We start from the raw sequence: 57,671 nt of genomic DNA on the forward strand, positions 1-57,671 counted from the left end.
AAAAGGAGCAGAAAACTTTTAGCTTCTGCTCCTTTTAATTAACAATTTATTCGCGAAAAGACTTTTTCAGTGTCCTCCTAATATAGCGGGATTTTTTTTATTCTACTATAGTCTCAATAGTGACTTTCATTGCACCGGCACCTTTGCTTCGGGTAATGTCCATAAAAGCTCTTTTTGAAAGGTCTAATTCACGGGTTTTAACAAACGGGCCTCTATCAGTAATTTTAACGATTACAAATTTTCCATTGGCTTCATTTGTTACTTTTATTCTGGTTCCAAATGGAAGTTTTTTGTGAGCAGCGGTGTATTTATTGTTGTCAAATCTGCTTCCGTCTGCAGTTTTTCTGCCAGTAAATTTATCGGCATAATAGGAAGCGTGTGCATTTTTTTTGTATGGTTTTAATTTTAAACCATTGTCGGTAAAAACAGAATCGATAGTTATGATTAGACCTGTTTTGTTGTTTTTAATAGTGTCCTGCGTGATTTTAGGTTCTGTTGACCTGACTTGTTGACTCATTACGTAGGTTACACAACTTAAAAAAGTTATTGTAAATGCACTGAGTAAAATATTTTTTTTAATTCTCATGGGTTATTCTTTTTCAGACTTGGGGAGTTTGTACAAATAATATGCCGAGATAAAAAAAGCCCTATTTTTAGGGCTTTAATTGGTTTTTTAGAACCATAGGTTCCACGGGATTCTACTCAATATAAGTAATAATCCTAATCCGTAAAAAATAGCAAACGTTTTAAATTTAGCTTCGCTATTAAGTATTTTTTTATGTTTAGACCATCCAATAGTAATTAGGATGATAGCTATAATGTTAATTAAAGGGTGCTCTAATGATGTTAATCGAAGTTCAGCATTAGACATTTCTCCAAAAGCTGCTTTTCCAAGCGGAGATACAAAATAAAGAATTAAACCAATCAACAATTGCGTGTGAGTACCAATTAAGGCAAACAAAGCAATCTTGCGGTCCTTAGCTGTAAACTCTTTTTTAGAGGTTAATCCGATAATGGCATTTACAACGGCAACCAATAAAAGTAATAATGCCAGATAAGCCCATCCGGAATGGAATTTTTGTAGAAAATAATACATAAAACTGTTTTTTTGTTCAAAACAAATATAACAAAAAAGGCTATAAAAAAACGGCATCAAACTTAAAAGTCGATGCCGTTTATGATATTTATTTAGATTCTAAATATTAGAAATTGTATCTCATACTGAAATTCCAAGTTCTACCAAATCCAAAAAACACTTGGTTAGCTGTTGCGATACCATCGTATACTTTTCCTGATGAAGCATAAGTAGGTCCTGAGGTTCCAGTTACGAAATCATCTGTAAAAATATTTGTTCTTGATTCAGAAATATAAATCTCATTTAAAACATTGTTTACATTAAGTCTGAAATTTACTGAAGATTTTTTAGAACTTCCGATTAACCATTTGTATGAGATACCTGCATCCATTAATCCATAAGAAGGAAGCTCTAAAGTACCTTTATGGTTTTCTGCTGAAAATCTTCCTGGTTCAATTGCTGCATAAAGCTGATCAGTATATCTGTAATTTGCATCAACAGTAAAGCGCTCTAAAATTTCGTAGGCTGCACCTAAACTTGCAGTTGTTTGTGCTGCATCTCCAACCTTAACGCCGTCTAAATATAACGTTCCTGATTCTAATGGAGCATTGTTTTGGTCAAACTTGTTGTATGTTGCATTTCCTTCATACTTCCATTGTCCAAATGAAACCATAGCATTTAAGCTTAATTGAGGAGTTGGTTTAGCATTCACCTCAAGTTCAATACCAGTGTGAAGCTCATTAACACCTAATGCATCATAATAACCGTTTCTGTTTGTAGAACTTGGGTCAGTAGATCTTTGATATCTATCTTTCCAAGATGTATAGTAGGCATTTACGTTAGCATTGATTTTTGATGATCTATATCCGTATCCTGCCTCTAATCCAGTAACTTTTTCATTTGGAGTATCAAAAGCAATTGATTGGTTGTTACGATAAACTGCATTGAAGAATGGTTGTTTTGAGTAATAACCTGCGTTAGCAAAAACATTGTGGTGCTCATTGATGTTGTAGTTTGCACCTCCTTTAACATTTCCTCCTAAAATATTTTCAGTATCTGTTTTGTAAAGTGGATCTGATTCTAAATAAAGAAATGTGTCTTCTCTTTGGAAACCTTGATTAGATACCGCTCCTTGAATAAATGCAGATAATTTTTCTCCTGAATATTCTAATTGAGTGAAAGCTCCATACCAATTAACATATCCGTTGTTGTTGTATTCAATTTTTTCTTGATCCTTTACATTTGTAAAAGGATTGAAGCTAGGTGTAGCAGAATATGTTTGGTACAAGTATCTTCCGTCTGGTTTAAAATTAGCATTTTGATTGTCAAAATACACATCAGCTCCTAATCTGTCATTAACATTTCTAAAATGATATCCAGTATAAGTTCTAGCATCAATTCCAAAATCAAGTGTTAATGTTTCAGTAAGTTTTTGATTTAAATTAACAACAGCACCGTACCAGTCATGTGAATTGATAGAGGCTCTTCTGGTGAATCCAGTACTTCTGTTTACCACATATTCTCCATCTGCATTTGGAGTTAATGGTGCTCCAATTGTATTTGGTTGTCCTGTATTGAATTTTACGAATTCATCAAAAGGAACTAAACCGTCTTCAGTTTTATAAGCGAAAGGGCTTTTTCCAATATTACCTGTTCCTCCACCTCTTCCCCATGAAGCGTAAAGTACTGATGATAATTTTGTTTTATCAGAGATTTTATAGTCATAGTTGATAGATGCTACAGGTTTGCTGTAGAAATTTCTTGCCCATGAATATTCTTCACCATTTTTATATCCCCAATCAGAGTTATACTTAATGTCCGGTTTGTTTTCTGCTGGGTTACCATATTGAATATATGATGCTAAAGTATTAGCAAAACTTCTTTGGTTGTGCCATTGTGGAGCACCTGTGAATGTGAATTGAAAATCGTGTTTATTGTTTTTAGAAGAATAACCAAGTCCAATAAAATAGTTTTGACCAGAGAATTTAGTTCCATCAACATAACCATCACCAATAGTATTACTAAATAGGACAGAAGCTGATAAACCATTACTCATTTTTCCTGTAGAATATGATACAAGACTTTTGAAATAATTATCATTACCAGTTGTAAGTGCAATTGTTCCGCCTTCTTTCATATCAGCTGATCTTGTAACTACGTTTATAGTTCCTCCAACAGATGAAATAGCTAATTTAGATGAACCTAAACCTCTTTGAACTTGCATAGCTGAAGTTACATCAGATAAACCAGCCCAGTTACTCCAGTATACAGAGCTATTTTCCATGTCATTAACAGGAACTCCGTTTATCATTACTGCAATGTTTCTTTGGTCAAATCCTCGAATATTGATTCTTGAATCTCCATAACCACCACCGCCTTTCGTAGCGTATACAGAAGGAGTGTTAGCAAGGATTTCAGGGAATTCTTGTGACCCTAGTTTTGCTTGAATTTCTGCTGCCTTAATAGTTGAAACTGCAACAGGTGTTTTTCTGTCCTTTGCAATATCTACTACTGTACTTTTTACTACAATTTCGCTTAATTCATTTGAATTAGCTTGTAAAACGATTACTCCTAAATTTGCTGTTCCTCCTTTTGCAACAGAAAATGAAATTGTTTTTGTTTCATATCCAAGATAAGAAACGACAATCTCTCCAGATGTAAGAGAAGTTGTAATTGTGAATTTACCATCAAAATCACTTGATCCAGCGTCTGATGATCCTTTTACTAATGCGTTAGCACCAGGTAAAGAAAGGGCACCGTCGGTAATAGTACCAGTAATTTTACTTTGAGAAAATGCGGTTGAAACTATCATGAACAACAGTCCAGTAAGTAACCAATTTTTCATTGTCTTCATTTGTTATTTAGTTTATTGTTTTTGGCAAAATTATAACAAATAACTCAGATAGTGTTATCAAAATGTTAAGAAAAGTCAGTTTTATCTATTGTGTTGCGCATTAAAATGATTTTTCCTTTTTTTACTAGATAAAATAATGTTTTTTTGAATTTAGATAGCTGTTTTTTGTTAAAAACATAATTATTCCAATGGTGCTGTAAGTCTAAACTTGCAATTATTAATGATTTAAAGCTAAAAAGTAGTCTGTTTATACGAAAAAACGCCTTAATTTTAGTTAAATCAAGGCGTTTCAGTTTGTTATGAAAACTTAAAGAGAATGCTATTTGTTCTTTAAAAAGTAGTTCAACAAAAAGGATGTTGAACTATCATGACTTTTTACAGTTTTTGAATTTATTTCGTCTAAAATTGAATTAGCCAATTGTTTTCCTAATTCAACTCCCCATTGATCGAAGCTAAAAATGTTCCAGATAACACCCTGAACAAAAATCTTGTGCTCGTATAAAGCGATTAATGATCCTAAAGATTTAGGTGTTAATTTTTGAATCAAAATGGTATTGGTTGGTTTGTTTCCTGTGAAAACTTTAAAGGGTAATAAGTAAGACGCTTTTTCTGCAGAAAGTCCTTGTTTGTCAAATTCAGCCTGAACCTGAGCCGGAGTTTTTCCGTTTAATAAAGCTTCTGTCTGAGCAAAAAAGTTCGACATTAATTTATCGTGATGATCTTCGTTTCCGTATAAAGGTTTTATGAACCCAATAAAATCAGTCGGAATTAATTTTGTTCCCTGGTGAATTAATTGAAAGAAAGCATGTTGTGAATTTGTTCCTGGTTCTCCCCAAATAATAGTTCCGGTTTGGTAGTTTACGGGTTTTCCGTCACGACCAACGCTTTTTCCGTTGCTTTCCATAGTTGCCTGTTGCAAGTAAGGAGCTAATTTTTGTAAATATTGAGTGTAAGGAATCAAGGCTTCGCTTTCGGCTCCGAAAAAATTATTGTACCAAACACTTAATAAAGCCAAGATTACCGGAATGTTTTCATCAAATTCAGCTGACTTGAAATGGTCATCCATTTCGTTAGCACCTGTCAATAATTCATTGTAGTTATCAAAACCAACGGCCAAAGCGATGCTTAAACCAACAGCGCTCCATAAAGAGAATCTTCCTCCAACCCAATCCCACATTGGGAAAACGTTGTCGGGATTAATTCCGAATTCTGTTACTTTTTGAATATTAGTAGAAACTGCTACAAAGTGTTTTGCGATATCTTCTTGAGAAGCCGATTTCAAAAACCATTCTTTGATAGTTTCAGAATTTGATAAAGTTTCCTGAGTTGTAAAGGTTTTAGAAACAATTAAAAATAAAGTGGTTTCCGGGTTTAGTTTTTTGATAACTTCATTAACATGATCACCGTCAACATTCGAAACAAAATGTAAATTAAGGTGATTTTTGTAGTATTGTAAAGCTTCAACTGCCATTACCGGACCAAGATCTGAACCTCCAATTCCGATATTAACGATATCAGTAAAGGCTTTTCCTGTGAAACCTTTTCTTTCGCCTGAAATAACTTCGTTGGTAAAGTTTTTGATTTTATTTTTTACTTCGTAAACTTCGGGAATTACATTTTCTCCATCAACAGTAATTACTGCCGATTCTGGTGCACGCAAAGCGGTATGTAAAACAGCTCTGTTTTCTGTTTGGTTGATGATTTCTCCATCAAAATATTGAGCAATTGCTTCTTTTAATCCAATTGAATTTGCTAATTCTAATAAAAGAGCAATAGTTTCCTGACTAATATTGTTTTTAGAATAATCTACTAAAAAGTCATTCCATTGTAAGTTGAATTTTTCAGCACGGGCATTATCTTGTTGAAACAATTCTTGTATAGTAGTTTCGTGAATTGCATTATAGTGGTTTTGCAGATTTTTCCACGCTTCAGTCCCGGTTGGGTTTGTTGTGTTTAAAGCCATTTTGTATTTAATTGAGAAAGTGGTTATATGTGGTTTTTTAAAACACAAAAATACTGAAATAACTTTTAAAAGCTTTAAGCTTCACAATTATATAACAATTAGTTACGAAAACGTTTTATGAGTCTGCATCATAATTTTTTCCAGACAACTTCGGCCGAAACAGATTTTCCGCCTTGCGTTGTATTTATTACAACATATTTAAGTTCGTTATTTAGAAATGTGTAAGATCTCTTTTGAATCGTTCCTTCCCAGTTTGGGAACGATGCGATTTTTATTTTGAAAGTAATAATCTTGTTTGTTTCATCAATTTCATATTCACCAAAGTGCGCATTGCTTCCCTGAACAATCGAAGCATTTTCTTCCGGTGTACATTTGTTTTTATCGCCCGAAATTATTTTTGGCCTGTCGCTTTTATATATTTCAATAGCATAATTCCCTTTTTCATCAAAGAACAAAATGCCTTTCGGATTTACATCATAAGGAAGGTTTTTTGTTCCATCTGAATTTATATTCTCAACAGAAACCAAAGTCCAGGAGCCTAAAAGTTCTGTGTTTATTGCTTGTTTTGTTTTTTGAGCAATAGCTGTATTTAGAGCTAAAAGCAAGAATAATATAGTTGTTGCATTTTTCATCTTTAAAATTTTAATAGTTTACTTTAATAATTTCTCCATTTATTGTCTTATCCATACTTTTTGAGTAGGCACTAATTAAATCCTCAATCGGAATGTCTGATACTTTTGCAGGACTAACAGCATTTATTCTAATTCCTCTTTCTAATTCAAGTGAAGCTGAAAGCACAAAACTGTTAATCGCACCATTTACAATTGCTTTGCCACTGTTGTTCTTTACAGGTTTATCGCCCATTTTGCCGGAGGTGAGGATAAATATTCCGTTATCTTTTAAATGCTTTTGTCCAATTAAAACCAGATTGATTTGTCCCAGCAACTTATTTTTAATGCCAATATTTATTTTTTCTTCGTCAAGCGAAAGTAAATCTCCGGTGTAGCAGTCTCCGGCGACACATATACAGGCATCAATGTTTTTAACTTTGCTGAATAATTTTTCTATAGAATTTGAATCTGATAAATCAAATCTAAAATCACCGCTGTTTCGTCCGGCAGAAATAATTTCATGGTTTTTTTCTAAAGCGGACTGCAGTATTTTGCCAATTGTTCCGCTTGCTCCAATTAAAAGAATTTTCATTTTGTAGTTTTTTAGTTATTATCTGAAACAAAATTAGGGGATTAGCTTTCTTCTAAAATTGTACTAATTGGCAGTTAAATTGTATTTTAGCAGTATGACAGATAAGAATTTATATCTTCCTTTTGAAGTTGATTTTAAGGAATTAGAACAGTTTCCGAAAATAATTCGGAAAAACAATTTCTTTGAGCTAATTTATGTTGTTGATGGAACCGGAATTCAGATTATAAACAACAATAAGTTTCAATACCGAAAAGGAAATCTGTTTCTTGTAACGCCACAGGATATTCATTCATTTGAAATTTCAACAGTAACGAAATTCTTTTTTCTTCGGTTTAATGAATACTATGTCAAAGCGAATTCTCAAAATCTGCAAAGTGAAACGGTGTTGCGAATGGAATATATTCTTCAAAATGCAAGTCATCGTCCAGGATGTATTCTCAAAAATACGATTGACAAACCGTTAATAGCCTCACTTATTGAAAGTATTATTAACGAGCAAAACAATCAGCAGATTTACCATCAAAAAATTATCGAGCAAATTGTTAATGCAATTATAACTGTTGTAGCAAGGAATATTGCTTTAAAACTGCCAAAGAATATTAAGGAAAATACGGGAGAAATGGTTCTTGAAATTTTGCATTATATTCAGGAAAATATCTACGACCCAAAGCAGTTAAAAGCAAATGTAATAAGTGGACATTTTAATATCTCAATTCATTATTTGGGGAAATATTTTAAGAAACAAACTGGTGAAACACTTCAGGAGTACATTTCAAACTACAAATTGAGATTGATTGAAGCCAGACTTCTGAATAGCGATATGCGTATTAATGAAATTGCAGATGAATTGCATTTTTCTGACGAAAGTCATCTGAATAAAGTTTTCAGAAAACATAAGGGAATCAATCCGTCAGAATTTAGAAAGAAGTTTTGTAAATAATAATCTTTAAAATCTTCAGGCTTCGGTCAAAGCTATTTTTTACTTTTATAAAATTATTCTAAAGGTTTTGTCTGTTGCCAATATGACAATTGTCAAAATACATACTAGTAAAGAATGATAATAGTGATTGTATTCCTGATGTGCCATGTGTGTAGTAAATGCTCCTATAGCGAATGGGAATAAGAATAATATGCCGGCATTTTTATATTGTGGCTGAAAAATTCCGATCAGAATGAGTATAACACCAATTAATTCAAATACTCCTATTGCAATTGTCCATGTTTTATTAAATCCCAAAGACTGCATACTTAGTATCATAGATTCTTTTTGAAAAACTTTAAATAGAGATGCGTATCCGAATATGTATAAATAGTAAGCATAACTTAACCAATGAATTGCGATTTTAATTGTTTCCATATTTATGATTTTTTATAATAACAAATGTATTTATTAACTTGCAAAAAAATAGATACATACAAAATTGTATGGTACACACAAAAAAGGAAGTATGGAAAACAGAAAAGAAAATTCAACGAATAACATCAATGAGATTTATTGGAAAGAAAACTGCGGAATTGCATTTACGTTATCTGTAATTGGTGGAAGGTGGAAAATAAATATACTGTCATATCTCTTGAATGAACAGAAACTTAGATATAGCGAATTAAAAAACAGACTTGTTGGAATTTCTGAACGAATGCTTATTGCAAAGCTCAAAGAACTGGAAAAAGATAAATTGGTAAATCGAATCGTTCATCAACAAGTTCCTCCGAAAGTTGAATATGAATTAACAGAACTGGGGCATTCTTTGAAAGAAATTCTGTTTATGATGGATAAATGGGGAGAAAAAAATGTTTAAAAGGATGGCAATTTGATTACCAAATCTTCCACCACGGCTTTTTATTAACTTCGATAGTTTTTTTATCGGTGTTGATTTCGATTCTTTTTGGCGATTCAATTTTGATTTTCGAATCATCAAAAAATAGTTCACCAGTATCACTCATTCCTAATGGCGATTTGGTTCTTTCTTTCCAGTCAGCTGTTTGTAATACTGTAATTAACGGAGAATGAATTTTATCATTAAATTTTTTTCGTGCTTTTTCTGTGATTTCTTCTTCCAGGTTTGAAGATGAATTTTTAAAAAGTGAAATCGAATTGTCCGGAATGTTTAAAAGGAAAATCTGCGTTTTATTTTCTATTTTCTGAATATCCAATACTTTAAAATAAGCAATAGTATCTAATAGAAAATGACCAATTTTTGCAGAGTCAGGGTTGAATTTCGATAAATCTTTTGGATGCGCACTTGCAATCAAATACCTGATATTTCCGGAAAGCCCGCCACCAAGAGATGACATATCGGTAAATCCTTTTTCCTGAATTATTTGTCCAATTTTATAATTTGAAATTAAATTATCAGGTAAATCAGTATCTCTGTAAAATAGTTTTAAACCCGAAAAAGTTTCATTGTAAATTGCTTTAAGACGTGCATTTTTCATTCGAGTTCGATTTCAGATATTTACAAATTCCCAATGCTGTCCAATTCTCTTTTTAGTGGTTCCATTTGTTTTAAGAAACGCGTTTTGTCATTTCCTGTCAATGATTCTCCTGTTGGTAAATTCAATCGAAGGGCATCAACCTGAACTCCGTTTTTCCAGAATCGGTAACAAACGTGTGGCCCAGAAGCTAATCCTGTGCTTCCAACTAATCCAATGGTTTGTCCTTGGGTTACACGTTGTCCGCGACGCACAAGAATTTTTGACATGTGTAAATATTGGGTAGAATAGGTTCCGTTGTGTTTTACTTTAACGAAGTTTCCGTTTCCTGCAGTATAGCCTGTAGCTTCTACAACTCCGGCAGCGGTTGTTGAAATTGGTGTTCCTCTTGGAGCCGCATAATCCGTTCCTTTGTGTGCTTTCCAGGTATGTTGCACAGGATGAAATCTGTTCATCGTAAATCTTGATGTGATTCGACTGAATTTAATTGGAGTTTTTAAGAAGAAATTTTTCAGCGTTTTTCCCTGATCGTCATAATATTCTACTTTTCCCGAAAGTGTATCTTTTTCGAATGGAAATGCATAAACGATTTTTCCTTTGTATTCAAAAAAGGCAGCTTCAAGATCTTCAACACCATCATATGTTTTTCCGTTGATAAAGCGTTCAGTGAAAATTAAACCGTAACGATCTCCTTTTTTAAGTTTGAAGAAGTCAATTGACCATGAAAATACTTTGGTGATTCTGCTGGCCAAAGCTGTTTCTACACTTGCGTTTCCTAAAGTTTCAGATAATGAACTTTTTAAAACACCACCAATTATTTTACGTTTAAAAGTAACAGGTTTTATTTTTTTGTACGCTTTTGCAATACTATCTCTTAAGTCAACTACATAATAAGTTAGTGCGTCAGGCTGATAGATGAAAACCTGTAATTTATTGGTTTTATTTTTAGCACGAAGGAGTGTATAAGGTTTGTTGTAGCGAATCGTTCTAACATTAAAAGAATCTTTTACCTGCTCGACAATATTAAATACTTGTTTATCACCAATATTTTGATTTTGAATGATGGATCCAAAGGAGTCTCCTTTTGAAATGGTATCATTAACAACATTAAAGTCGGCGTAATTAAAGCCAAATTCTACTTTTTTAGTTTTTGGTTTAGTGATTTTAGTTTCAACTTTTTCATCGGTTTTATTACATGAAAATATTGAGAATAAAACGATTATAATTACGAATGCTTTTTTCAAACTTTTATTTTTTGTGGAAAATTAAATGGTTTCTTCATTTCCCCAATTGGACAATTCATCTTCGGTCCACAATTTAGGAAAAAAGATGCGTCTTTGGTATTTTGGATGCATATATTTTTGCCAGTCACTTCCACCGGTAGCTTCTCCGTTACCTTTTCCGCTTTCCAAAATGTATTTTCTTGCTGTATTCAAATGCTGCATAACCCAGGTGATATTCACAGTTTTGTCATAATGACGCATTGCATTTATTAACGCTTCGTTTTGCTGATCTGTTTCGGGTAACTGGGTGAATTTTTGCCAAATATTTTTAGTTTTAAAAGTAGACATTTGTCTTAAAAACTGAACTTTATATTTGTTTTCAAATTCCTTAAGAAGATATGATTTTTCACCTGTTTGATAATCTTTACCGGCAGCCTGCCAATATAAATGTTCAATGCTGGTTTCTATGTCGGTATTTTCGTCAAAATTTGCTTTATATCTGCGATCTGTTAAATTAATGACATCAGTCGATGCAAACTCAATCAATCTGTATTGTGCACTCTGAAAACCACTTGCAGGTGTAAGCGTATTTCTAAATTTCATGTATTGATCCACATCCATTCCGTTTTCCATGATACTGAATGAATTAGTAAGCATGTCAAAATATCTTGAGATCCTTGATAATCTTTCACTGAAAAAATCAACCTGAATATTTTCGGTATCGGCGATCTGATCGATTTCCCACAAAATCATCTTGAAAATTAATTCATTCACCTGGTGATACATGATGAAAACCATCTCATCAGGAAGTGTAGTACGTTGTGTTTGTAAACTTAAAAGCGCATCAGTTTGAATATAGTCCCAATAAGTAATTGGTTTTGACCAGAGTAAGCCTTCAAGCTGAACATCGGTTTTTTGATTTATGGCTTGAAATTTAAGGTCAATTTCATTTAAGATTGATTCTGAATGATCAGTAAGGTTCATTATTTTTTTGCTTTAAATGGATTTTTTAATCCTTTATACTCGTCAAGATCGGCTTTAAGCGATCCTACTGCAAGATCCGCTTTAATTCTAATCGGAACTTTGTTGTCGTCATCTGTTATCCAGAGCGTTACGCTTTCTTTTTCTTTGAAAACTCGTCCTGTTTGTACCATTGGTTTAAATACCATTGTAGAAACGGTGCCAAATTTAGTTGTAATATCCTGACGACCTATATATTTTAACTTAAATTTTGTGATTTCGTCATCAAAAAACATGTCGATCGTAATGGCTTCACCAGATTTTAGCTTGTCGATGTTGGGATGATTTCGCAAGTAATAAAAAGAAGAAATAATATCCTGAACGTTATCTGTTGTGATAATCGTTTTTTCTGACTTTCGTTTATAGTCTTTTACTAATACACGATTTTCTGCCTGATTAAAAATACCTTCCTGATTTTTAGTGTATCCGCCTTCGTCAATTTTTCGTATATATCTATAAGGGCTTCCGGTTTCTTTGTCAAAGTAGCTTTCGTATAAATCTTCTACTTTAAAGAAGAATTTTGACATCCCGGTTGTGTAACCTTTACCCACCGCATGATGCACTTTTTTATTGTTTATTGTAGCGTCTTTAATTTCGAGTGTGGCATAACCCGCATTGACAATTCCGTAATGGATCCTGAATTTGAAGAATTCTCCCGTACCAAATGCATCTTCTTTTTGAGTGTCAAAAGCAAAGGTGGTGAGAATTAATATGATGAGAACTAGCTTTTTCATAGTACAATTTTTACATTTCATTATAAAGATAATTAAATGCAAATTCTATTCCAAATGTACCAAAACAAAAAAACTCAGTCAAGGAATGACTGAGTTTTTATGCTATTAACTAACCAAAAAACTATAAATTATGAAATTTATATCAATTCGGAAGGAAACCACCCCTTCCTGATTTGCGAGTGCAAAGATATGCAGAAAGTTCAAAAAAGAAATAGAAAAAGGTAAGTTTAACATAACATTTGCATAAAAAGCATCCTTTTACAGAGAATTATCCTGTTTAATGTAAAAAAATAGCGTTTTTATAATGTTCCTCTCAATTCTTGCTCTCTCTCAATCGACTCAAAAAGGGCTTTAAAGTTCCCTGCACCGAAGCCTTTTGCTCCCATTCGTTGAATAATTTCAAAAAATAGTGTTGGCCTGTCCTGAACTGGCTTAGTAAATATCTGTAATAAGTAACCATCTTCATCGGCATCGACCATGATGGCTAGTTTCTCAATTTCGTTTAAATCTTCTTTCATCATGTCCATGTGAACACCTAATCTTTCAGGGATCGCCTGATAATAAGTATGTGGTGGAGCAGATAAAAACTCAACACCTCTTGCTTTAAGTTGCGAAACCGTTTTGATAATATCATCTGTAGCAATGGCAATGTGTTGAATTCCAGGTCCGCCATAAAAATCTAAATATTCTTCAATTTGAGATTTTTTCTTTCCTTCAGCTGGTTCATTGATTGGGAATTTAATTCTTCCGTTTCCATTAGACATTACTTTACTCATCAAAGCTGAATATTCAGTATTGATTTGTTTATCATCAAAAGATAGGAAATTCACGAATCCCATAACGTCTTCGTAGAATTTTACCCAGGTATTCATTTCGTTCCAACCCACATTTCCAACCATATGGTCAATATATTTTAATCCGGTTGGTTCTGGGTTGTAATCTGATTTCCATTCTTTGTAACCTGGTAAGAAAACGCCGTTGTAGTTTTTTCTCTCTACAAAAATGTGTACCGTTTCTCCGTAAGTATAAATTCCGGAACGAACTACTTCCCCAAATTCATCTGATTCAACAGTTGGTTCCATGAAAGAACGGGCACCACGCTTCATAGTTTCTTCGTACGATTTTGTAGCATCTTCAACCCAAAGAGCAGCCACTTTTACACCATCACCATGTTTTTGAAGATGTGCATGAATTGGAGAATCCTGTGTTAAAGGTGTTGTCAACACAATTCTGATTTTATCTTGTTTCAGTACATAAGATGCTTTGTCTTTTACTCCAGTTTCTAATCCGGCGTAAGCCAATGACTGATATCCGAAAGCAGTTTTATAATAATGTGCAGACTGTTTTGCATTTCCTACGTAGAATTCTACATAATCTGTTCCTAATAACGGAAGGAAATCTTGCGCTCCTTCAAAGATTTTTTCTAATCCGTATTCTACTGATTTTACTTCTTTTGACATGATGTTTATTTGTTTAATCGGTTAATCGTTCATTTGATGAACCGATGTGTTGTTTTAAGTTTTGTTTTTTTAACCGCAAAGTCCGCAAGGATTTTACGCTAGGTTCGCAAAGTTGATTGGCGATTTTTGCGTAAAATCCTTGCGGACTTTGCGGTTAGATCGATTCCAATAAATTTACTCCGTCCAAGATTTATAGTATTGTCCATCATCAAGACCCATAGCTTCTTCCGTAACCATCAATGGCCTGAAAGTATCAACCATAACGGCTAATTCCTGGGTTTCTGTGTGACCAATACTGCGTTCCATTGCGCCTGGTGCGGGCCCGTGCGGAATTCCTTTTGGGTGTAAAGTGATATGACCTTGCTCGATATTATTACGGCTCATAAAATCGCCATCTACATAATATAGTACTTCGTCAGAATCTATATTACTGTGATTATATGGCGCCGGAATTGCTTTTGGATGATAATCGTAAAGTCTCGGGCAGAAAGAACAAACGACAAAAGTGGCCGTTTCAAATGTTTGATGTACCGGAGGCGGTTGGTGAACACGTCCCGTTATAGGTTCAAAGTTATGAATCGAGAATCCGTATGGAAAATTATATCCGTCCCAACCCACAACATCAAAGGGATGTGTGGCATAAACCACTTCATGAATCATTCCTTCTTTTTTGATTTTAATTAAGAAATCACCTTTTTCGTCATGTGTTTCCAATTCGTTTGGCAAAATAAAATCACGTTCGCAAAATGGCGAATGTTCTAAATGCTGTCCTGATTGGTTTTTATAACGTTTTGGAGTGTAAAAAGGAGAATAAGATTCAACGTAAAATAGTCGGTTTTCTTCGGTCTCAAATTCTATTTGATAAATAATGCCTCTTGGAATAATAAGATAATCGCCATATTCAAAAGGAATATTGCCTAACATGGTTCTTAGTTTTCCTTTTCCTTTATGGATGAAAAGCATTTCATCGGCATCGGCATTTTTGTAGAAATAATTTCGAAGTGATTCTTTAGGTGCTGCCAATCCAATAATACAGTCTTTATTGACTAACATGGCTTTGCGGCTGCTTAAAAAGTCATTCTCCGGTTTTAATTCAAAACCTTTAAAAAGTAATGATTTTATGTTTTTTCCGATTGCAATTTTTGGTTCAACCGAATAAGAATTTAAAATTTCTTTGACCTGCGTTGGTCTGTGAACATGATAAGACAACGATGAATGTCCGTGAAAACCTTCGGTACCAAACAATTGTTCGTAGTAAAAACCTCCGTTTGGCTTTTCGAATTGGGTGTGTCTTTTTTGAGGGAAATCTCCAAGTTTATGATATAATGGCATGGCTTTTCAATTAGATAATTTGTAAATTAGATAATTCGAAAAAAGGTGAATTGTGTGAACAGATAATCAGCTCAACTTTTGCGCTGACTAATTATCTCAATTCGATAGCTTCACTCAGGATTTCTCTTGATGAGGAATTGAAGATATTCTAATAAACCTGTCCATTTTGTTTTCATTATAACAAATGTCGTAATTTTTATTGATTTAAATTGTAAATCATATCATTTATGAGCGCAAATTAATCTAAAATTTTTGACATTACAACGATATAGTTGCTAAATAATTCATTTTTTTCTCAATTAGAGTAAAATCTAAGTACTGAAAAATTTAACCCCAAAGTGAGTAAAGCTAAATCAATAAAGCTTTGCGCACTTTGTTTTTTTGATGATACTGCTATATAAAAATCTTTGCGCTTTGCGGTTAAATTAAGTAGACTATTAAAACATAAATCCAATACTAAACCAGGTAAAACTTTTAGACAATTCAGGTGACCATGATTGTTTAATTTCAATTGGACCAATAATAGTTTCTAAACCATAGCCTACTGCATACCCTGAATATTTAGGCATCGACACCCAGTCAACAGTAGAAAAAATGTCATCGCCCAGATTAGCATAATTTGCAGAAAAGTTGACATGATTTTTTTTGAAAATTTCATAATCAAAAGTAATTCCTGCTTTGATGAAACTGTTTCCGGAAATACTCAGGAAATCATATCCGTAGAAATAATTGAAGTTGTTTATTTTATTGTAACCATATCCACCTAATATATAATCGAAAAATGGAACACTGTCGTTTCCAAAAGTCAATCCGGCATCAGCTTCGAATTTAAAAGTTGCTCTTCTAAATAAAGTATTGGCTATGGCAACCTCGGCTTTTGCCATAGAATAAGGCTTGAAAGTCTTGGTATAATCTGAAGAGCCTAAATAGGTCTGAATATCTGTAGAAAAAAACAATCCGGAGCGCGGAAAGCTTTTGTTGTCAAATGAATCATATTTTAAGTAACCAAAAGCACTAAAGTAACTGCTTTTATCAATAACATTATCTGTATTCGACAAGGTTGGTGAATTTATCTTTAAATATTTGTATTCTAAACCACCACCCATTAAAAACTTTTGTACAAAAATGGTCTGAAAGTAGGCCTGGTTGCTAACATCCATAAAATCAACATTTATTAAATTGATATCAGGACTTGGGGCCGTTAAATTCCCTAAATTGCTCGTTACATTTCGGTTAAATTGATTTAATCTTGAACGAAATCCAAAGCTGATATTAAAACCATTTTCGACATAATAGTTTAAATCATATCTGAAATTATCACCTAAAATTATATCTAATGAAGTAACGTCATTTTTCAGGAATGTCTTTTTATGAGTAAGATTCAAAAGAATAGCACTTTTATAAAGACCATCATAATGTAATCCCAATTTTAAAAAGGTTTGAGTAGGGTTTTCTTTTAGGACAAGATCTAAATCGTCTTTTTCTCCATTTGGTTGTAAACAATAAGAGATCGTGCTAAAGTTTTGGGTTGCATTTAAATTATTGATACCGGTTTTGAGATCATCATAAGTTATGGTGCTCCCTGGCTTAAAACGAAGTTTACCATTGATGTATTCTTTAGTGTAGTTGTCTAATTGGTCGCTATTAATTTTTTTGATTTCAATGGTGTCAGTTGCGACTTTTAATTTTGGTTTTTTATAAAAATTTTCTTCAGTAACTAATGATTTAATTTTTTCGTAAACTGCAAAAGTGGCCTCTTCTCCTTTTCTGATGATTTCTTCTCCTCTGTCAAATGAAATTACACCAAAGTCACGAATATCTGGTTTTACATAGACATCAGTATCTTTTATTTTACTTTTCATTTTATCAATCGACTGGAGATTGGTAATCTGAACTAAAATTCGGGTAGCGTTTTTAAGATTCTTTCTTTTTAACAAATCGTCCTGAACATCAACACCAATTATAATATCGGCACCAAGATTTCGCACTTCTTTAATAGGGTAGTTGTTGACAACACCACCGTCGACTAATAAATTTCCGTCAATCTCGACTGGAGTAAATAAGGATGGAAAGGCCGAACTCGCCATCATAGCCTGAACCAGATTTCCTTTGTTTAGCAAAACTTCTTCACCGGTTTCGATATTGGTTGCAATACATAAAAACGGAGTTGGCAGTTTATTGAAGTCGCGTACATGACGAACATTTCTGGTCAGACTGCTTAATAAATTATAATTGTACATTCCTTTTGAAAGTGCCTCCGGAATTCCAACTCTGAAATTACTAAAAGGTAAAACGATGGCATATAATTCGTCATTTTTTTTGCCGTAAAAGTTTTTAGAAGATCTTGGAATATAATCGTTTATTAATTCGTCGAAGTTAGTTTGTTTAAAGATAGAGTCAATCTGAGTAGCATTGTAACCGGACGCATAAAGCCCGCCAATAACAGCTCCCATGCTGGTTCCGCCAATGTAGTCAATTTTTATTCCGGCTTCTTCCAGAACTTTTAAAACACCAATGTGTGCAAAACCTTTTGCGCCACCGCCACTTAGTACTAATCCTATTTTGGGACGTTTAACGCTGTCTTGTTTTTGTTCTTGCGAGAAGGAGTTTTGAGAATTGAATAATAAAGTAAGAAAAACTATTATGCTCCAAAAGCTTCCGATAATTGTCGGGACAGAAGAAAATCCTTTTGACCGGGTATTTGAAATGGAAAGCTGAATTTGGCGCATAAAAATTTACTAGTTGGTTTTGTAAAAGTCGACAATTTTTTTGGCTTTTGATACTCCTATAACGTCAGATATTTCTTTTTCTGAAGCTAATTTTAATCTTTTAACACTTTTGAAATGTTGGATTAAGGTCAGCATGGTTTTTTCTCCAATTCCGGGAATGGTTTCTACTGAGGAATTTAATGCGGCTTTGCTTCGTTTGTCACGGTGAAATGTGATTCCGAAACGGTGTGCTTCATTACGTAATTGTTGGATCACTTTCAAAGTTTCTGATTTTTTATCCAGATACAACGGGATAGAATCTCCGGGATAAAAAAGTTCTTCGAGACGTTTTGCTATTCCGATAATCGCAATTTTTCCACGTAAACCTAAATCATCGATACTTTTTAAGGCAGCAGAAAGTTGTCCTTTTCCACCATCAATAATAATAAGTTGCGGCAAAGGTTCTTTTTCGTCCAATAATCTTTTGTAACGGCGGTATACAATTTCGGTCATCGACGCAAAATCGTCCGGACCTTCAACTGTTTTTACATTAAAATGACGATAATCTTTTTTACTTGGTTTTCCATCTTTAAAAACAACACAAGCAGCAACCGGATTTGTTCCCTGAATATTCGAGTTATCAAAACATTCAATATGTCGCGGCTCAACCGGCAAACGTAAATCTTTTTGCATTTGCGCCATAATACGATTAACGTGGCGATCCGGATCTACAATCTGTAATTGTTTTAGTTGTTCAATTCTATAGAATTTAGCATTTCTGATAGATAAATCTAAAATCTGCTTTTTATCTCCAAGTTGCGGAACTGTTGTTTTAATTTTTTCCCCTAAATCAACTTCAAATGGAACAATAACTTCTTTTGATAATAAATGAAAGCGTTCGCGAAGTTCAATGATAGCTAATTCCAATAATTCTTCATCACTTTCGTCCAGCTTTTTCTTAATTTCTAAAGTATGAGAACGAATAATCGATCCGTGCGAAATTTGGAGAAAATTGACATAAGCCGCACTTTCATCAGATACAATCGAAAAGACATCGACATTGGTAATTTTCGGATTTACAATTGTTGATCTTGATTGATAATTCTCGAGAACTTCTATTTTTTCTTTAATTTTCTGTGCTTCTTCAAAACGTAAATCCTGTGCATATTGATTCATTAAACGTTTAAAGTCTTTCATACTTTCTTTGAAATTTCCTTTCAAAATTTCGCGAATCGCATCAACTTGTCGCTGATAATTTTCTAAAGATTCAATCCCTTCACAAGGACCTTTACAATTGCCAATATGATATTCAAGGCAAACTTTAAATTTACCAGAATTGATGTTTGATTCACTCAAATCATAATTGCAGGTGCGTAAAGGATATAATTCTTTGATTAACTCTAAAATCGTGTGAACGGTTTTGAAATTAGTATAGGGGCCAAAATATTCAGAGCCGTCTTTTACCATTCTTCGGGTAGAAAAAATTCTCGAAAAAGGTTCTTTTTTAATACAAAGCCAAGGGTAACTTTTATCATCGCGAAGTAACACGTTATAACGCGGTTGCAAGGTTTTGATTAAGTTGTTTTCTAATAAAAGTGCATCAGTTTCCGTAGGAACAACGATGTGTTTTATAGTCACGATTTTTTTTACGAGTACATTCGTTTTGGCCGTATCGTGAATTTTATTGAAGTAGGAGGAAACCCTTTTTTTTAAATTTTTTGCTTTTCCAACATACAATATTTTTTCGTCTTTATCATAATATTGATACACACCGGGATTGTCCGGCAAGGTTTGTATTTGAAGTAGTAAAGACGGTTTTTGCATTCTGTTTTTGTTTCTGAAGATGGTCGAAAAGCATTCTGAAAAACCATTTTGTTTTTCAGTTAAAGCTTAACATGGATTTAGATTCAAATTTACGAAATCAAAAGAATAATTTCTATATTTAGATTTTATAATTCTATATGAAAAATAACAAGCCCATGATTATTTTTGGCGAACCGGTTTTGCCAGGAGAAAATAGAACAATAAACGTTGAGATTGCCCGATTGCACACGACAACAAAGCTTAATATTCCGGTTATTGTGCGTCGTTCTAAAATAGATGGTCCGGTGGTTTTGTTCTCAGCCGGAATTCACGGCGACGAAATAAACGGAGTCGAAATTGTGCGACAGCTCATCAGTAAAAAAATAAACCGACCAACACGCGGAACCATTATTTGCATTCCGATTATCAATATGTATGGTTTTGTAAATAAATCAAGAGAATTTCCGGACGGCCGTGATTTAAATCGCGTTTTCCCCGGAAGTAAAAAAGGTTCTTTAGCAAGTCGTTTTGCGTTTCATATTGTGGCTGAAATTTTGCCTGTTATTGATTATGCAGTCGATTTTCATGCCGGAGGCGCGAGCCGATTTAATGCACCACAAATCAGGATAAGTGAAAACAATCCGGAATTAAAACTTTTGGCAGATGTTTTCAACGCGCCATTTACCTTATATTCAAAAAATATTACAGGCTCTTTTAGAAATACATCTGAAAAAGCAAATGTAAAAATGTTGCTTTTTGAAGGGGGAAAATCATTGGATATTAATAATGCTATCGCCAATGAAGGTGTAAAGGGAGTGAAGCGTTTGCTGAATTACCTGAACATGCTCGATTCAAAACAAATTGTTGAAGATGCTCTTTTTCCCTCGATTTATATTAAATACTCGGTTTGGTTGCGGGCTAAATGTTCCGGTTTATTGCACGATTATAATTTGATTGGAAAATTTGTAACCAAGGGAACTATTTTGGCGATTATAACTGATCCTTTTGGTAAATTCGAGCAAAAAGTAAAAGCACCACATGATGGTTACATCATCAACGCCAATCATTCGCCAATTGTTTATGAAGGCGATGCCATTTACCATATTTCTAAAACCCTTCCTGATGGCGACGAATAAAAAAGAATTACGCGTACACTATAAAAATCTTCGAAAAGGACTTTCGATTGATGATATCGAAGAAAAAAGTCTGGCTATAGCCAATGAAATATTGCAATTGCCTATTTGGGATAAAACCTATTATCATGTTTTTCTTCCAATTGAAGAACAAAAAGAAGTGAACACCGAATATATTTTGCACTTGCTTTCAGGAAAAGATAAAGAAATTGTGGTTTCGAAAAGTGATTTTGAAACCCGAAAAATGGCTCACTTTTTATTGACAGATAACACCAAAATCAAAAAAAACGAATATAACATTCCGGAACCGGTTAACGGTTTACCAGTTCCGGCTGAAACTATTGAAGTGGTTTTTGTGCCGCTTCTGGCTTTTGATGTTTTTGGAAATCGTATTGGATACGGAAAAGGTTTTTATGATAAATTCTTAACCGAATGTAAACCAGAAACCATCAAAATTGGACTTTCTTTTTTTGAAGCCGTAAATCAAATTGATGATGTTTTTGAATCTGATGTAAAGTTGGATTATTGCGTAACGCCTGAGCTGGTGTATAAATTTTAACCGCAAATTATTTTACCGCAAAGTGCGCTAAGAAAAATGATTTGGATTGTGTTGATTTTAAGTTCGCAAAGTTATCACTTTGGTAATGATTAGATTTAAATGATATAAGTAAGTTTATCTCTCTATTCAGGAAAATTAAAATATACTTATATCAGTTGTAAAAATGAAAGATCCCAAATCCAATTTTAAAGTTGGAATTTGGGATTTTTATATTGTAATTTTAAGAAATTTTATTTCACTTCTTTGATAGTCGAAGCATCAATCCAGCCTTCTGTTCCATCTGTTAATTCTATTTTTTTCCAGTTTTGAAGTGTTGCAGTTACATAAACTTTGGCACCTTCATGCAATACGAAAATAGCCGATCCTGCTTTTTGTGGTTCGCTTCTAACTTCACTCACTTCTGAAAAAACAATCGCAGGGCGATCGTTGTCATAATAATCTTTCTCTGATATTGCTGCTGCAACACTTAGCAGAACACCAACCAGCAATACAAACATTCCAATGAAATATAATCTTTTTGAAAGCGTAAGCTGTGAAAAGTAATATCCAATAAAGCTCAATAAGAAAAGAAAAGCAATCCCAACAGCAATTTTAGCCCAGGTATTGTAATCGAAAATTCCTGTAAAGTTTTGGATCAATTTTGCAAAACCTACTTTCGGAACTTCTTTAATCTCGTCAATAGTGAGTTTTTTGGCGAATTTTAAGTTGTTTAAAGTCTGTTCATCATGAGGTTTTAAAACCAATGCTTTTTCATAATTATAAATCGAAGGCGCAACTTTATTTAGTTTGTAATAACAATTAGCCAAATTAAAATACAACTCAGCTGAGTGTTCTTTATTTTCTTTAAGAACATTTTCATACTCCTGCGCAGCCTGCTCAAACTTGTTATCCTGATACAAAAGATTTCCTTTTTCAAAGCTGCTTTGAGCAAAGAAAACCTGAGTAATTAATAAAAAGAGATATACTATATTTTTCATTCTTGTTTTATTTAAAGGAAAGTTTTTTAGAGAACTTTCAAACTTTGTGATCTTAAAATCAACACAATCCGAATCACTTTCTTAGCGCACTTTGTGGTAAAATTAACTAGTGGTTAAAAAATTAAACAATCTGTTTTTCTAATTCAGAGATAATCAAAACAGCCTTATCAAAATCCTGTTGAATCGAAGCGCTTGAGGCCGGAGCATAACGTGCAAACTCACAGTTTTCCGTCAAATTAATGAAATTTTGAACCGATTCCGGATTCGCATTTCTTGATAGTAACAATTCACGAATATTGTCTTTACTCATTTCTGAAGTTTCGATATGCAACTTCGCTTTCAGGAAATTATGCATTGCTTTCTCCAAAGCAATATAAAATGGCTCTTTATTATTGAGCTGTTTTTTAGCTTCAGATAAATATTTCTTAGCCAGCTTATTGTTCATTTTAATTCGGTTACCGGTAACATCGCTGTCAATTGCTTCTTTCTTTTTCTTAGCCAAAACAATAATCGGTAAAATAAGGAAAGGTGCTAGTAGTAATCCGTAATATAAATTTGAACCATAAAAATCATTTTTAGCCATAGAGACTAAAGTAGTTTTTGGTTTGATGTATCTGAATTGTTCTGTTTTAGTAATCACATTTTTCGCTGCACTTGCTGTTGCGTTTGCTTCTGCCTGCATTGGTCCGTCTAAAACGTCAACCGTAATTTCCTGAGAAGTAATGGTTTTATATGATCCGGAACTCAAATCAAAATACGAAAACTGCATTGGTTTTATAACGTACTTTCCTTTGTATTGCGGAATTATAGTGTACTTATCCGAAATTTTTCCTGACATTCCAGCCAATGAAGTGGTGACTTTTTCGTCATGAACAGGATCGTACATCTCTAATGCATTTGGAACAACTGGTTTCGGAAGTGTAAACAATTTCATGTTTCCGCTTCCTGCAGCACTTACAACCAAATCAAGACTTTCGCCATTTTTTAAAGTAGTTTTCGAAGGAGTAACCGTAAAATTGAATTTACCAACAGCTCCTGTGAAACCTTCAGGCTTACTAGCTTCTGGAAGTGGTCTCACATTGATGGTTTTCGCTCCCGCTGAAACGACTTTATTGTCCTCAGACAGAACCATTTGACCAAACATGTCACGACGATTTGTGGGTAATTGCACCCCAATATCAAGTGAAAGAGGTTCAATTGTAAGTTTTCCTGATTTTTGCGGATATAAAATGGTCTTTTTTAAAACCACAAAATAGCATCTTTGTCCTCTGTAACTTCCTTCTTCAATAGCTAACTGTTTGATTTCTATATTCTGATTCCAGAAATCATTGTATTTTGGTTTTCCAAGTTCTTTAAAACCGGTAACATTAATGTTATTGAAGTATAATTTATAAACCACAGTGATTGGTTCATTCAAATACGGATTTGTTTTTGAAATTTCAGCAACCAAATTCAATGTTTCGCTTCCGGCACCGCCTTGTTGTCTAGGGTCACTTGGATCTCTTTCTTCAGCAACAGCATTGGTTACAACGATTTTTTGAGGGGTCGTTTTGTATTTCTGACCATTAAACTCAATTGCAGCCTGTTTAATAGTTAAAGTTCCTTTTTGTGCAGGTTGTAATATATAAGAATATATTTTTTGAAAAGAGCTTCGTCCGTTAACCCATGATTGACTTATCTGCTGACTTGGTCCTGCTACAATTCTAAATCCGTCAAATGAAGGCTGTTCGAAGTTATCCCCGTCAACATTCATGATGAAGTCAATACGAAGTCTCTCGTTTATACCAAGCGAGTTCTTGCTTACTCTGGCTTCAAATTGAACTTGAGCCATAAGCCCTTGAAAAGTGAATAGTAATAGAATTAAATATCTTTTCATTAATTGTTTCAGTTTTGTTTAACTGTTTAATTGTTATTTGTTTAATCGGTTTTTTTTAAGTTTTATTGTCTATTCGAATAAACAGTTAAACGAATAAACAATTAACCCAAAAAAATTACCAGTCTTTTTCTGTTTTTTTCGGACTTCCTTTTACTTTTTGAGCATTTACTTTATCCTGAATTTTCTTTTCTTCGTTGTTAACGGCATCTAATAAATTCTGAACACGTTCTTTTGAAATTCCGCCAGGTTGTGGTTTTGGTTCTCCTTTGTTGTCTGATTTATCATCTTTCTTCGGATCATTTTTACCATCTTTTTTGTCCTTGTCTTTGTCGCCTTTGTCGTCTTTCTTATCTTTATCCTTGTCTTTGTTTTTATCTTTGTTCTTGTCCTTATCTTTGTTTTTATCCTTGTCTTTGTCTTTATCCTTATCCTTGTTTTTATCGTTTTTCGGAGGATTTTCTTTTAATTTTTGTTTGGCCAAAGCATAATTATAACGCGTTTCATCATCAGTAGGGTCATTGCGCAAAGCTTGTTTATAAGCTTCAACAGCTTGTGTATAATCTTTCTCTTTCATGAAAACATTTCCTAGATTATGAAATGCCTTATGCTTTTCAGGTCGTGTTTTGGCGTTTTTAATGGCACTTCCGTAAGCAAATTTTGCTTCAGAAACCTGGTTTTGTTTGTAAATAGTATTTCCTAAATTATAAGAAGCAGTCGCTTTCTTTGGAAATTTTGACTGTGAAATTCTATAATTTGCCTCAGCATCCACAAATTTATTCTGCTTATATTCTTCATTGGCATCAGGCAATGTCTTGTCTTTTTCCTGAGCTGAAACCGCTAAAGAAAACGTTAGTAAAATATAAAGAAGTAAATTTTTCATTCTATTTTTTTTAATTTTTTGTTCCGAAATAAATTTCAAAACAATTATTTCTTTTCGTTAAATAAATTCAATTCTTTTATCCAGTTGGTTTTTCTTTCCAAAAGGAAAATATCTACAAACAACAATAAGAACGCAAAGCCCAAAAACCATTGAAATTGCGATTGGAAATCGGCCATTTGTGTCGCTTCGAATTCTGTTTTCTGAATGTTATTCAATGCATTTTTTACGTAATCTAAAACTTCTTTGGTGCTTCCTCCATATACATAACCACCTTTCGTTGCTTTTGCGATTGCTTTCAGTCCGTCCTGATTAAGTTTTGTAATAACAACTTCTCCGTTTTGATCTCTTTGAAAGCTTTTTACAACTCCATTTTCTTTTAATGGTATAGTTCCGCCTTTTTCTGTTCCGATACCAATGGTGATGATTTTCATTCCCAATTTGTTGGCTTCTTCCGCTGCTGCAGAAGCGCCTTCAGAATGATCTTCTCCGTCAGAAATCAAAATCAATAACTTGCTTGTTTTGCTTTTTTCATCAAAATAAGTTGCTGATAAACGAATTGCTTCATCCAGTGAAGTTCCCTGAGACGAAACCATATCCGGACTCATACTTTGCAGGAACATTTTTGCTACGCTATAATCGGTTGTAATCGGTAAAACCGGAAAAGCACTTCCAGCATAGGCAACAATTCCAATTCGGTCACTTCCTAAATTATTGATAATTTGCGAAACTAGCTGTTTACTTTTTTCTAAACGACTTGGTGCCACATCTTCGGCCAACATACTTTTAGAAACGTCGACTGCAAAAACAATATCAATACCTTCACGTTTTACAGTTTCCATTTTAGTTCCAATCTTCGGATTTACTAATCCGATAATCAAACACGCGAGTGCTAAAAGTAGTATAGATAATTTTAATACAGGTTTAAAAACAGAACGTTCAGGGCTCAGTTTTTTAACCATTTCCAAATCACCAAATTCACGCTGTTTCTTTCTTTTCCAATACATATTGAAAAGAAAAATACACACCACAATTGGGAGTAAGAATAAAAGGTATAAATATTTTTTTTCGTCTAATTCCATTTTTTAATTCTAGTTTTCAGTCGCAGTTTTCAGTCGCAGTTTTCAGCTGTAAACTGTAAACTGTGACTGCGACTAAAGTATTAAATAAAGCTTCTGTAAACTGTATTTCTTAAACCAACTTCCAACAATAATAAAAAGGCTGCCAGTAAAACAAACACTCTGTATTTTTCGTCGTAATCATAGAATTTTAATTCCTGAATTTCTGTGGTTTCTAATTTATTGATCGCGCTGTAAATTTGAGCCAATCTATCGTTGCTTGTTGCTCTAAAATAGGTTCCCTCGGTTTTACGGGCGATACTTTTCATTAAAGTCTCATCAATTTCAACCTTCTGCATTTTGAATAAAAAACCTCCGTTTGGAGCGTATGCATAAGGAGATGGTGCCATTCCGTTGGTTCCAATTCCTATTGTGTAAACTTTTATTCCATATTGTTTTGCAATATCGGCAGCCGTTTCAGGTTCTATAAATCCGGCATTGTTAACACCATCAGTCATCAAAATGATTACGCGGCTTTTTGCCTTACTGTCTTTAAGACGGTTTACAGCTGTTGCCAATCCCATTCCAATTCCAGTTCCGTCTTGTAAAGCGGTATCGTACCTAATGTCTTTTATGGCTTCTAAAATGATTGCTTTATCGCTTGTAACAGGAGTTTTGGTATACGCTTCAGATGCATATAAAACCAATCCTATTCTGTCATTTGGTCTTTCTTCAACAAATTCACCGGCAACTCTTTTTAAAGCCTCCATACGGTTTGGTTTTAAATCTTTTGCCAGCATACTTCCCGAAACGTCAATTGCCATTACAATATCAATTCCTTTTGTAGTTTTGGTCTGATTGCTGATATCAACTGTTCTCGGCCTTGCCAATGCAATAATCAAAGAGCTTAACGCTATAATCCTGAATACGTATAAACAAGGTTTTAATTTCGTTAATAAGGATTCGCTGTTTTTAAAACCCTGAGTTGAACTCATTTTTAAAGTAGGCGATTGCTGATTACGTTTCCAGAAAAACCAAGCAATTGCAATTGGAATTAAAAGAAACAACCAAAAAAATTCTGGATTTAAAAAAGTTATCTTTTCCATTAATTACTTGCTTTTTGAAGTTCAACAGAATTTAAAATTCGGGTTGTGATCTCATTCGCATACGTATCGCCTTCCTGATGTAAAATCATAATTTGCTGTAATCCCTGATCTTGTTTAAAAAGCAAAATTTCATAGTATGCTTTTGTACTTGTTTTGCTAACGGGATTTAAGACTGTCATTGTTCCGTATCCTTTTAATCCCTGAATTCCTGCATTGGTCTGAAAATCTTCTTGTTTTACAATAATATTTTGCCCGCCCTGAGCTTCAATTATTTTTAAAGTACCTTCTAAAGTTTTTGCTAAATCAAGTTCAACAGGATTTTTAAATTTACTGGTTGAAACGGTAACATAGAAATTATCAATCATGCTTCCGTAGGCAAAAAGCTGCATTTCTTTAATCAGGGCCATCGCTTCTTTTGGCAACACTTTTTGCGTGTCCATTCGTTTTAAAACTTTTGGAGTTTCAATTTGAACAGCTGGATTTCCGTAAGCACTTTTTACCCATTCTCCTTCTAATAATTCCTTAGATGGATGACCAATAACATTGTCTTTTACATAAGCGAATCCTTTTGTTACCACGAAAAATGTTGTTGTTGCAGTTAATAAGAAGACAACAGTTGCCACGGCAAGAGTAATTCGTTTGTTGCGTTTTTTACGCAATTGAAGCTGAATTTGCTTTTGTCTTTGCGCTTCATTCAATAATTGGTCTTCTTCTTCCGCAGGAACTTCAGTCGGAATTGCATTATCAAGCGTTAAAATTACTTTCTGAATTTTATTTCTGTCATCCGTAATTTCAAAATCCAATGGTTTAGATTTTGCAAATTTTACTAAATCCGCCTGACGTAAAACACGCTCTAAATTCTCAACGGTTTCAGGTGTTAACGTCATTTTCTTTTTAGTAGAAGCCAATCTTATCGCCTGAATCAATTCAGAAGTAGTACTTTCCATTGCCGGAATATGAATCGCCTCTTCAATATAATTACGGGCAATATCTGTTAATTCACTGTAGTATTCTTTGATTTCACCTTTTTGAACCAATTCTTTTGATTCCAGGTTATTCAATAAACTTGTTGCTTTTTCGATTGGCGTTTTATAAACTTCTTCTTCAATTTTTTTCTTCTGATGTTTTTTAATATACCAATAAACAAAAGCACCAATTGCAAGAATTACGATGACAATCAGAACATAAATCCACCAATCGTTGTTGCTTTCGACATTTGAAATATCCTTAATGTCATACATTTTTTGCTGCATAGTGTCGACTTTTACATTCGCCACTTCAACTCGGATAGAATCGGATAAATAAGGTTTTTTATCAATTAAAATTTTGATACCCGGAATAGTGTATTTTCCTGAATCAAATTGGGTTAAGCCGTATTTTTTGATCAATTCGTAAGTGTCATTTTTCTTAACGGTATCGATTGGGTACGATTGAATTACTTCTAAAGGGCCAATGTTTTTTAGTTTAGGAAAAACAACTTTCGATTTTGAGCTTACAACCGTTTTAAGCGTTAGCTTAAACTCGGCTCCAATTTTATTTTTTGTAGTATCAATACTCGTTTCAACTTGTTTTTGTTGTGCAAAAACAGCCGAAGTAAGCAAAAATAGAAATATGTAAAATTTTAATTTCATTTGATTTTTGATTCAGATTTTAGTCTAAAACGAATGCTTATTTTTGAAAATTTATTTTTGAAACTGATAATCGTCGAAATTTCAAATTAACGAGACTTGAAATAACCGAGTAATTTTGTTACGTAATTTTCGTCGACTCTTGTGTTTACAACACCAGCTCCTGATTTGCTGAAAATATCTTTGAAATAATTAACTCTTTCCTGATAATGTTTTTCATAGTTCATTCGAACTGATTTGGAGCCTGTATCGACCAATTGAATTTTTCCCGTTTCAGCATCAAGCATGTGAACCATTCCTAAATTCGGGATTTTTTCTTCACGGATATCATAGACACGAACACCTGTAATGTCGTGTTTTTTAGAAGCAATTTTTAAGGTCTGTTCGTAATTTTCAGACATGAAATCAGAAATCACAAAAACGATCGCTTTCTTTTTTTGTGTTCCTGATAAAAATTTCAAAGCTTGCGAAATATCCGTTTTGTGGCTTTTTGGTTCGAATTCGATTAATTCACGAATGATTCTCAAAACATGCGAACGGCCTTTTTTGGGTGGAATATATAATTCGACATTATCAGAAAATAATATTAATCCGATTTTGTCATTGTTTTGTGTAGCCGAAAAAGCCATCGTTGCCGCAATTTCGGTGACAATGTCTTTTTTGAATTGACTTTTTGAACCAAAACCTTCAGAACCCGAAATGTCAACCATTAAAACCATGGTCAATTCGCGTTCTTCTTCAAAAACTTTTACGTGGGCTTCGTTATACCGTGCGGTTACATTCCAATCGATGTTACGAATATCATCGCCATATTGGTATTGACGCACTTCGCTAAAAGTCATCCCGCGTCCTTTAAATGAAGAATGGTACTCTCCCGAAAAGATATGATTGCTCAGTCTTTTGGTTTTGATTTCTATTTTCCGTACTTTTTTTAAAAGCTCTTTTGTGTCCATTTTTTATTAGTGTTCAGTGATCAGTTAGAAAGTGTTCAGTTTAGTTCAAATTCTAAAAGCTCTTCTGTCTTTTGTTAGTGTTCAGGGATTTAAAGCATCAGTTGTTACTGAATACTAAAATCTGAACACTGAGCACTTTTTTTAAGGTACTTCAATCTCGTTTACGATTTTGTTGATAATGTCTACAGAAGTAATGTTTTCGGCTTCAGCCTCATACGTTATTCCAACTCTGTGACGTAAAACATCATGTACAACTGCACGAACATCTTCTGGAATTACATAACCACGACGTTTGATGAAAGCGTAACATTTTGCCGCATTGGCTAAATTGATACTTCCACGTGGTGATGCTCCAAAACTGATAAGAGGTTTTAAGTCCGCAAGTTTGTACTTCTCTGGATAACGAGTAGCAAAGATGATATCTAAGATATATTTTTCGATTTTTTCGTCCATGTAAACTTCACGAACCGCTTCCTGTGCGCGCAAAATTTGTTCTACAGAAACTACAGGATTTACTTTTTCGTAACTTCCTTTTAAGTTTTGACGAATTACAAAACGTTCTTCATCAATTTTTGGGTAATCAATTACCGTTTTCAACATAAAACGATCGACTTGAGCTTCAGGAAGCTGATATGTTCCTTCTTGCTCCACCGGGTTTTGAGTTGCCAGTACTAAAAACGGACGATCTAGTTTGAAGGTCGTGTCGCCAATAGTAACTTGTTTTTCCTGCATCGCCTCCAAAAGTGCAGACTGAACTTTGGCAGGAGCACGGTTAATCTCATCGGCAAGTACGAAATTGGCAAAAATTGGCCCTTTTTTAATAGAGAATTCGTTTGCTTTGATGTTGTAAATCATCGTTCCGACAACATCGGCAGGTAATAAATCCGGAGTAAACTGGATACGGCTGAAAGAACCCTGTACCGCTTGCGACAAAGTATTTATCGCTAAAGTTTTGGCTAATCCCGGAACTCCTTCAAGTAAAATATGCCCTTGTCCTAGAAGCCCGATTAATAAACGCTCGACCATATGTTTCTGGCCCACAATAACTTTGTTCATTTCCATTGTAAGAAGGTCTATAAAAGCACTTTCTCTCTCAATTTTTTCATTTATCGCTCTAATGTCTAAAGTCGTTGTATTTTCTTCCATATAAATATTTTTAAAACCTTTTTAAAACGTTGATTTTTATGCCTAACTTTTGAGAGTGCAAATTGAATATTTTTTGAGAAGTAAGATGTTAAAGAATGGTTAAAACTTCGACCAATGCACTAATTTTAAGGACGAATTGTGAATCTATTTTTATATTTTTAAGAACTTTGATGATTATGCTCTACAAAAGCATATTTATTACCAAAAATAACGCAATAAAACCATGAGCAAAACAACGTTATCGCCTATAATTTCGGGCACTATGAATTGGGGAGTTTGGGATAAAAACCTTACAACTAAAGAAATGGAAAATATGATACAGATCTGTATCGAAAACAAAATTACCACTTTTGATCACGCCGATATTTACGGATCTTATACTACAGAAGCAGATTTTGGAAAAGCTTTCCACGCAAGTAAAATTTCAAGAGAAAAATTACAGTTAATTACGAAGTGCGGCATTCAGATGATAGCTGAAAAACGACCGGAGAATAAAATCAAACATTACGAATATTCGAAAGAATATATTATCTGGTCTGCTGAAGAATCTTTGAAGAAATTAAAAACAGATTTTATTGATGTCTTTTTATTGCACAGACCAAGTCCGTTGATGCAGGCAGATGAAATTGCTGAAGCGGTGGAGAAATTAAAATCGGAAGGAAAAATTATTGATTTTGGACTTTCTAATTTTACTAGTTCTCAGACCGAATTAATTCGTTCAAAAACAGAAGTAAGCTTTAATCAGGTACAATTTTCAGCGACACATTATGAAGCCATGACCGATGGAAGCTTAGATTATATGCAAACACACGGAATTCGACCATTGTCATGGAATCCGCTCGGAACTGTTTTTAGAGAAGATACTAAAAAGACACGCCGTTTGAAAAAACTGCTTGCTGAATTGGTTCAAAAATACAGTTTTGGTTCAGATACACTTTTGTTGGCCTGGATCTTAAAACATCCTGCAGGCGTAATTCCCATTGCGGGAACTGTAAATATTGCCAGAATTCAGTCGTTGATGAAAGCCGCCGAGTTAGAAATGGACAAAGAAGACTGGTTTGCGATCTGGACAGAAAGTATGGGCGATGATGTGCCTTAGTCCTTTAAAATGACCATAAAAAAACAGCTATTCTAATTTCTGGAGTAGCTGTTTTTTTTATGGTTTAATTATTATATTATTCTAAAATCAGCGTGTTCATGTTTGAGATTTGCCCATTAACCACAACCACATTAGGAACCACTAAAGGAGGAAATTCCGAAGTTATGTCTGGCGTAATTGTTACGCTATAAGTTCCCGCCGGAATACCGTTTAGTTGAAATACTCCTAGCTCATTTGTATAAGCAGAAACAGTTGTGTCTCCAACCTGAACAGATACTACAGATTGAAAAGTGAAAGGCGTTACAATTCCTTTAATTATTCCAGATGTTGCGTTTGTAGATACTCTGATTACCGGATGCAAATTGAAACCACCAGATCCGGTTTCGACAACAACAGAATGTTCAACATCAAAATCTAATAAAAAATCATAAGTTGCGCCGCCTGTCAAGGTTTGGTTCACTTTTAATTTTAAACCTGATTGTTGCGCACTTGGTGTTTTTAATGGATAAGTTACACCATCTTTTTTTACTGTATTGTGCTCACCAAGAATCAATCTGATTTGGCCTAAAAAACCTGATGGTACCTCGTTATCTGCTAAAAGAACATTTACACCACCAGTTAAATCAAGTAAATTGTAGATTCCTGGTGTAATATTTCCAATACTAACCCATCCATCCTCACCAGTTTCTGAAGTACTTTTAATTTTAACGTCTAGTACTTCCACATTTACTTCTTCATAATCACCGGGAGCGTCCGTCATTCGCACCGTTACTTTCGAAGTTTGTGCGCTGCTATTATCGTCATTGCTGTTGCAACTTACTAGAAACAAGCATAATAGTGAGGAAAGAAGAAGTGTTCTAAAATTTAGGGTTGCTTTTTTCATAATTTTCTTTTTTTTAAATTAGTAAATTAATAACGCAGAATAAGACTTATTTAGTGCCTTAATACAGTAATTTTGCGTAGTACTTAATCAAATCTTAAGGAAAAGTCGGACTATATTTTAAAAAGTCGGAAATTTAAAGTGTGAAAAATGATCTATTTACAAAAATTTGATAAAAGGTTTTATTCTGAATTAATTGATTCCGTCAAAAATGCAAAAGATTTAATGCAGTTTGGCGGGCCTGAATTTATTTTTCCCTTAACCGAAAAGCAGATAGATAAAACACTTTCTGATCAAAACAGAATTGCTTTTAGAGTTGTCAATATTTCCGATGAAACTACTGTTGGACATTGTGAAATTTATTTTAAAGAGGATTCGGCAAAATTGGGCAGAATTCTAATTATTGATGAGAAGCAAAGAGGAAAAGGGATTGGCGAAAAAATGGTAATTTAATTGCTGGAATTTATTCGTGAAAACAGGAAAGAACGAAATATTGAATTGAATGTTTTTGATTTCAATGTTGGTGCCATAAAATGTTATGAAAAAGTGGGCTTCAGTATTAACCCGGATAAAATATTGATAAGGGAAGTAGATGGCGAAACCTGGACGGCGTTAAATATGGTGTTGAAATTAGACGAATGGAAAAATAAGAATTAAAAACTAGAAATATTTGCCACAGATTAAATGATTCTCGACGATTGAAAAAAATCATTTTTAATTCTTTAATCTGTGGCAAAAAATAAAAAAAAATGTAGAATGAAAAGAACAGTTTTAATTACTGGAGCCACGAGTGGAATTGGAAAAGCAACTGCACAAATAATGGCAAAAAATGATTATAAAATTATCCTTTGCGGAAGACGTAAAGAACGTTTGGCTGAACTAGAAAAAGAACTTTCGGCATTTACAGAAGTATATTCGCTTTCTTTTGATGTTCGTGATAAAGAGGCCGTTTTTTCAACTATAAATTCATTGCCAGCAGAATTTTCGCAAGTTGACGTTTTAATTAATAATGCTGGAAATGCGCACGGTTTAGATCCAATTCAGAATGGAGATATCGATGATTGGGATGCTATGATCGATATTAATGTAAAAGGACTTTTGTACGTTTCTAAAGCGATTATTCCCCAGATGATCGAGAGAAAAGCGGGACATATTATTAATATTGGTTCTATTGCGGGTAAGGAAGTTTATCCAAACGGAAATGTATATTGTGCCTCAAAACATGCCGTTGATGCTATTAATAACGGAATGCGAATGGACCTGAATCCTTATGGAATCAGGGTAGGAGCAATTCATCCGGGAATGGTAGAAACCGAATTTAGTGAAGTACGCTTTAAAGGAGATGCTGACAGAGCGTCTAATGTATACAAAGGTGTAGAGGCGTTACAAGCAGAGGATATTGCAGATATTATTCATTTTGTGGTTTCGAGAAAATACCACGTAAATATTGCGGATTTGATTGTGTATCCAACGGCGCAGGCCTCGGCCACGATAGTCAAGAAAAATATTTAGTTTTTTTTCATGATAAGAATTATAAAATAAAGCCCCAGAGGGGCGTCATGTTTATCGAAATTTATAATTTAATTTTATAGAACCCCATCGGGGTGGAATATTTATCGGGTGTGAAATATCGGAAGTATAGCTCCGCTGGATCTTTGTTTTTATTCATGTATATAATTAACTATAAATATGTTGCTCCGCTGGAGCTTTATTGTTGGCTATATAAAATATTTAAAATTTTAGATTGTTAGACTTCTTAGAAATTAGATTAATTTAGAATCTGAAATTCGACAATCTAAGAAGTCTAAAATTCTAAGCCAATCTAACATCTAAAAAAAATGATCAACAAGCGCCTTTTAATAAAAAACCTGCTCGCTCATAATGATGAGAGCAGTTTTTATGATAAAAAAAGGCAGTTGAATTTGCATACGCGCGAAGGAAAAGGGAAGTTTCTGAAACACATCTGCGCTTTATCAAATTCTAACCCAACCAATAATTCTTATATTGTAGTTGGTGTTGAAGATCAGGATAATGAGATTGTCGGCGATGATTTCTTCGATGATAGCCGAATTCAGAATCTCGTCAATGCGTTTTTAGAAAATCCGCCTAAAATTCAATATGAGAATGTGCCGTTTCCAAATCTTCCAAAAGATAAAGTAATAGGACTGGTTACGATTAAACCCAAGAACAAAATTTCTTATTTTAAAAAAGGAATTCACACTATTTTAGCGAATAGCGTTTTTGTGAGGCGAGGCAGTAATTCGATTCCGGTTGAAGGTGAGGTAGAGAAGAATTACCAGAATACAGAAACGGTAATTGGGATTGAAAACAGCTCCCGAAATAGCATTCAATATACACTTGATGGCGTAATCGATTTTATGAATTTCAGACATAAAGATATGTCGCCGAAATATTATGTTTTTAAAGAATTATTTGTGATTTGCTGGGCAGGAGTTCCTAAAAAATCGCGGGATAAGACCTTTCTTTCCAGAGTTGATATTGAATTGATCAACGAACAAATTAAGCTTTTTTATTCGGCGCAAGATGTTGTTACTATTGTGTTCGATGATGATAGTTTCACGATTACCGAATATGTTCCGTTAGGCTTAAACGATAAAACAAGTTACTATCCGTTAGAAGAACAAACCATTCGTTTTTTTGATAATGGTTATTACAAAATCGACCGGAAAATGCTTTTTCAACCACCGGAATTCAATCGAAAAATGCTGTATCATATTTACAATTCGAATATGGCATTACTTCAAAAATTACAAAAGGGATTTACATTGTCACAACGTGAAATGGTTGATCTGGAAAATCTACCTTCAACTTTTATGATTTGTTATTTGAATGGTTTTGATGAAGCCAAGCAAAAACTAATCGATTCAAAATTGCTTTTGAAACCTTTTTCGCAGGTCTATTTGTCTTTTAAAGAAGCCTTAAGAATTTTGCGGAAAATGAAATATGATTTTCAGGAAGGGACTAAATAAAGATTCTAAGTTGCTAAGATTCTGAGATCCTAAGGTTTTTGAATTGTCTCTAGCTTTTAGCCAGAGATGATAATTTGTCTGGTTACCACCCGGTTTAGCCAAATATTTTTTTAAATCACTGATACAGTAAATATTTATTCACTTCATCATATGGAAAAAGGATTTCTTTTGGGCCGTCAGCATAGGATGCGGCTTCGTATGAGTTATAATATAAAAGTAAACCTTCTTCTGTATAAAAAATGTTCTGAGGTAATTGAAATTTATCATTTTCGAACATTAAACCCGTTGCGTTAATATTCGCTTTTTCAGGAATTTTATATTTGGCGCGGAAAGCTTTTTCGGCGAAAGCCTTAAACTCTTTTTCATTTTTAAAAATCTGATCAGAAAAAATGGTTTTTCCCGTTTTCGGATTAAATAATAAAGATCGATATCCCTGATAACCATGCGCACCGCCGGTAAATGTATAATGATCGATTTTTATATTAATGATTTGACCGGATTCAAATTCTACATTTCCTTTAATTTTGCCTTCCCAGCCAAAGGTTTCGTTTGGGAATTTTTGATGCATTTCTTCATAAGATTCGATAAAAGAAGCTGTTAGTGCTTTGTAGTCGTTTAGTTGTATTGGCTTTTCACCAAAATAAGTAATTTCTTTTATGACCAAAAATATTTTTTTGTTGATGCTGTCTGTTACAACGGGAATATTTTTTGCAATCGGAATGTCAATAATAATTATTGGGCAATCTGTTTTGCAGGGAAGGTTGGATTTTTTCTCAAATGTTTTGTTTTCAAATGAAAGTTCTTTGCTACAGCTAGTGAATATTAAAAACAAAAAGACTAAAAAAGTATACTGTTTCATATCTAAAAGTGTTAATTATATATAAAGGTAAGAAGTTGTGTCCGGATTAGAATAAATTAAACGGTAAATTTGTACCAGAATTAAAGATTAAAAATTTGTAACTATATGAAATTCAATACTAAAGTAATTCATGGCGGTCAACATCATGATCCAAGTACGGGAGCAGTAATGCCACCGGTTTATCAAACTTCAACTTATATTCAAACAAGTCCGGGGCAGCCTTTGGGCGATTATGAATACAGCAGAGCTTCAAACCCAACTCGTTCAGCGTTAGAAAATGCTTTGGCCAGTATTGAAAATGGTACTCGCGGATTGGCTTTTTCATCTGGATTAGCGGCTACTGATTGTATTTTAAGAGGTTTAAAAGGCGGAGATGAAGTCATTGCGATGGATGATTTATACGGCGGAACTTACAGAATGTTCTCCAGAATTTATAAGGATTCCGGGATTAAATTTCACTTTGTTGATATGACCGATATTGCTAAATTGAAGTCATTAATCAATGAAAATACAAAATTGGTCTGGGTAGAGACACCGACGAACCCGTTAATGAAATTGGCCGATATCGAAGAAGTTGCCAAAATTACCAAAGAGCATAAAATTTTATTTGCCGTTGATAATACTTTTGCAACACCATACTTGCAAAAGCCACTTGATTTAGGCGCTGATATTGTAATGCATTCTGCGACAAAATATTTAGGAGGGCATTCTGATGTTATTGCCGGAGCTTTAATCGTAAAAGATGAAGCTTTAGGAGAACAATTACATTTTCAGCAATTTGCAACTGGAGCAACATTGGGGCCAATGGATAGTTTTTTGGTTTTAAGAGGAATTAAAACACTTTCATTAAGAGTTCAAAGACACTGTGAAAACGGAGAAAAAGTAGTGGAGTTTTTAACTAAACATCCAAAAATAAAAACGGTTTATTATCCGGGATTACCAAGTCATCCGTTTCATGAAATTGCAAAAAAGCAAATGAAAGCTTTTGGCGGAATGGTTTCATTCACATTTGTTTCTGGTAAAAAAGAAGATTCAATTGCTTTCTTAGAGAAATTAAAAGTATTCACTTTGGCAGAATCATTAGGTGGAGTTGAATCGTTAGCGAATCATCCCGCTTTGATGACACATGCTTCTATTCCGGCAGATAAGAGAGCAGAAGTTGGCATTACCGATGATTTGGTTCGATTAAGCGTTGGTATCGAAGATGCTGAAGATTTAATCGCCGATTTAGAACAGGCATTAGCATAAAAAGCTAAATTCGAAAATAAAAAAAATCCCAAATTCCAATTAATCATTTTGGAATTTGGGATTTTTATATTTTGAGATTTATTTAAAATTAGAATTCTAAATAGTGAATGTATCCAACATTAAGCCAAACCTGCCAGTCATTTGCTTTGTTTTCTTTAAAAAGGTCTTTGTTTGGATTTAAACCGTCAACCCAGTCAGAACTAAAAGACTGAAAACGACATTCAAGCATTAAGTCGCTCATTGTTGTTAGTTTGTAATGTACACCTAAACCAGCTGTTGCTGATAAAACGATACCATTTTCACTTGAAAAACCATACTGACGACCATCTGATGGGACTAGATATTTTACAGGGGTAGTTTCTATAGTTCCTAACGGTCCAAGATCAGAGCTTACTTTAGTAGTGTAGTAACTTACTAAAAAACCTAAACTTATGTAAGGACTAAAACTACCAACATTGTTTTCAAAATCATGTATTTTAATAAATGAGAATTCTCCTTGAGCACCAAGACTCAATATGTTAGATTTTCCATTCATAGCTCTCAATCGCAAGACTCCTAAAGTTGGTGGATTTTTTTCTACATAATGACCAAAATGTTCGAGGTTGGTGTTAGTAAAAGATAACTCTGATCTGATCTTAACATGTTCTGAAAAAAAAGTTTCGTGATTGTTATTTGCTGAGAAGTTAATAAAATGAACTAATCCAATACCAATACCTCTGTTTCCAACATTGGTTTGAAGGTCATGCCTTTCACCATAATCAGATTGAAGAGTAACGGGTCCGAATATTATTCCTACTTCTTGTGCAAAACTTTGCGCATTCGATACAGTTGAAATTCCGATGAAGGCGAATAATGTGAGTATTATAGGTTTAAACATATCTTTGGGGCTTTCAAATCAAGGCAAATATATAAAAAACATGTACGATTCAAAATATAATATTGTTCTATTAAAAAATAAGTAGCAAAATACTTAATTTGTTAACTTTAAGTTGGTTGTTTTGATGTAAAATTAGTAGTGTAAAATGCTATAATTGGTAAAGTTTGAAAATTACACAATTCAACGCTGTAAATTAAAAAAAATCACATTAGATTCGCATTTTGTTATATCTTTGTGTGTTGAAACGAAAACGTTTTCTTAAACGTATTTTCTTATTTAATTGAGCGAAAATTAAAATAATTTATCTGAATAATTTATTTAAAAATGGAACAAAAAATAAATGAATTTATGGCTCTTGTAGAGTCTAAAAATCCGAACGAGCCAGAGTTTCTTCAAGCCGTTAGAGAATTTGCAGAAACGGTAATTCCATTTATTGCAGAACGTAAAAAATACGATGGAAAAAACTTACTTCTAAGAATTGCTGAGCCAGAGCGCTCTATCATATTTAGAGTTCCATGGGTTGATGATAAAGGAGAAATAATTGTAAACAGAGGTTTTAGAATTCAGATGAATTCAGCAATTGGACCTTATAAAGGCGGAATTAGATTTCATCATTCTGTGAACCTATCAGTTTTAAAATTCCTTGCTTTTGAACAGGTTTTCAAAAATAGTTTGACTACACTTCCAATGGGTGGAGGTAAAGGAGGTTCTGATTTTGATCCGGAAGGAAAATCGGATGCTGAGGTAATGCGTTTTTGTCAATCTTTCATGACGGAATTATGTCGTCATATTGGTCCTGATTTAGATGTACCTGCTGGAGATATTGGTGTAGGAGCAAGAGAGATTGGATATTTGTTTGGTCAATATAAAAGAATTAGAAATGAATTTACAGGTGTTTTAACCGGTAAAGGAATTGCTTACGGAGGATCATTGATCAGACCTGAAGCGACAGGATACGGAGTTGTTTATTTTACAGATCAAATGTTGCGTACTATGGGACATGAGATTAAAGGTAAAAGAGTAGCAATTTCCGGATTTGGAAATGTGGCTTGGGGAGTTGCTTTAAAAATAAATGAATTAGGCGGAAAAGTGTTGACTATTTCTGGTCCTGATGGTTATATTTATGATGAAGACGGAATCTCTGGAGAAAAAATTGATCATATGCTTGAAATGAGAGCAAGTGGTGATAATAGAGCAGAAAAATATTTGGAGAAATATCCAAATGCTGTTTTCCATAAAGGGAAAAGTCCATGGGAAGTAAAGGTTGATATTGCAATTCCATGTGCTACTCAAAATGAGTTAAACGGTGAAGATGCTCAAAAATTAATTGATAATGGCGTTTTGTGTGTTACTGAAGCTGCAAACATGCCGTCTACATTAGATGCAATTAAATTATTCTTAGACAATAAAGTATTATTTGCTCCAGGAAAAGCGGCTAACGCTGGTGGTGTTGCTGCATCTGGACTTGAAATGACACAAAATTCAATCCGTCTAAATTGGACAAGTGAAGAAGTTGATTTAAGATTAAAAGATATTATGGTTGGAATTCACAACCAATGTAAAAAATACGGCGTTGGTGAAGATGGCTATGTAAACTACGTAAAAGGAGCGAACATTGCCGGATTTGTTAAAGTTGCCGATGCTATGCTTGCACAAGGTGTAGTATAATTTTTAGTACTATATAAAAATGCCTTCATTTGTCTTAGGACGAATCGAAGGCATTTTTTATTTATAAAAGAACAAAATTCTAATACTTTCGTTTGTATTATATTTGTCTATCTGAATATATCAAATAATGAAGAAAACGTTTCTCTATATTTTGTTTTTACTTTTTATGCAATTTAGTTTTGCTCAGAATTTGTTGTGGCAAGGCTACTTTTCGTTTAATGAAATAAAAGATGCTTCAGAATCTTCGACAACCGTTTATGCAGCATCGGAGAATGCTTTATTTTCAAAAAACGCTGCAACAAATACAGTGAAAACAACGACTACTGTTGAAGGGCTTTCAGGTCAAACCATTTCGGCTGTATATTTTAGTGAAGGATTCAAGAAAACAATTGTAGGCTATGAAAATGGTCTAATGATTATAATCAATGAAACGGATGGCAGTATGCTAAAAGTGGTTGATATCATTAATAAACAATTAGCACCAAATCTTAAAAAGATCAATCATTTTATGGAGCATAACGGGTTGGTTTATGTTTCTTGCGATTTCGGAATTGTGCAATTCAATTTAACAACTTTACAATTTGGTGATACTTATTTTATTGGTGATAATGGAGCGGAAATTAGTGTAAAACAAACTGCTTTTTTTAACGGATTTATCTACGCCGCAACTTCAAGTGGTATTAGACGTGCAAATAGTACAAGCCCGAATTTAAATGATTTTAGTCAATGGTCCGTTGTAAATTCTGGTGATTGGTCAAGTGTTGAAGCTTTAGATACAGAACTCATTGCAATTAATACTGTTGGGTATATTCATAGGTTTAACTCCGCTACTTTTGTTGGTTTTTTACAGCTCCCGCAACCTTCTGTAGATATGCGCACCAAAAATCATAATTTATTTATTACGATCCCTAATACGGTTTATATCTATAATAATCAAATGATTCTGAATCGGCAGATTTCAAATACCCAGGTTTTAGATAATACATTGGCTTTTACTTGTTCTACAGTTGTCGGAGATGCGATTTACATCGGCACGAAAGAAAACGGTTTGTATTCATCTTCTCTTTTAAGTAATGGTACTTTTGAAAATAATACGCCCACGGGTCCGGCGCGAAACAACATTTTCTCATTAGATGTAACTCCAAATGTTCTTTGGACGGTTTATGGTGATTATGATTCTTTTTACAATCCCTATCCTTTAGATAGTTATGGTATAAGTAAGTACAATACTTATGGCTGGTTGAATATTCCTTATTCGGAAGTTTATGACGCTAAATCGATGACCAGAATTATTGTAAATCCAACAAATGAAAAGCAGGTTTATGCGAGTTCATTTTTCTCCGGATTATTAAAAATAGAAGATGATGTTCCGAATTTTTTATATGACGAAAAAAATAGTGGTTTAGAATCCATTACTACCGAAGGTCCAAATTATATAGATGTTAGAATTAATGGAACTGCTTTTGATAAGACGGGTAATCTGTGGGTAACTAACAGTCGAATTAAAAATGGATTGAAAGTATTGAGAGCCAATGGGCAATGGGGGAGTTATTCGATGACTTCAATTATTGATGATGCAGAATCTTCAAGTTATGCCACTATTGTGGTTGATAGAAATAGTGTAAAATGGATCGCAACCAATAGAGATGGCGTTGTTGGTTTTAACGAAGCAACCAATACATTCAAGAAAATGACATTTGGAGCTGATGCAGGAAATCTTCCAATTGCCGATGTCAGATCAATTGCACTTGATGCTAAAAACCAACTTTGGATAGGGACTACAAAAGGATTGCGTGTTTTGTCTAATATAAGTAGTTTTCAGAATGATAGTCAATTAAAAGCAAATCCGATTATTATAATGGAAGATAATTTAGCTCAGGAATTACTTTATGAGCAATTCATTACTTCCATCGCCGTTGACGGCGCCAATAATAAATGGATAGGAACTGCCGACTCAGGTATTTTTATGGTGTCGGCAAATGGCCAGGAAACAAAATACCATTTCACGATTAGCAATTCGCCTTTGCCAAGCAATGTTATAAACGATGTTAAAATTAATAGCACAACCGGAGAAGTTTTCATTGCTACAAATAAAGGAATGATTTCTTTTAAAGGAATTGCAACCGGTGCGAATGAAGATCTAAACAATGTCTACGTGTATCCAAATCCGGTTCGGCCAACGTATTCAGGAACTGTAAAAGTAGCTGGATTAATAGATAAAGCCAATATTAAAATTACGGATATTGAAGGTAATTTGGTTTATGAAACTACTTCAGAAGGAGGAACAATAGAATGGGACACAACAGCTTTTGGAAGATATAAGGTTGCTTCTGGCGTCTATATGATTTTTATTTCTGCGCAAGATGGAGGGGAAACCAAAGTTAAAAAAGTAATGATAATCAGGTAGTTTTTAGCCCTCTCAGTTTTAAACCTGAAAACCTGAAACCTGAAACAAAAAAAACAAACCTTGCTAGTCAAAACCAAAGCCATAGTAATCTCGTCCTTAAAATTTCAGGAAAAAAGTCTGATTGTAAAGTGTTTTACGCTTTCAAACGGGCTGAAGTCTTATTTTGTGCGTGATGCTTTTTCGAGTCGCAAAGCCAGTCAGAAAATTGCTTATTTTCAACCCTTTTCGATTTTAGAAATTGAGGCGGTTCATAAAAATAAAGGGACTTTAGAAAATTTTAAAGAAATTAAAACCGCTGTATCTTTTCAGACGATTCATACTGATGTTGTGAAAAGTACAATTGTAATGTTTCTTTCTGAAATGTTGCATTATTCTATTCAGGAAGAAGAAAAAAACGAATCGCTTTTTGAGTTTTTAGAAACAGCACTGACTTGGTTGGATCATCATGATGAAATAGCTAATTTTCATTTGATCTTACTTTTGGAAGCAACAAAATATCTTGGTTTTTATCCGGATACTTCTGAAAGTGATTTGCCGTATTTTGAAATGATTGAAGGTGTTTTTACGCTTTTCAGCGGCGTAAATTCTTTAACAGAACACGAAACAAATCTTCTAAAAAAACTAATTGATCTACGATTTGATAACGATCAAAAAGTTTTTCATGTAATAGAAAGGCAAATACTGCTGAAAATTCTGGTAGATTATTATAGTTTTCATTTGGATGGATTCAAAAAGCCTAAATCTTTAGAGGTTTTAAAGGAGGTTTTCTCTTAAATCTTCAAAAAGAGCATTTTTTTTTTGCGGAATATACCTGAAATTTCCTTTCAGCACTCTTTTTTCTGTCATCTTTTATCTATTTTCCTCAAAATTCCTTACTTTCGCACCTCGTTTAAGAAAAGGATAAAATGAGCACAAAATTTACTGAATACAAAGGACTTGACTTACCAACAGTAGCGTCAGAAGTTCTTGATTTTTGGAAGAAAGAAAATATATTTGAAAAGAGTGTAACTACTCGCGAAGGTGCAGAGCCTTACGTATTTTTTGAAGGTCCGCCTTCAGCAAACGGATTACCGGGAATTCACCACGTGATGGCGCGTGCGATTAAAGATATTTTTTGCAGATATAAAACTCAAAAAGGTTTTCAGGTAAAAAGAAAGGCCGGATGGGATACTCACGGATTACCTGTAGAATTAGGTACCGAGAAAGAACTTGGAATTACAAAAGAAGATATTGGTAAAACAATTTCTATCGAAGAATATAACGAAGCGTGTAAAAAAACCGTAATGCGTTATACCGACGTATGGAATGATTTGACTGAAAAAATGGGATATTGGGTAGATATGGAAGATCCATATGTGACCTATAAACCAAAATATATGGAGTCTGTTTGGTGGCTTTTGAAACAAATCTATGATAAAGGTTTGTTGTACAAAGGATATACAATTCAACCTTATTCTCCAAAAGCAGGAACAGGATTATCTTCTCACGAAGTAAATCAGCCTGGAGCTTATAGAGATGTTACAGATACTACGATTGTAGCGCAATTTAAAACTTTACCAGAAACGCTTCCAAGCTTTTTGCATGGTTTTGGAGATATTCACATCTTGGCATGGACGACAACTCCTTGGACATTGCCATCGAATACCGCTTTGACAGTTGGACCAAAAATCGATTATGTTTTAGTAAAAACATTTAATCAATATACTTTTGAGCCAATCAACGTTGTTTTAGCTAAAAATTTAGTTGGAAAGCAATTCGGAAAAGGATTTTTTGCAAGTGAAGATGATGCTGATTTCGACAAAGTGAAAAATGGCGACAAGCAACTTCCGTATAAAATCTTAGCAGAAGCGAAAGGTGCTGATTTAGTAGAAATTCGTTACGAACAATTATTGCCGTACGTATTGCCTTATCAAAATGCTGAAAATGCATTTAGAGTAATTGCGGGAGATTTTGTTACTACCGAAGATGGAACAGGAGTTGTGCATACGGCTCCGACTTTTGGTGCTGATGATGCTAAAGTAGCAAAAGAAGCTAAGCCGGAAGTACCGCCAATGTTGGTTTTAGACGAAAACGGAACGGCAGTTCCATTAGTAGATTTACAAGGTAAATTCACTTCTCATGTAGGTGATTTGGCTGGTAAATATGTGAAAAATGAGTATTATGATGCAGGTCAGGCGCCAGAGCGTTCTGTAGATGTTGAAATTGCTATTCGATTAAAAGAAGAAAATAAAGCCTTTAAGGTTGAAAAATACGTACATAGTTATCCACACAGTTGGAGAACTGATGAGCCGTTATTATATTATCCACTAGACTCTTGGTTCATTAAAGTAACCGATGTAAAAGATAGAATGTTCGACCTGAACGAAACTATCAATTGGAAGCCTAAGTCTACTGGTGAAGGACGTTTTGGAAATTGGTTGAAAAATGCCAACGACTGGAACTTATCTCGTTCTAGATATTGGGGTATTCCGTTGCCAATTTGGAGAACAGAAGATAAAAAAGAAGAAGTTCTTATTGGTTCTGTTGAAGAATTGTACAATGCGATTGAAAAATCTATCGAAGCCGGTTTTCAAAAAGAAAATCCGTTCAAAGGTTTTGAAATCGGAAATATGTCTGAAACAAATTATGATTTAATCGATTTGCATAAAAATGTTGTCGATCAAATTACTTTAGTTTCAGCTTCAGGCCAGCCAATGAAACGTGAGAGCGATTTAATTGATGTTTGGTTTGATTCAGGAGCAATGCCTTACGCCCAATGGCATTATCCTTTTGAGAATAAAGATAAAATTGACGAGAATAAAGATTTTCCAGCGAATTTTATCGCGGAAGGTGTAGATCAGACTCGTGGATGGTTTTATACTTTACATGCTATCGGAACTTTAGTTTTTGATAAAGTAGCGTATAAAAATGTAGTTTCAAATGGTTTGGTTCTGGATAAAAATGGACAAAAAATGTCGAAACGTTTAGGAAACGCGACAGATCCTTTTGAAACAATTGCAGAATATGGCCCTGATGCCACACGTTGGTATATGATTTCAAATGCAAATCCGTGGGACAATTTAAAATTTGATATTGAAGGAATTGCTGAGGTTCGCCGTAAATTCTTCGGAACTTTATACAACACTTACTCTTTCTTTTCGTTATATGCGAATATCGATGGATTTAAATATGCTGAAGCGGAAATTCCGTTAAACGAAAGGCCTGAAATCGATCAGTGGATTATCTCTGAATTGCATTCTTTAATCAAATTTGTTGATGAATGTTATGAAGATTATGAGCCTACGAAAGCAGCAAGAGCTATTTCTGACTTCGTTCAGGAAAACTTAAGTAACTGGTACGTTCGTTTATGTCGTCGTCGTTTTTGGAAAGGTGAATATGCTCATGATAAAATTGCAGCCTATCAAACGCTTTATACTTGTTTATTAACGATAAGCAAATTAAGCGCTCCGATCGCTCCTTTTTTCATGGATAAATTGTACAGAGATTTAACGAGTTCTACAGGATCTGAGCAATATAGCAGTGTTCACTTGGCTGAGTTCCCAAAATTTGTCGAAAACTTTGTTAATAAAACGTTAGAGAGTAAAATGCAGAAGGCGCAAACGATCTCTTCTTTGGTTTTATCGCTACGTAAAAAGGAAATGATTAAGGTGCGTCAACCTTTGCAAAAGGTAATGATTCCGGTACTTGACGAAAATCAGAGAGCTGAAATTGAGGCTATTTCTGAGCTTGTAAAAGCAGAAGTTAACGTTAAAGAAATCATACTTTTGGATGATGATTCAGGTATTTTGGTGAAGCAAATTAAGCCTAATTTTAAGGCTTTGGGACCACGTTTTGGAAAAGATATGGGGCTGATTTCCAAAGAAATACAAGCTTTTTCGGCAGATCAGATTAATCAGTTAGACAAGCAGGGATTACTAGATATTGTTATTGCTGGAAAAAATGTAACTTTATCACTAGAAGACGTCGAAATAACATCGCAAGATATTGAAGGATGGTTGGTTGCAAATTCAAACGGAATTACGGTTGCGCTTGATATTACAATCACTGAAGAATTGAAAAACGAAGGAATCGCGAGAGAATTGGTAAACAGAATTCAAAATATCCGTAAAGATTCTGGATTTGAAGTTACCGATAAGATTAAGGTTCAAATAAAAAGAAGTGGTTTATTAGAAGAAGCCATTCTTAAAAATGAAGACTATATTAAGTCTGAGACATTAACAGATGATTTGGTTTTTGTTGACGCTTTAGAAAACGGCACAGAAATTGAGTTTGATGATATTAAAACTGTGATATTAATTTCAAAATAATATAATAAAATGATAGATGAAATTACAAGATACTCTGATGCTGATTTAGCAGAGTTCAAAGAAATAATTCAAAATAAAATACAAAAAGCACAAGCCGATCTGGATTTAATTAAAAGTGCTTACATGAATGATTTGAATAACGGAACCGATGATACTTCTCCAACTTTTAAAGCATTTGAAGAAGGAAGCGAAACAATGTCAAAAGAAGCAAACTCACAGTTGGCTATCAGACAGGAAAAGTTTATACGCGATCTGAAAAACGCATTATTCCGTGTTGAAAATAAAACATACGGTATCTGTAAAGTTACAGGTAAATTAATCAGCAAAGAAAGGCTTAAAATTGTTCCTCATGCTACAATGAGTATCGAAGCTAAAAACTTGCAACGATAATATTTGCAAATTGCAAAAGAATTAACGCTCCTTTAGGAGCGTTTTTTTTGATTAAATTGTTACTTTTGCGCATCAAAAATTCATAAAATGTCATTACGAAAAGCGTATCTCCTTATATTTTTAGTTTTACTTGTTGATCAGATTTCAAAAATCTATGTGAAAACCAATTTTATTTTAGGAGAAGAAGTTCCTGTTTTCAATTGGTTTAAAATTCATTTTATTGAAAATGAAGGAATGGCATGGGGAACAAAAATCCCTGGTGAATATGGGAAACTGATTCTAACTGTTTTTAGAATTTTTGCTGTTTTCGGAATCGGATACTGGTTGGCTGATGCTATCAAAAAGCATCATTCTACTTATTTGATTGTGGCAATTGCTTTGATTTTTGCAGGAGCAGCCGGAAATATTTTGGATTCTGTTTTCTACGGAGTAATTTTTGATGACAGTACACATAATTTGGCAACCCTTTTTTCGCCGACTCCATATGGCACCTGGTTTCATGGTTTAGTGGTAGATATGTTTTATTTCCCAATTTGGGAAGGTAATCTTCCAACCTGGATACCGGTCTTTGGGGGTAAACATTTTATGTTTTTTAATGCTATTTTTAATGTGGCCGATATGGCGATTTCTACAGGTGTTGGTATTTTGCTTGTTTTTAATAAAAGAGCATTTCCAAAACACTAAACTTACTTTTTAAAAATTCAAAAATAAATAAATTCCAAATTCCAATATTTAAATTGCTCTTTGCGTATAAATATTGGAATTTGGAATTTTGCATTATTGGGATTTGATATTTATTGTGCTATTTTTACAACAGTAAAATCAAACTTATGCAAAGTCCGTCTTTCTCTATTTATGATGCCTCCGCAGGTTCGGGAAAGACCTATACTTTGGTTAAAGAATATCTTAAAATTATTCTTTCTTCTCCTAGAAATGATGCCTATCGTAATATTCTGGCAATAACTTTTACCAATAAAGCAGTTCATGAAATGAAAAGCCGTATTGTTGGAAGTTTATCTGAGTTTGCTAAAGACGAACCTTCTGCGAAAGCCATGGATTTAATGGAAGACTTATCTCGTGACACGGGTCTTTCCGTAATTAAAATCAAAATAAAATCTCAAAATATTATTAAGCACCTAATTCATAATTATGCTGCTTTTGATATTTCTACAATTGATAAATTCACGCACAAAGTAATTCGGGCTTTTGCTCACGATTTAAATTTACCAATGACTTTTGAGGTGACGCTGGATACTGAAAATTTATTGGTAGAAGCTGTTGATGCTATTATTGCACAAGCAGGTCAGGATGAAACTTTGACAAAATTACTGATTGATTTTACGATGGAAAAAACTGACGATGATAAGAGTTGGGACGTTTCGCGTGAAATTTTGGAAACGGGGAGATTAGTTTTAAATGAAAACAATCGGAATGAAATTGTTCATTTTCATGATAAGTCGATTGAAGAATTTGTTGTCATTAAAAAGAAAATGTCGGTTTTATGTGCCGACTTAGAGAAAGAGAACGCTGAATTAGCTTCTGAAGCTCTAGTTTTAATTGATAAAAATGGTATCGATTTAAAATCATTTTCAAGAGGAACTTTCCCGAATCATCTGGAAAGTATTCGGGAAGGAAAATTTAATCCACGAAATAAAACTTTTCATGAATTTGATGATATCGCTATTAATAAAACCGCAAGTGACCGTGCGTTGATCGAGAATATTATTCCTGAGTTGCTTTTGACTTTGGATCGAATTTATAAAAATTTCGAAAAAAGAGATTTCTATAAGGCTTTTTTGAAAAATATAACTCCACTCTCGTTACTGAATACAGTAAGTAATGAGTTGGCTAAAATTCAATCAGAACAAAATATCTTATCTATTTCTGAATTTAATGCCATCATTCATCGTGAAATTCAGAACCAACCGGCACCTTTTATTTATGAGCGTCTTGGTGAAAGATATCGTCATTTTTTCATTGACGAATTTCAGGATACTTCTGAAATGCAATGGCAAAATTTAATTCCTCTTATTGATAATGCACTTTCGGGGCAGGATGATTTTGGTAATAAAGGAACGCTGATGATCGTTGGTGATCCTAAACAATCTATTTATCGCTGGCGTGGAGGAAAAGCGGAACAATTCATTGAATTAGGTAAAGATTCAAATCCGTTTAATAATCCGGAAAAAGTAATTAAACATTTAGATACAAATTACAGGAGTTACAGTGGAGTAATTGATTTTAATAATGCTTTTTTTAAGCTGATTTCGACTGAATTCTCTAATGAGGACTATAAAGATTTGTATGAAAATCATAGTTATCAGAGCTCTAATTCAAAAAAGGGGGGGTATGTAAATATTTCTTTTTTGCCAATAATCGAAAAGAATGATTTTGCTGATGAAGAAGAGGTTGTTGAAAAATCAGATTTATATGTTTTAGCAACTTTAAATACAATTCAGAAAGTACTGCATGATGGTTTTGAATATCGCGACATAGTAGTTTTAACTCGAAAAAGAGATCAGGGAATCGCTGTTGCGAATTACTTAACCGAACAAAATATTCCACTTTTGTCATCTGAAACTTTAATGATTCAGAATGCAACAGAAGTTCGGTTGATTATTCATTTATTAAAGTATCTGAATAATAGTATTGATTTGGAGGCTAAAGCTAATTTTCTTCATTTTTTGGCGACAACAAAAGAGCTTGAAATGTCAATTCATGATTTTATAGCGGCCGGAATGGGGCATAGAAATGAAAATGAGTTTGAAAAATGGCTCTTAACTTTTGATGTTTCGCTTTCTTTTGAAGATGTTCGAAAAAAATCACTTTATGAAGCTGTTGAGATTATCATTTCTAAATTTGTTCTGTCGTCGGAAGGAAATGCTTATGTGCAATATTTTCTGGATATTGTTTTAGAGCGTGATATTAGAAATCAGGCTGGAATTGCAGATTTTTTAAGCTACTGGGATAAAAACGGAGAGAAATTTAGTATTCCTTCTCCAGAAGGAAATAATGCTGTTCGAATTATGACGATTCATAAATCTAAAGGTTTGGAATTTCCTGTTGTAATTATGCCTTTTGCAGAAGAAGATTATAGCAGAAAGCCAAAAGATAAATTATGGCTTGATGCAGAAGACCCTGATTTAGGCGTTCCGAGGGCTCTGATTGACAATAGCAGCGCCGTTGAAGGTTTTGGACAAAATGCTTCTGCTGTTTTTAATTTGAAAAAACAAGAAGAGCTGCTTGATAATGTTAATGTTTTGTATGTGGCCCTAACTCGTGCTGAGGAACAATTATATGTTATTTCTCAGACTATAAAAGAGAGAAAAGACGGGGAGTTTCCGGGCAATATGGCTTCTTTTTTTATTAAATATTTGATAAACAAAGGGATTTATGAGCCTGAAAAGCTGGAATATGAATTTGGAAGTAGAACAAAACTTTCTCCTGTAGGTAAAACATTAGATTTGGTAAAGACAATCCCAATTGTTTCAGAAGTTTTGAATCCGAAAAACATTAAAATCGCTCAAAAGGAATCTTTGATGTGGGGAACGCATCAGCAGGAGGCGATTTCGTATGGAAATGTAGTTCATGAGATTTTGGCATTTGTAAAAGATAAATCAGATGTTGAATTGGCGGTTACAAAAGCAATCGAGAATGGTTTGATAAAATTTGATCAAACAGAGATGGTTTTAAAAACGCTTTATGAAATTGTGTCGCATCCTGAGTTAAGTATCTGCTTTGATGGGAAGAATAATGTTCTTACCGAGCAGACTATAGTTCAAAAGGAAGGTAGAATTTTAAAGCCGGATCGAATTGTTTTGACTGAAAATAAAGAAGCTTACTTGTTGGATTATAAAACGGGAGCTATAAACTCGAAATACACACAGCAGATTCAGGAGTATCAGGATGCAATTGAAGATTTAGGTTATAAAGTGTTAAAAAGAGCTTTGGTATACATAGGAACCGAAATCGATGTAGTAAATTTGTGAAAAAATTAATCAGTTGTTAATAGCTTAAGTGAGGTAAGTTGTTAATTTTTAACATATTAAATATAGTAAAATGTACGGTAAAATTAAAGATCATTTGCAAAACGAATTGCAAACAATTGAAGAAAGCGGAATTTTTAAGAAAGAACGCATCATAACTTCAGAACAAGGAGCGGAAATAACTATTTCTACTGGAGAAACAGTTTTGAATTTTTGCGCCAATAATTATTTAGGACTTTCGTCTCATCCCGAGGTTGTTCAGGCAGCGAAAGATACAATGGATACACATGGTTTTGGAATGTCATCTGTTCGATTTATTTGTGGAACACAGGATATTCATAAAACACTTGAAAAAAAGATTGCAGATTTTTATGGAACAGAAGATACCATATTATATGCTGCCGCTTTTGATGCAAATGGTGGTGTTTTTGAACCTCTATTAGGAGAAAACGATGCGATTATTTCAGACAGTTTAAATCATGCTTCTATTATAGATGGTGTTCGTTTGTGTAAAGCAGCTCGTTATCGCTATGAAAATAGTAATATGGAAGATTTGGAACAACAATTAATAAAAGCAAATGAAGCTGGAGCTCGTTTTAAAATAATTGTTACTGATGGAGTGTTCTCTATGGATGGCCTTGTAGCGCCATTAGATAAAATTTGTGATTTGGCAGATAAATATGATGCAATGGTTATGGTAGACGAATGCCATGCTGCGGGATTCATTGGTGCAACCGGTAAAGGAACACTGGAAGCAAAAGGTGTTATGGGAAGAGTAGATATTATCACAGGTACACTTGGTAAAGCGTTAGGTGGTGCGATGGGTGGGTATACAACGGCAAAGAAAGAAATTATTGAATTATTGCGTCAGCGTTCAAGACCATACTTGTTTTCAAATTCTCTTGCGCCTGCTATTGTAGGGGCTTCAATTAAGGTTTTTGAATTATTAGAAAAAGATACTTCATTGAGAGATAAATTAGAATGGAATACTAATTACTTTAAGGAAGGAATGAAAAAAGCAGGTTTTGATATCATTGATGGAGATTCTGCTATAGTGCCAGTTATGTTATATGATGCTAAATTATCTCAAAATATGGCAGACGAACTTTTGAAAGAAGGTATTTATGTGATTGGTTTTTTCTTTCCTGTTGTTCCAAAAGAGAAAGCAAGAATTAGAGTTCAGTTATCTGCTGCGCATTCTAAAGAGCACCTAGACAGGGCAATAAGTGCGTTTAAAGTTGTCGGACAAAAGTTAAAAGTTATATAATTCCCATTTTAAATAATTTTTGTAGGTTTTTTTTAACATTTCATTTTGTATTTAAAAATTTTGGTGTTACTTTTGTCTGTAATTAACTAAATTGTAATTAAAAAAATTAAGTATGAAACATCTTAACAAACTTTTAGTTGCTGTGATGATGGTGATGGGTTTAAGTTCTCACGCACAAGACAGTAACAATCCATGGGCTATCTCTTTTGGAGTTAATGCCGTTGACACTAGAACCAGTTCTGGTGCAGGAAGTGGTTTCTTTGACCAACACTTTTCTCAATTTTTCGCTGCAAAAGACAACTGGAATGTTCTACCTTCTTTGTCTTACATTGGAGTGAATAGATATGTAGGTCACGGTTTCTCTGTTGGTTTACAAGGTTCTGTAAACAAAATTGATAAAGCTGTTTATTTCAGACCATCTGCTCCTGGGCATGACGGAAGAGGTAATGTAGTTACTAATCCTGGTGATTTAATGTATTACGGAATTGATGCTACTATCAAATATAGCTTCCAGGAATTAATTAAATCTAAAGTAATTGATCCTTCGTTATCTGTTGGTGGAGGTTATACTTTCTTAGGAGACGATAGTTTTGGAACAGTTAACCCAGGTGCTGGTGTTACTTTTTGGTTTACAGATGCTATTGGTTTAGAGCTTGCAACTAGATACAAATGGGCTGTTGCTGCTGGTTCTGGAGACAATGTTGGAAGAAATGATAAGAATGGAGAAATTGATACTCCATCTCATTTTCAACACACTTTAGGTCTAGTATTTAAATTCGGAGGTAAAGATACTGACGGAGACGGAATCTATGACAAAGATGATGCTTGTCCAGATGTTGCTGGTTTAAAACAATTCAACGGATGTCCTGATACTGACGGAGACGGAATCGTTGATGCTAGTGATGCTTGTCCAGATGTTTTTGGTTTAGCTGCATTAAACGGATGTCCTGATACTGACGGAGACGGAATTGCTGATAAAGATGATGCTTGTCCAGATGTTGCTGGTTTAGCTGCTTTAAAAGGTTGTCCAGATGCTGACGGTGACGGAATCGCTGACAAAGATGACAAATGTCCTACTGTTGCTGGTCCTAAAGAAAATGGTGGTTGTCCATTCTTAGACGCTGATAAAGATGGTGTTGCAGATAAAGATGATGACTGTCCTACAGTTTACGGTCCTGCTTCTAACAGAGGTTGTCCTGAAGTAACTACTGAAGCTTTAGAAGATCTTAAAGTTCAAGCTAGAGCGGTATACTTTAACTCAGGTAAAGCTACTTTCAAAACTGGAGACAAAGAAACTCAAGCTAGATTAGATGCAATCAAACAAATCCTTATCAACTATCCAAACGCGAAATTCAGCATTGAAGGACACACAGATAGTACTGGAGGTGCTAAATTGAATCAAAAACTTTCTGAAGACAGAGCTGCTGCTGTAATGAACGCTTTAATTGAAAGAGGTGTTAACGCAGAGAACTTAACTTCTAAAGGTTTTGGACCTTCTCAACCAGTTGCAAGTAACAAAACTGCTGCAGGTAAAGCACAAAACAGAAGAACAGAAATTAGACACATTGGTTCTAAATACCAAGGTAAACTATAATTTACTGTTTAAATAAATACTAAAAGCCATTCTTAATTGAATGGCTTTTTTTATTTTTATCAAATGATAAATACTTCTTTTTTAGAAAAAATTGCAACTGTTGTAATTCGTGATTTTTCTGCAAAACTTGCTGAAACAACTATAGTTTTACCAAATAAAAGAGCTAAAGTCTTTTTGATAGAAGCTTTGAAAAAAGAAACGAATAAAACGATTCTTTCTCCTGAAATTATAAGTATTGAAGACTTTGTACAGGATGTTGCTTCAATTCGCTCTGTAGATTCAATTGAATTACTATTTGAATTCTATGAGGTATATCTTTCTGTTACTGAAAAACAAAACCAACAATCATTTGAGTTATTCGCTAATTGGGCAAAAACACTTTTGCAGGATTTTAATGAAATCGATCGTTATCTTTTAGATCCTTCTCATGTTCTATCTTATTTGAAAGATATTGAGGATATTAAAAAATGGGGAATTGAAGTTGAAAACAAAACAAAGCTTTTAGAAAATTATATTGATTTTTGGAAACTTCTTCCTTTATATTATACTTCACTATATGATCATTTGCTGAATAAATCAATTGGATATCAAGGTCTGATTTACCGCGAAGCAGTTAATAATCTAAATCATTTTTCGAATACAATTTCGAATCGTACTTTTATTTTTGCTGGATTTAATGCTTTAAATGCTGCAGAAGAAAAAATAGTACAGCATCTTCTTGCTCTTGACCAGGCAAAAATATATTGGGATGTAGACCAGACTTTTTTAAACGATCCTTATCATGATGCTGGTCTTTTTGTACGACGTTTCAAAGAAAACTGGAAGCATTACAAAGCAAATCCATTTGAATGGATTGTAGATGACTTCTCTCAATCTAAGAATATTCAGGTCATAGGAACTCCAAAAACTATCGGGCAGGCAAAACTTGCAGGGAGCATTATAGAGAATATAATTATCGAAAATGAAATTTCTTCACTTGATAAAGTTGCAATTGTTCTTGGCGAAGAAAATCTGCTTATGCCGGTTTTATATGCATTGCCATCTTCTGTAGGCGCATTAAATATAACTATGGGGTATTCTGGAAAAAATAATCCCTCGCAAATACTGATTGCCAAATTGTTTAAAATGCATACTAATGCACTTTCCAGAAAAGGCGAGAGCTATGTGCTTTATTACAAAGATATACTTGATGTTTTGACGCATCCTTTGGTTGAGCCGTATGCTAATGCAGGTAATCTGGTAAAGATTATCAAAGAGAATAACTATACTTTTATTAGCCATAACAGACTTATTGAGCTTAATTCTAATCTATCAAATTTATTTCTCTTATTATTTAAAAAATGGGAAAATGGAGCAGTGGCAGTTCTCGAAAATATTTCGACACTTTTACTTTTAATAAAAGAAAATTTCAGCAATGACAATGAAGAGGAGAAAATAGCGAAGGCTTTTGTTTATGCTATTTTTAAGGTAATCAATAAATTGACTAATTATTACCTGCAACATAAGCATATTGATAATATCGATACTTTGTACGCGATCTATAAACAAGTTATCGATGTTGCCGAAGTATCGTTTGAAGGCGAACCTCTTCGCGGATTACAAATTATGGGGGTTTTGGAGAGTCGTGTTTTGGATTTTGAAACCGTAATTGTAACTTCTATGAATGAAGGGAAGTTTCCGGCGGGTAAATCTCAAAATTCTTTTATTCCATATGATGTGAAGAAAGAACTAGGTCTTCCAACTTTTAAAGAAAAAGACGCCATTTATACCTATCATTTTTATCATTTATTACAAAGGGCAAAAAATATCTATTTGATTTATAATACTGAAAATGATGGTTTAGATGCAGGTGAGCGCAGCCGTTTTCTCACGCAGTTAGAAGTTGAAAAGCAACCTAAACATAATCTTACTTTTGATATTTATAACCCTGTTTTGCCGACGACAGCCTACCAGCCAATGGTTGTTCCGAAATCTGACGCGGTTATGGAGCGTTTAAGAGAAATTGCAGCAGCAGGTTTTTCTCCCTCTGCATTAACAAGTTATATTCGCAATCCCATTGATTTTTATTTCCAAAAGATACTCCGTATCAGAGAGGTAGAAGAAGTAGAAGAAAATATCGCTTTAAATACACTGGGAACCATAATTCACGAAACTCTAAAAGCGCTTTATGATCCTTTCGTTGGTAAATTTATTTCAGAAAGTGACATTTCGAATTGCTTTAAATTGTTAGACGACGAAGTTTTAAAACAATTTAAATTAGTCTATAAAGAAGGTGAAATTAAAAAAGGGCGAAACCTTTTGGCTTTTGAAGTGGCTAAACGTAATGTGTCTAACTTTCTGAGAATGGAATTAGAATCAATTCAGAATGGCGATGCAATTCAGATTATAGCTTTAGAGCAAACATACGGACGTGAACTCGTTCATCCAAATTTGCCATTTCCTGTTTTAATTAAGGGAAATGTTGATAGAATTGAGTTACGCAATGGAAAAATAAGAATCATTGATTATAAGACCGGAAAAGTGGAAAAAGCGAATGTGATATTGAAATCCTGGAACGGATTAACACAAGAGCTTAAAAATGATAAAATTATTCAGGTTTTGGCTTATGCGTTTATGTTTGAGGAGGAAGCGAAAGATTTTTCAATTGAAGTAGGAATTATTTCTTTTAAAAACCTAAAATCTGGATTTTTGCCTTTTGGATTTAAAGAAGAAAAAGAATTGGATATAACCGTTACAAAAGAAATTCTGAATAGTTATCTGGAAGAAATTGTAGTGCTGTTAAATGAAATCTTTGATGTTAGTATTCCTTTTGAAGAAAAAATTAATTAATGGACAGAAAGCTATTAAACATATTTGAGTTTTTTAAGACTACATTACCTGTGAATTTAACGATCTGTATAATCTCTATTCTAATTGGGGGATTTGATTATTTTTTTATAATGTTTGTTGGATTTGGATTTTTAGTGAGTATAGGTTTT

The 57,671-nt window shown here is 33.8% G+C and carries 46 protein-coding genes; 20 read left to right on the top strand and 26 right to left on the bottom strand.

Features of this window, described 5'->3' with window-relative positions; genetic code table 11:
• Positions 1-97: 97 nt before the first annotated feature.
• The 6 genes from Q7C23_RS21095 to Q7C23_RS21120 all read right to left on the bottom strand — a co-directional run bounded on the left by Q7C23_RS21095 (position 98) and on the right by Q7C23_RS21120 (position 7,095).
• The gene (locus Q7C23_RS21095; RefSeq protein ID WP_375034356.1) at positions 98-586 is read right to left on the bottom strand and encodes a septal ring lytic transglycosylase RlpA family protein; all 489 of its coding nucleotides are present in this window, start codon (positions 584-586) and stop codon (positions 98-100) included.
• Between the two features lie 87 nt (positions 587-673).
• Positions 674-1,096, bottom strand: a complete 423-nt coding sequence (locus Q7C23_RS21100) for a hypothetical protein (RefSeq protein ID WP_375034357.1) — start codon at positions 1,094-1,096, stop codon at positions 674-676.
• A gap of 106 nt (positions 1,097-1,202) precedes the next feature.
• A complete protein-coding gene (locus tag Q7C23_RS21105) occupies positions 1,203-3,929 on the bottom strand; it encodes a TonB-dependent receptor (RefSeq protein WP_375034358.1) in 2,727 nt (908 codons plus the stop codon).
• Positions 3,930-4,248: 319 nt separating this feature from the next.
• Positions 4,249-5,892 carry a glucose-6-phosphate isomerase gene (gene pgi, locus Q7C23_RS21110; RefSeq protein ID WP_375034359.1) on the bottom strand — a complete coding sequence of 548 codons (1,644 nt, stop codon included), beginning with the start codon at positions 5,890-5,892 and terminating at the stop codon, positions 4,249-4,251.
• Between the two features lie 128 nt (positions 5,893-6,020).
• Positions 6,021-6,524, bottom strand: coding sequence for a lipocalin-like domain-containing protein (locus tag Q7C23_RS21115; RefSeq protein WP_375034360.1), 504 nt, complete (start codon positions 6,522-6,524; stop codon positions 6,021-6,023).
• A gap of 10 nt (positions 6,525-6,534) precedes the next feature.
• Positions 6,535-7,095 (bottom strand): short chain dehydrogenase, encoded by a 561-nt coding sequence (locus Q7C23_RS21120; RefSeq protein ID WP_375034361.1) that lies wholly within the window; start codon positions 7,093-7,095, stop codon positions 6,535-6,537.
• A 67-nt stretch (positions 7,096-7,162) separates the two neighbouring features.
• On the opposite strand from Q7C23_RS21120, the gene Q7C23_RS21125 reads away from it, so the two are divergent.
• Positions 7,163-8,035, top strand: coding sequence for an AraC family transcriptional regulator (locus tag Q7C23_RS21125; protein WP_375034362.1), 873 nt, complete (start codon positions 7,163-7,165; stop codon positions 8,033-8,035).
• A 45-nt stretch (positions 8,036-8,080) separates the two neighbouring features.
• On the opposite strand, the gene Q7C23_RS21130 is transcribed toward Q7C23_RS21125, so the two are convergent.
• The gene (locus Q7C23_RS21130; RefSeq protein WP_375034363.1) at positions 8,081-8,452 is read right to left on the bottom strand and encodes a DoxX family protein; all 372 of its coding nucleotides are present in this window, start codon (positions 8,450-8,452) and stop codon (positions 8,081-8,083) included.
• Positions 8,453-8,543: 91 nt separating this feature from the next.
• On the opposite strand from Q7C23_RS21130, the gene Q7C23_RS21135 reads away from it, so the two are divergent.
• Positions 8,544-8,894: a winged helix-turn-helix transcriptional regulator gene (locus Q7C23_RS21135; protein ID WP_375034364.1), complete on the top strand. Its 351-nt coding sequence runs from the start codon at positions 8,544-8,546 to the stop codon at positions 8,892-8,894.
• 16 nt (positions 8,895-8,910) lie between these two features.
• Here Q7C23_RS21135 and Q7C23_RS21140 read toward each other — a convergent pair whose 3' ends face one another.
• The 8 genes from Q7C23_RS21140 to uvrC all read right to left on the bottom strand — a co-directional run bounded on the left by Q7C23_RS21140 (position 8,911) and on the right by uvrC (position 19,829).
• Complete coding sequence (locus Q7C23_RS21140) at positions 8,911-9,531, bottom strand: hypothetical protein (RefSeq protein WP_375034365.1); 621 nt, start codon at positions 9,529-9,531, stop codon at positions 8,911-8,913.
• A 20-nt stretch (positions 9,532-9,551) separates the two neighbouring features.
• The gene (locus Q7C23_RS21145; RefSeq protein ID WP_375034366.1) at positions 9,552-10,772 is read right to left on the bottom strand and encodes a peptidoglycan DD-metalloendopeptidase family protein; all 1,221 of its coding nucleotides are present in this window, start codon (positions 10,770-10,772) and stop codon (positions 9,552-9,554) included.
• A 21-nt stretch (positions 10,773-10,793) separates the two neighbouring features.
• Positions 10,794-11,735: a tryptophan 2,3-dioxygenase family protein gene (locus Q7C23_RS21150; RefSeq protein WP_375034367.1), complete on the bottom strand. Its 942-nt coding sequence runs from the start codon at positions 11,733-11,735 to the stop codon at positions 10,794-10,796.
• The gene (locus Q7C23_RS21155) at positions 11,735-12,505 is read right to left on the bottom strand and encodes a DUF3108 domain-containing protein (RefSeq protein WP_375034368.1); all 771 of its coding nucleotides are present in this window, start codon (positions 12,503-12,505) and stop codon (positions 11,735-11,737) included. Before Q7C23_RS21155 ends, Q7C23_RS21150 begins: the two co-directional genes overlap by 1 nt.
• Before the next feature lie 299 nt (positions 12,506-12,804).
• A complete protein-coding gene (gene hppD / locus Q7C23_RS21160) occupies positions 12,805-13,965 on the bottom strand; it encodes a 4-hydroxyphenylpyruvate dioxygenase (protein WP_375034369.1) in 1,161 nt (386 codons plus the stop codon).
• A gap of 174 nt (positions 13,966-14,139) precedes the next feature.
• Complete coding sequence (locus Q7C23_RS21165) at positions 14,140-15,297, bottom strand: homogentisate 1,2-dioxygenase (protein ID WP_375034370.1); 1,158 nt, start codon at positions 15,295-15,297, stop codon at positions 14,140-14,142.
• 437 nt (positions 15,298-15,734) lie between these two features.
• A complete protein-coding gene (locus tag Q7C23_RS21170) occupies positions 15,735-18,026 on the bottom strand; it encodes a patatin-like phospholipase family protein (RefSeq protein WP_375034371.1) in 2,292 nt (763 codons plus the stop codon).
• A gap of 9 nt (positions 18,027-18,035) precedes the next feature.
• On the bottom strand, positions 18,036-19,829 hold the full coding sequence (uvrC, locus tag Q7C23_RS21175) for an excinuclease ABC subunit UvrC (RefSeq protein ID WP_375034372.1): 1,794 nt from the start codon (positions 19,827-19,829) through the stop codon (positions 18,036-18,038).
• A 137-nt stretch (positions 19,830-19,966) separates the two neighbouring features.
• Here uvrC and Q7C23_RS21180 point away from each other — a divergent pair, with 137 nt between their 5' ends.
• Together Q7C23_RS21180 and Q7C23_RS21185 are read left to right on the top strand one after the other, a co-directional pair.
• Entirely contained in the window at positions 19,967-20,944 is a 978-nt protein-coding gene (locus Q7C23_RS21180) for a succinylglutamate desuccinylase/aspartoacylase family protein (protein ID WP_194657529.1), read from the top strand.
• Positions 20,931-21,500, top strand: a complete 570-nt coding sequence (locus Q7C23_RS21185; protein ID WP_375034373.1) for a 5-formyltetrahydrofolate cyclo-ligase — start codon at positions 20,931-20,933, stop codon at positions 21,498-21,500. Before Q7C23_RS21180 ends, Q7C23_RS21185 begins: the two co-directional genes overlap by 14 nt.
• A gap of 230 nt (positions 21,501-21,730) precedes the next feature.
• On the opposite strand, the gene Q7C23_RS21190 is transcribed toward Q7C23_RS21185, so the two are convergent.
• The 8 genes from Q7C23_RS21190 to Q7C23_RS21225 all read right to left on the bottom strand — a co-directional run bounded on the left by Q7C23_RS21190 (position 21,731) and on the right by Q7C23_RS21225 (position 31,121).
• Positions 21,731-22,477 (bottom strand): tetratricopeptide repeat protein, encoded by a 747-nt coding sequence (locus Q7C23_RS21190; RefSeq protein WP_375034374.1) that lies wholly within the window; start codon positions 22,475-22,477, stop codon positions 21,731-21,733.
• Between the two features lie 121 nt (positions 22,478-22,598).
• Positions 22,599-24,353: a BatD family protein gene (locus Q7C23_RS21195; protein ID WP_375034375.1), complete on the bottom strand. Its 1,755-nt coding sequence runs from the start codon at positions 24,351-24,353 to the stop codon at positions 22,599-22,601.
• 115 nt (positions 24,354-24,468) lie between these two features.
• Positions 24,469-25,233 (bottom strand): tetratricopeptide repeat protein, encoded by a 765-nt coding sequence (locus Q7C23_RS21200; RefSeq protein ID WP_375034376.1) that lies wholly within the window; start codon positions 25,231-25,233, stop codon positions 24,469-24,471.
• 44 nt (positions 25,234-25,277) lie between these two features.
• Positions 25,278-26,312, bottom strand: a complete 1,035-nt coding sequence (locus tag Q7C23_RS21205) for a VWA domain-containing protein (RefSeq protein ID WP_375034377.1) — start codon at positions 26,310-26,312, stop codon at positions 25,278-25,280.
• An 80-nt stretch (positions 26,313-26,392) separates the two neighbouring features.
• The gene (locus Q7C23_RS21210; protein WP_375034378.1) at positions 26,393-27,394 is read right to left on the bottom strand and encodes a VWA domain-containing protein; all 1,002 of its coding nucleotides are present in this window, start codon (positions 27,392-27,394) and stop codon (positions 26,393-26,395) included.
• Positions 27,394-29,025 carry a hypothetical protein gene (locus Q7C23_RS21215; RefSeq protein WP_375034379.1) on the bottom strand — a complete coding sequence of 544 codons (1,632 nt, stop codon included), beginning with the start codon at positions 29,023-29,025 and terminating at the stop codon, positions 27,394-27,396. The genes Q7C23_RS21210 and Q7C23_RS21215 overlap by 1 nt, the downstream gene beginning before the upstream one ends.
• A gap of 86 nt (positions 29,026-29,111) precedes the next feature.
• Positions 29,112-29,975 carry a DUF58 domain-containing protein gene (locus Q7C23_RS21220; protein ID WP_375034380.1) on the bottom strand — a complete coding sequence of 288 codons (864 nt, stop codon included), beginning with the start codon at positions 29,973-29,975 and terminating at the stop codon, positions 29,112-29,114.
• Positions 29,976-30,116: 141 nt separating this feature from the next.
• A complete protein-coding gene (locus Q7C23_RS21225) occupies positions 30,117-31,121 on the bottom strand; it encodes a MoxR family ATPase (RefSeq protein WP_007807095.1) in 1,005 nt (334 codons plus the stop codon).
• Positions 31,122-31,344: 223 nt separating this feature from the next.
• Between Q7C23_RS21225 and Q7C23_RS21230 the strand changes: the two genes are divergently transcribed.
• A complete protein-coding gene (locus Q7C23_RS21230) occupies positions 31,345-32,220 on the top strand; it encodes an aldo/keto reductase family oxidoreductase (RefSeq protein WP_375034381.1) in 876 nt (291 codons plus the stop codon).
• Positions 32,221-32,296: 76 nt separating this feature from the next.
• On the opposite strand, the gene Q7C23_RS21235 is transcribed toward Q7C23_RS21230, so the two are convergent.
• Positions 32,297-33,103, bottom strand: coding sequence for a DUF4382 domain-containing protein (locus tag Q7C23_RS21235; protein ID WP_375034382.1), 807 nt, complete (start codon positions 33,101-33,103; stop codon positions 32,297-32,299).
• Between the two features lie 147 nt (positions 33,104-33,250).
• On the opposite strand from Q7C23_RS21235, the gene Q7C23_RS21240 reads away from it, so the two are divergent.
• From Q7C23_RS21240 to Q7C23_RS21255, 4 genes are all read left to right on the top strand, one after another.
• On the top strand, positions 33,251-33,553 hold the full coding sequence (locus tag Q7C23_RS21240; RefSeq protein ID WP_375034383.1) for a hypothetical protein: 303 nt from the start codon (positions 33,251-33,253) through the stop codon (positions 33,551-33,553).
• Entirely contained in the window at positions 33,554-33,757 is a 204-nt protein-coding gene (locus Q7C23_RS21245) for a GNAT family N-acetyltransferase (protein WP_375034384.1), read from the top strand. It abuts the gene before it with no gap.
• A gap of 99 nt (positions 33,758-33,856) precedes the next feature.
• Positions 33,857-34,612, top strand: coding sequence for an SDR family NAD(P)-dependent oxidoreductase (locus Q7C23_RS21250; RefSeq protein ID WP_375034385.1), 756 nt, complete (start codon positions 33,857-33,859; stop codon positions 34,610-34,612).
• Between the two features lie 326 nt (positions 34,613-34,938).
• The gene (locus Q7C23_RS21255; protein WP_375034386.1) at positions 34,939-36,090 is read left to right on the top strand and encodes an ATP-binding protein; all 1,152 of its coding nucleotides are present in this window, start codon (positions 34,939-34,941) and stop codon (positions 36,088-36,090) included.
• Between the two features lie 115 nt (positions 36,091-36,205).
• On the opposite strand, the gene Q7C23_RS21260 is transcribed toward Q7C23_RS21255, so the two are convergent.
• Positions 36,206-36,949, bottom strand: a complete 744-nt coding sequence (locus Q7C23_RS21260) for a DUF3298 domain-containing protein (protein ID WP_375034387.1) — start codon at positions 36,947-36,949, stop codon at positions 36,206-36,208.
• Between the two features lie 105 nt (positions 36,950-37,054).
• On the opposite strand from Q7C23_RS21260, the gene Q7C23_RS21265 reads away from it, so the two are divergent.
• Positions 37,055-38,197 carry a cystathionine gamma-synthase gene (locus Q7C23_RS21265; RefSeq protein ID WP_375034388.1) on the top strand — a complete coding sequence of 381 codons (1,143 nt, stop codon included), beginning with the start codon at positions 37,055-37,057 and terminating at the stop codon, positions 38,195-38,197.
• A gap of 88 nt (positions 38,198-38,285) precedes the next feature.
• On the opposite strand, the gene Q7C23_RS21270 is transcribed toward Q7C23_RS21265, so the two are convergent.
• Positions 38,286-39,074 (bottom strand): glutamate dehydrogenase, encoded by a 789-nt coding sequence (locus Q7C23_RS21270; RefSeq protein ID WP_375034389.1) that lies wholly within the window; start codon positions 39,072-39,074, stop codon positions 38,286-38,288.
• A 324-nt stretch (positions 39,075-39,398) separates the two neighbouring features.
• Here Q7C23_RS21270 and gdhA point away from each other — a divergent pair, with 324 nt between their 5' ends.
• The 10 genes from gdhA to Q7C23_RS21320 all read left to right on the top strand — a co-directional run bounded on the left by gdhA (position 39,399) and on the right by Q7C23_RS21320 (position 57,522).
• A complete protein-coding gene (gene gdhA / locus Q7C23_RS21275) occupies positions 39,399-40,742 on the top strand; it encodes an NADP-specific glutamate dehydrogenase (protein ID WP_375034390.1) in 1,344 nt (447 codons plus the stop codon).
• Between the two features lie 127 nt (positions 40,743-40,869).
• Positions 40,870-43,149: a T9SS type A sorting domain-containing protein gene (locus Q7C23_RS21280; RefSeq protein ID WP_375034391.1), complete on the top strand. Its 2,280-nt coding sequence runs from the start codon at positions 40,870-40,872 to the stop codon at positions 43,147-43,149.
• Positions 43,150-43,209: 60 nt separating this feature from the next.
• Positions 43,210-43,923: a DNA repair protein RecO gene (gene recO / locus Q7C23_RS21285; protein WP_375034392.1), complete on the top strand. Its 714-nt coding sequence runs from the start codon at positions 43,210-43,212 to the stop codon at positions 43,921-43,923.
• 131 nt (positions 43,924-44,054) lie between these two features.
• The gene (gene ileS, locus Q7C23_RS21290; protein WP_375034393.1) at positions 44,055-47,456 is read left to right on the top strand and encodes an isoleucine--tRNA ligase; all 3,402 of its coding nucleotides are present in this window, start codon (positions 44,055-44,057) and stop codon (positions 47,454-47,456) included.
• Positions 47,457-47,465: 9 nt separating this feature from the next.
• Positions 47,466-47,846 (top strand): TraR/DksA C4-type zinc finger protein, encoded by a 381-nt coding sequence (locus Q7C23_RS21295; RefSeq protein WP_026983623.1) that lies wholly within the window; start codon positions 47,466-47,468, stop codon positions 47,844-47,846.
• An 87-nt stretch (positions 47,847-47,933) separates the two neighbouring features.
• Positions 47,934-48,530 carry a lipoprotein signal peptidase gene (locus tag Q7C23_RS21300; protein ID WP_375034394.1) on the top strand — a complete coding sequence of 199 codons (597 nt, stop codon included), beginning with the start codon at positions 47,934-47,936 and terminating at the stop codon, positions 48,528-48,530.
• A 146-nt stretch (positions 48,531-48,676) separates the two neighbouring features.
• Positions 48,677-51,835 carry a UvrD-helicase domain-containing protein gene (locus tag Q7C23_RS21305; protein ID WP_375034395.1) on the top strand — a complete coding sequence of 1,053 codons (3,159 nt, stop codon included), beginning with the start codon at positions 48,677-48,679 and terminating at the stop codon, positions 51,833-51,835.
• 70 nt (positions 51,836-51,905) lie between these two features.
• Entirely contained in the window at positions 51,906-53,099 is a 1,194-nt protein-coding gene (kbl, locus tag Q7C23_RS21310) for a glycine C-acetyltransferase (RefSeq protein ID WP_375034396.1), read from the top strand.
• Between the two features lie 112 nt (positions 53,100-53,211).
• On the top strand, positions 53,212-54,693 hold the full coding sequence (locus tag Q7C23_RS21315; RefSeq protein ID WP_375034397.1) for an OmpA family protein: 1,482 nt from the start codon (positions 53,212-53,214) through the stop codon (positions 54,691-54,693).
• Between the two features lie 63 nt (positions 54,694-54,756).
• Positions 54,757-57,522: a PD-(D/E)XK nuclease family protein gene (locus Q7C23_RS21320; protein ID WP_375034398.1), complete on the top strand. Its 2,766-nt coding sequence runs from the start codon at positions 54,757-54,759 to the stop codon at positions 57,520-57,522.
• Positions 57,523-57,671: the final 149 nt, after the last annotated feature.

It is taken from the genome of Flavobacterium sp. LAR06 (genome assembly GCF_041946075.1).
In the GTDB taxonomy this organism is placed as follows: domain Bacteria; phylum Bacteroidota; class Bacteroidia; order Flavobacteriales; family Flavobacteriaceae; genus Flavobacterium.

Bases quoted from the DNA above. Each gene is read 5' to 3' on its own strand.
- Q7C23_RS21095 (WP_375034356.1), bottom strand. From the start codon at position 586: ATGAGAATTAAAAAAAATATTTTACTCAGTGCATTTACAATAACTTTT.
- Q7C23_RS21100 (WP_375034357.1), bottom strand. From the start codon at position 1,096: ATGTATTATTTTCTACAAAAATTCCATTCCGGATGGGCTTATCTGGCA.
- Q7C23_RS21105 (WP_375034358.1), bottom strand. From the start codon at position 3,929: ATGAAGACAATGAAAAATTGGTTACTTACTGGACTGTTGTTCATGATA.
- pgi (WP_375034359.1), bottom strand. From the start codon at position 5,892: ATGGCTTTAAACACAACAAACCCAACCGGGACTGAAGCGTGGAAAAAT.
- Q7C23_RS21115 (WP_375034360.1), bottom strand. From the start codon at position 6,524: ATGAAAAATGCAACAACTATATTATTCTTGCTTTTAGCTCTAAATACA.
- Q7C23_RS21120 (WP_375034361.1), bottom strand. From the start codon at position 7,095: ATGAAAATTCTTTTAATTGGAGCAAGCGGAACAATTGGCAAAATACTG.
- Q7C23_RS21130 (WP_375034363.1), bottom strand. From the start codon at position 8,452: ATGGAAACAATTAAAATCGCAATTCATTGGTTAAGTTATGCTTACTAT.
- Q7C23_RS21135 (WP_375034364.1), top strand. From the start codon at position 8,544: ATGGAAAACAGAAAAGAAAATTCAACGAATAACATCAATGAGATTTAT.
- Q7C23_RS21140 (WP_375034365.1), bottom strand. From the start codon at position 9,531: ATGAAAAATGCACGTCTTAAAGCAATTTACAATGAAACTTTTTCGGGT.
- Q7C23_RS21150 (WP_375034367.1), bottom strand. From the start codon at position 11,735: ATGAACCTTACTGATCATTCAGAATCAATCTTAAATGAAATTGACCTT.
- Q7C23_RS21155 (WP_375034368.1), bottom strand. From the start codon at position 12,505: ATGAAAAAGCTAGTTCTCATCATATTAATTCTCACCACCTTTGCTTTT.
- hppD (WP_375034369.1), bottom strand. From the start codon at position 13,965: ATGTCAAAAGAAGTAAAATCAGTAGAATACGGATTAGAAAAAATCTTT.
- Q7C23_RS21165 (WP_375034370.1), bottom strand. From the start codon at position 15,297: ATGCCATTATATCATAAACTTGGAGATTTCCCTCAAAAAAGACACACC.
- Q7C23_RS21170 (WP_375034371.1), bottom strand. From the start codon at position 18,026: ATGCGCCAAATTCAGCTTTCCATTTCAAATACCCGGTCAAAAGGATTT.
- uvrC (WP_375034372.1), bottom strand. From the start codon at position 19,829: ATGCAAAAACCGTCTTTACTACTTCAAATACAAACCTTGCCGGACAAT.
- Q7C23_RS21180 (WP_194657529.1), top strand. From the start codon at position 19,967: ATGAAAAATAACAAGCCCATGATTATTTTTGGCGAACCGGTTTTGCCA.
- Q7C23_RS21185 (WP_375034373.1), top strand. From the start codon at position 20,931: ATGGCGACGAATAAAAAAGAATTACGCGTACACTATAAAAATCTTCGA.
- Q7C23_RS21190 (WP_375034374.1), bottom strand. From the start codon at position 22,477: ATGAAAAATATAGTATATCTCTTTTTATTAATTACTCAGGTTTTCTTT.
- Q7C23_RS21195 (WP_375034375.1), bottom strand. From the start codon at position 24,353: ATGAAAAGATATTTAATTCTATTACTATTCACTTTTCAAGGGCTTATG.
- Q7C23_RS21200 (WP_375034376.1), bottom strand. From the start codon at position 25,233: ATGAAAAATTTACTTCTTTATATTTTACTAACGTTTTCTTTAGCGGTT.
- Q7C23_RS21205 (WP_375034377.1), bottom strand. From the start codon at position 26,312: ATGGAATTAGACGAAAAAAAATATTTATACCTTTTATTCTTACTCCCA.
- Q7C23_RS21210 (WP_375034378.1), bottom strand. From the start codon at position 27,394: ATGGAAAAGATAACTTTTTTAAATCCAGAATTTTTTTGGTTGTTTCTT.
- Q7C23_RS21215 (WP_375034379.1), bottom strand. From the start codon at position 29,025: ATGAAATTAAAATTTTACATATTTCTATTTTTGCTTACTTCGGCTGTT.
- Q7C23_RS21220 (WP_375034380.1), bottom strand. From the start codon at position 29,975: ATGGACACAAAAGAGCTTTTAAAAAAAGTACGGAAAATAGAAATCAAA.
- Q7C23_RS21225 (WP_007807095.1), bottom strand. From the start codon at position 31,121: ATGGAAGAAAATACAACGACTTTAGACATTAGAGCGATAAATGAAAAA.
- Q7C23_RS21230 (WP_375034381.1), top strand. From the start codon at position 31,345: ATGAGCAAAACAACGTTATCGCCTATAATTTCGGGCACTATGAATTGG.
- Q7C23_RS21235 (WP_375034382.1), bottom strand. From the start codon at position 33,103: ATGAAAAAAGCAACCCTAAATTTTAGAACACTTCTTCTTTCCTCACTA.
- Q7C23_RS21240 (WP_375034383.1), top strand. From the start codon at position 33,251: ATGATCTATTTACAAAAATTTGATAAAAGGTTTTATTCTGAATTAATT.
- Q7C23_RS21250 (WP_375034385.1), top strand. From the start codon at position 33,857: ATGAAAAGAACAGTTTTAATTACTGGAGCCACGAGTGGAATTGGAAAA.
- Q7C23_RS21255 (WP_375034386.1), top strand. From the start codon at position 34,939: ATGATCAACAAGCGCCTTTTAATAAAAAACCTGCTCGCTCATAATGAT.
- Q7C23_RS21260 (WP_375034387.1), bottom strand. From the start codon at position 36,949: ATGAAACAGTATACTTTTTTAGTCTTTTTGTTTTTAATATTCACTAGC.
- Q7C23_RS21265 (WP_375034388.1), top strand. From the start codon at position 37,055: ATGAAATTCAATACTAAAGTAATTCATGGCGGTCAACATCATGATCCA.
- Q7C23_RS21270 (WP_375034389.1), bottom strand. From the start codon at position 39,074: ATGTTTAAACCTATAATACTCACATTATTCGCCTTCATCGGAATTTCA.
- gdhA (WP_375034390.1), top strand. From the start codon at position 39,399: ATGGAACAAAAAATAAATGAATTTATGGCTCTTGTAGAGTCTAAAAAT.
- Q7C23_RS21280 (WP_375034391.1), top strand. From the start codon at position 40,870: ATGAAGAAAACGTTTCTCTATATTTTGTTTTTACTTTTTATGCAATTT.
- ileS (WP_375034393.1), top strand. From the start codon at position 44,055: ATGAGCACAAAATTTACTGAATACAAAGGACTTGACTTACCAACAGTA.
- Q7C23_RS21295 (WP_026983623.1), top strand. From the start codon at position 47,466: ATGATAGATGAAATTACAAGATACTCTGATGCTGATTTAGCAGAGTTC.
- Q7C23_RS21300 (WP_375034394.1), top strand. From the start codon at position 47,934: ATGTCATTACGAAAAGCGTATCTCCTTATATTTTTAGTTTTACTTGTT.
- Q7C23_RS21305 (WP_375034395.1), top strand. From the start codon at position 48,677: ATGCAAAGTCCGTCTTTCTCTATTTATGATGCCTCCGCAGGTTCGGGA.
- kbl (WP_375034396.1), top strand. From the start codon at position 51,906: ATGTACGGTAAAATTAAAGATCATTTGCAAAACGAATTGCAAACAATT.
- Q7C23_RS21315 (WP_375034397.1), top strand. From the start codon at position 53,212: ATGAAACATCTTAACAAACTTTTAGTTGCTGTGATGATGGTGATGGGT.
- Q7C23_RS21320 (WP_375034398.1), top strand. From the start codon at position 54,757: ATGATAAATACTTCTTTTTTAGAAAAAATTGCAACTGTTGTAATTCGT.